This window comes from Halococcus agarilyticus (assembly GCF_000334895.1).
GTDB lineage: Archaea > Halobacteriota > Halobacteria > Halobacteriales > Halococcaceae > Halococcus > Halococcus agarilyticus.
Genome location: NZ_BAFM01000002.1, coordinates 219,965 through 276,701, shown reverse-complemented (window position 1 = coordinate 276,701; position 56,737 = coordinate 219,965). Strand labels below are relative to the sequence as shown.

The following is a 56,737-nucleotide window of genomic DNA, read 5'->3' as shown; positions in this document are numbered from 1 at the left end:
TACGTCACGTACAACCGTGATCACAACGACAAACGCCTCCAGACCGAAAGGCAGAGACAATTCCCCGAAGTAAGAATTATATCCGCAGCCACACAACGTCGAGTATGTCCAACACGGAGTCCACCGATGGCCCTCCATCGTTCGAGAATGCGTTTCGCGGTGATGACGTCGAACAGCGCATCTACGGGACGATCCTCCGTACTCGCGAACCGACAGTCGCGAGTACGATCGCCAAGCAGGCCGATTGTGACCCGAAAACCGCCCGGAAATACCTGCGCTGGTTCGCTACCCTCGGCATCGTCACGCGCCACGACGGTCACCCAGTCACGTACGAGCGCAACGACGCTTACTTCGAGTGGCGGCGCATCAACCAGCTTGCGACCGAGCGCTCCGTCGAGGAGCTCCAGCAGCGTGTCCAAGAGCTGACCGCGCGTATTAACGAGTACGAGGCCAGGTATGACGGCGAGACACCGGCGGCCGTCAACGCTGTCGCGGCTGCAGAGACGAGCGACGAACGGACCATCGATGACGTGTACGGTGATCTCGGCGACTGGGCGAGCGCCCGAGACGAGTGCAAGCGGTACGAACGCGCCCGCCAGCAACGTGCAAGCGCCGGAACCGAACAGGTGTCCGGATAGCCTCGCCGATGGTGCCGCCTGCAGGGGACGGAGGAAGCCCCTCCCCCATCGATTACCCGGTACTTGAGTTCCTTCAGTTGCGGCTTCAGGCCACGAGCCAGGTTGCACGGACGATCATTACGGACACGGACGGCCACCTCGAACTTCGTGTTACTCTCGCACCATCGTACTATCCCGAATCCGTCGCCGAGGCGAGTCTGGTCGTTCGCTGGTACACGAACGCCGATTTCAAGATCCACTACCGGGAGGTGCATCTGGAGCGTACCTGGGACTGCCGGTGGGACCGACACCCGAATCCCCACAATACGCGGGACCACTTCCACCCCCCGCCCGCTGCCCCGACACCGGGCAACGATGCCTCGTGGCCGACCGATTATCGTGACGTCCTGCAGGTCGTTCTCGACGAGATCGAAGCGCGAATTGCCGAATTGTGGAACGGATAGTGATCGGGAATTTCGACGAGCCATAGAAAGCCCGCCTCCGCTCAACACGTGACAAACTGGTCGATCGAAGGGGATCGTATTTCACGTTTCTCCTCAAATTCTCGGCGCGCTCTGCTCACTCACCACCGATCGATCGCCACGCGCAGGCGTCCCGCTCCAGTTCGCTGAGTCCGATCGGTCCAACCCGGTAATCGTGATCGATCCCTCGCCGTCACTCATCGTTCCGCGGAGGTGTGGCTCCGGGCAAGAGGTCACGGGAGCAGCGGTGCAGATATCGTCTTTGACCGTGTCATTCGTATGGCCCTTCTATCATCTCATCGAGGAGATCAGTCGGTTCGTCCGGGTTGCGATCGATGTCCTCGTTGAGTTGACCACCAAGCTTGATCGTATTGACGATGGAGCGCCGGATCTTCAGTTCCATACTCAGGTCCTCCTCATCCCGAGCCTCGTCCGCCATTTCGTACAGTCGCTGTCGGTTCTCCTCCAGTTCGTAGAGAAGGGAGAGTTCGGCCTCCCGGGCCGAACGACTGATTTTGGGCAGCCACTCCTCCATGTTGCGGATGTCCTCACTGACCGTCGACTCGTTCACTCCATGCTCTTCGGCAACCGTTGCGACCGTTTCCTCCTCGGAGACGCCCTCCATCTGGAGGAGTTGCCAGGTGCTCTTGCGTCGGTCACGGGTTTCCGAGCACATGTGTGATCAGCGGTCGGACACGCTGTAAAACGTTCGCACCCGCGCACAGTCCAGAACTTTCGGAGGCTTTTCTACCGCTGTTCCTTCCTATCGGGTTCGATGTCGGGAAGGTGTTCGCGGTTGCGTTCGACGTAGTCGCCGACCGCATCGTTGACCCACTCGGGGTCGAACGTCGTTTGGACCTGTTTGACCCGCCCGTCCCGACCACGGGAATCGATCCACGTCTCGAGCAGACCCATCGTTTCGAGATCGGTTACGGTTTTGCGGATCGCGCGTGAGCCGACCTGGATTTGCTCCGGTTGGTTCTCATACCGCCGCTGGATGTCGCCGATCGACACCGGTTGGACGACTTCGCCGGTCCGTCTGTCGGTACCACCGGTCACCATGCTCAACACGAGCATATGCTGAAGCGGGAGCGCCAGTAGTTTCTCAGTCATCGTCGATCGCTCGGCAGCCGCCAGGTTCGTGTCGATGTCGTCCGCGGTAATCCGCTGGCGTCCAGAGTCGTTGGCTGTCTCTCCAGCTTGTCGGAACAGCGTCAGAGCCTTTCGGGCGTCACCCCACCGATTGGCGGCGCTTCTAATTCCGTGCGCAGCTACCTCACTGGAGAGGGCGTCTTCGCGAAACGCTTGTTCAAGTTGTGGGTCGAGTATCCGCTTCAAGGTCGGTGGATCGTAAGGCGGGAAGAACACTTTCTCGCCACTCATTGCGCTTTCGACGCGTGAGTCGAGACGGAGGTCGACTTCCAGCAGTTTGTTGCTCAGTAGCCACGCCGAAAGGTGGATCCCCCGTTTGAGCTTGCCCTCACCGCGCAACAGCCGATAGAAGAACTCGTTGGGATCGTAGTTCGAATCCTGCCGGATGTGGTCAATCTCGTCGAGGAGCAGTACCGTCCATTCGGGGTACTCCGCAAGCGCTTCCCAGATCCCCTCGAACACCCCATCGAGACCCTCGTAGGCACCTTTTTTCTCGCCGATCAACTCGAAGTGGATCTCGTTGGCGACGCTAAACAGCGAGCGACATTCCTTCAAGTTGACGTACTCGACGGCCACCGCGTCGTTACGGGTGGCAAACGCCGCACAGACGCGCCGAGTCGTGAGAGTCTTACCGGTGCCCGGCGGGCCGTAGATCGAGGCGGTCGTCGGGAGATAGCCCTCGTGGACCCCGTTGAGTAGGGTTGCCAGCTCGCGTTCTTGGTGTTCGCGAGCTACGATCTCGTCGGGGTCGCTTAGCGGGTTGAGCGCGCCCTTGTTCGTGAACACGCTGTCGTCGGGGGCAGTGTCGTCGAAGAGATCGTCGTAGTTGCTCATGGTTTCTCTGGGCGCGGTCGGAAGTTGTGTCTGTCCAGCGGAACTACGAGTGTGTATGTGACTTGGATTCATAAATCCCCTCTCGGGTAGTATGTCGTCCGCCACCGCTCCGGCGACCATCGACGAAGTCGCCGACCGGGACGATCACGGGCACGACGCCGCTCGGGAGTATATAGAGTGGTTCGAACGGATGGGCATCGTGACCCAGGTCACCCAGGGAGTTCGCCGTCGAGTCGCCCGACGGGGTGTCGATCTCGGCGTATGCGTCCGATACCGACCGGTCGCTGGAGTCGGTGTGGAACGACATCTCGGCATGGAAGACGACCCGCCAACGGATCGCCCTGCTCGAACGGGCGTTGGCGAGCGACTCTGACGAGGCCGCTGGTCACCGTCCTGTGGCTTGAGTGGCGGATCGTCTCACCGTTTCGATGACGGGGAGCGTCCCAGCGCGGCGCAATCGAACGGGCGAGAGTGAGGCTTGCCACGCCAGCATCGGAATTGGCTCTCGAAGAACCATACCTACTCCGCTGGCCGCACGGTGAGTTCGGGGAAATACGAGCCGTAGAAGCCCGCATCGAACGTCACCAGCGCCGCTGCGTCCGTGACGGCGTGGCCGCCGATCAGGAAGTCCGTCGCGATATGCTGCCGTGGAGTCAGCACGCGGTCGCACCCGGGACAGTTCACCACTTGTTTGGTGCCACAGTCGGGACACTGGAGCCTGTTCGGGTGACGATCGATGTACGTATCGAACGCTTCGCCGCTGCGAAACAGCGCCTCGGGCGAGGGATGTGCCACGTCGATACTCAAATCGTTGAGGAACGTGGTCAGTGCCTCGGTGGTCGGGAACTGTCCGTCGGCGGCAGTCTCGGCGTACACGATCGACGTGATGGCGAGCGGTCCCTCCTGGTAGGCAGCTCTCAGAGCTCGTTCGGCCGCGTCGGCGTGGTGGTCGTCGTGGACGAGTGCGAGCAGCGCGTTCGTATCGACGGCGGTCGTCATTTCCCACCGACTGTCTCGTCGGTCTCCGTCGGTGTGCCGTCAGCGATCTCTCTCGGGTACTCCCCGCGCAGTCGGCGCATCCGCTCGGGCATGGTCGCCCCGCTGTCGGCAATCCCTCGGTACTTCTGGAAGGGGTCCGCTCCCTTGTCGGTTGTCGGGGCGTCCTTCTGGATGACGTAGCCCTCGTCCGTTTTTTCGAAGACCACTTCATCGCCAGGCTTGATTCCCATGGCCTCACGCACGGCCTTTGGAATCGTTACCTGCCCTTTCGTCGTGACGGATGGCATGATCTACGGTAGTACATTATTGGTATTACTTTATAAGAATCACTCTATGCGGGTTCTGCACCATCCCTCACGCTGTGATGGCGACGCCACGACTTATCCGTCCGACAGGCAATACACGATCGTGAGTGGTATCGAACTCCGCGGCGAGACGCTCGTCGTCGAGCGCGAGCCGAACCGCCTCGACGCGCTGGCGATCGAGTGTTCGAAACTTCTCGACCGACACGACGTGCGACACGTCTTCGTCGCGGGGTACGTCTCGATCCTCGCGGGTCGTGCACGGGCGACCGAGGATATCGACGTTCTCGTCGAGCGCATCGACGAAGAGACGGCGGACGCTATTGTCGAGACACTCCAGGACGAGGGGTTCTGGGGTCCAGCAATGCCACTTTCCTCGCTGTACGAGATGCTCTCGAACGGCGACAACATCTGGGTCGCCCCGAACGAGCAGGTGACGCCCCATCTGGAGGTCAAGTTCGTTCGTGACGAGTTCGACCGCGCCTCGCTCGAAAGCGCCATCACGGCACGAATCGCCGGGGAACGACTGCCCATCGGCCCGCTCGAACTCCAGATCGCCTACAAGCTCTACTTGGGGGCACGGAAGGACATCGAGGATGCCGTCCATTTCTATACGGGGTTTCGGGAAAGCCTTAGCACGGCACGGCTCGAAGAGTGGGTACGGCGACTCGACGTGGAAGGTGAGTATGACCGACTCAAGCGTGCGTGACCGACTCGACGCGAAACACGAGGGCGACCAAGAGCGACGCATTGCGGCGATCAAGCGGTGGGTGGCGTACATCGAGTCGGAACCAGCCGAGATATGGGGGCCACAGCAGAACGCGATCGTCGACGACCAGCTCGACGCCGCACAGGATGCAAGTACATCGGCAGCTCACCAACAGCGCGTCCGTGACGTTGCGGCGGCGATCATCGAAGACCGTGACTCCAACGACCGGCAGGAGTGACGACAGGGTTCGCACTACTCGGACGTTCAGCCGACACCGACCGAAACCCAGTTGCGTGCGTGCCGTGGATACCACGGCGTGAGAATCGCGTTCGTCTCGAACGTCGTCCACCCCTTCGTGACCGGCGGTGCCCAAAAGCGCATCCACGAGATCGGTACCCGACTCGCCGCCGAGGGACACGAGATCACCGTCTACGGGCGGCAGTTCTGGGACGGTCCCGACGAGATCACCCACGAAGGACTCACCCTCCGTGCGGTCGCATCCGCAGCCGACCTCTACACCGACGACCGGCGCTCGATCACCGAGGCGATCGACTTCGCCGCCAGGCTCGCCCGCCCGCTCCACCGACGCCTCGCCGCAAACGATCACGACCTGATCGTCGCCTCCGTGTTTCCCTACTTCCCGGTCCTGTCCGCAAAGCTCGCCGGTCTCGGCACCGACACGCCGCTGGTCACGACGTGGCACGAGGTCTGGCGCGACTACTGGGAGTCGTATCTCGGCCATGCGGCCCCGTTCGGGAAGGCGATCGAGCACGTCACCGCCAGAGTTCCCCAGCAGGCGATCGCGGTCTCGGGAATCACCGCCGACCGTCTCGCCGGGATCGGCCCCGCACGCGACTCGATCGACGTCGTACCGAACGGGATCGACGTCGAGCGGATCCAAGCGGCACCGTTGCCCGAATCCCACGGGCAGGAGTCCTACGACGCACTGTTCGCCGGCCGACTCATCGCGGACAAGAACGTCTCGCTCCTCCTCGATTCGTTCGACGCCGTGGCCGATCGCTTCGACGCGACCCTCGGGATCATCGGCGACGGGCCCGAAACCGATCGGCTCCGCCGTCAGGCCGAGAGACTGAAGCACGCAGATCGCGTCAGCTTCCTCGGCTTTCTGGAGGAGTACGATCACGTTCTCGGCCACATGCGCGCCGCACGCGTGTTCGCCTCACCGTCGACCCGAGAGGGATTCGGCATCACGTTCGCCGAGGCGATGGCCGCGGACTGTACCGTGATCGGTGCCGACCACCCCGAATCCGCCGCGAGCGAAGTCCTCGGCGACGCGGGCTTTCTGCCCGAGCCGAACCGTGGAGCACTCACCAAGGCTCTCGACCGGGCATTGGCGGACGAGCAACCAATGACGGCTCCACAAGAGCGTGCAACTGACTTTGACTGGTCGTCAGTCGCTACTCAAGCGGAAACGGTGTACCAGAAGACCCTCTACTCATCATAGTTCGCATGCTGGTACTTCAGCAACTACAACGTATAGTCAAAACAGAACTCCATTCTCGTCTTTCTGTAGGATTTGTCGCTTCCGCCGTTCTTTATTGATGATTTCATACAATACTGTCCCATAGCGGACTTTTCTGATGTATTCCCCCATATGTAGCGCCTCATGTCGGCGCTGGATTTGACTTCAGGCATGGGGTATTGCGTCAATCAAGTATCCTTGGGACGCGTCCCAACGAATGGCTCAACCAGTTCAGAAACGAAATCACGTACTGGACAAGCGCTGTCTGGCAAGTGATAGACAGTCGTCGTGGATCCAGTTGGTCGACCCGTTCACGGGGATCTTCCGGCTGATATCCCAAGCACCTCGGAGTCGGTACAACTGTCTCAACCAGGTCTCGGCATCGGATCCGCCAAAAAACGTATCGGGGTGATCTACGCCGCGACCGCTCGGATGGCGTTCGGAACTTCGATCGCCGACGCGTTCTCGCCGCTCCCGTCGTCCGCACCGATCTCCTCGGTCCGTCCCTCGACGCTCGGCGAAACCGTCCCGAGCGCCTCCATGTACTCGATGACGGTGGTGGCGAGCAGCGTGTCCGTCTCCTTGATCCGTGGTTTGTCGGCCAGTGGGTAGCCGTCGCCGCCCTCGGCGACGAAGTTGCTGACGGTGAGGCTGTACGTCGCGTCCTCGTCGAGCGGTTCGCCACCGACGGTCACGTTCTGGACCTTCTCTTCGGCGTCCGGGTCGTCGGTCCACTCGAAGCTGATGCCGCTCACCTGCTGGGCGACCCCTTCCTCGGGTCGATCGCTCCTGATCTGGCTGGCGAGCGCCGTCTCGAGTTCCGCGCCCGTCACTTCCAGCGTGACGAGCGTGTTGCCGAACGGCAGCGTGCTGAACACGTCGCTGCCGGTGATGTTGCCCGGGCCGTACACCTGGTCCGAGCGGATGCCCCCCTCCTGGACGATCGCCACGTCAGCGCCGGTCTCGTTGCGCATCGCGTCGGTGATGAGGTTGCCGTAGGCGGTCTCGCGGACGGCCGTCGGGAACGGTCTGCGCGCGTCGAGCGCGACCTCGCTCACGGCGACCGTCTGATCGAGGCTCGCCTCGGCGCGGTACTCGGTGATGATCGCCGAAGCGGTCCCGTTTTTCGGCGTCGCGTTGGTGACGTTGATGATCCGGCCGTCCGCCCCGGTCACCTCGCCGTTCTCGACCGTGAGGTTGAGCTCGCCGAGGAACTCCGCGGTCGCGCCCGCCTCGGTGATCACAGTACCGGAGGTCTCCTGGGGCGGGTAGTAGATCTCGTCGTCGCCGGTCACGATCACGTCGATCGCGCCGTCGTCGGCGCGGGCGAGCTCCTTCGACTCCGGAACGCCGATGTGGGCGAGCGCGACCACGACGTCGACGTTCTCCTCGTCCTCAAGCATTGCGGCGGTCTCGGGACCGACCTCACGGAAGTCGGTGAGCCGCGACCCGCTCTCGCCGAACTCGAGGTTCGTCTTGTTCTTGATCGCTGGATCGACGAGCCCGATGAACCCGACCCGGACGCCGTCCTTCTCGACGATCGCGTACGACTCCGCGCCGTCGATCGGCTCGCCGGTCGTGGCGTTCCTGAGGTTGGCGACGAGCCACGGGAACTCCGAAGCGTCGGAGGCGTTCGCGAAGCCCGACAGCCCGTAGTCGAGGTCGTGGTTGCCGATGGCCTCGGCGTCCGGTGCGACGAGGTTCAGCACGTCGACGGGCGCGCGCCACTGGCTCAACGGCCCGAGCGCGTGCGGCGCGATCTCGTCGCCGCCACCCGCAACGACGGTCGGGTTGTCGTGGGCCTGCCGGCGCTCGGCGATCAGCTCGACGAGGCGCGGAAGGTTCTGGTCCCGCGCGGCGGCGGTCTGGATGTCGTTGTACGAGAGGACGGTGAGCGTGGTCGCGTTCTGGGTGCCGTCGCTCGCGTTGCCGTCGTCGGTCGCATCGGTCCCGTCGTCACCGGCGTCCGCTCCATCCTCGTCCGCGGCTCCCTCCCCGGGGAGGTCGACGGTGAGGGTGTGGGTGCCCGACTCGTAGGTTTCAGTTTGGGCGTCGACGAAGACCTGGTCGTCCTCGTCCTCTGGGTCCCAGATCGGATCGGGTTTGATGTAGCTCGCGAGCGAGAGCGTCACCGACTCGCCGTCGGCGACGGTGAACGTGATCGTCGCGGTGCCGTCCTCGACGGTGATCTCTTGACTGTCGATGCGCTCGGCGAGCGCCGCGTCGGTGGTGAACTCACCCTCCGAACGGCGGGTGATCGCCTCGTCGGTGCTGCCGTGGGCGAAGCGGATCAGCTGATCGTTGGTGTAGGTGCCGTCCGGCCAGTCGAGGCTCTCGATCGGCTCGCCCCTGACGAAGTCGATCTGGTAGTAGGTGACGCCCGGCTCGGGCTCTTGGGGATCGGTCGGCGCTTCGTCGCCCTCCTCGCCGTCAGCCGCTTCGTCGTCGGCTCCGTCCTCGTCGGCGGCTTCGTCCGCGACGGTCACGAAGCCGGGATCGACGACCGCGCTGCCGTTCTGGGTGTAGGGCCCGTCTTCCTCAGCCTCGGCGGTGATGAAGTCGTAGACGCCGTTGGCGTTCGAGTCGAAGTGCGGCATCGCGATCAGCGTCCCACTCTCTTCGAGGGTCGTCCCCTCGGCGAAGCCCTGGCCAGGCACGTCGAACAGCGTGACTTCGACGTTCTCGTGGGTGCCCGCCGCAAGCGGCTCGGAGACGCCGACCACGCTGCCGAGCGCGTCGCCGTCGAACAGGCTCGCGTTGTGGATCGCGACGAACCCGCCCTCGGCCATCGTGACCGATTCGACGGTGACGGTCGTGCCGTCGGAGGTCTGGTTCTCGAAGATCACCGACGCGGTCGGTGCTCCCATTTCGGGTTCGTCCGGCGTTTCGGTTGCCTCTTCAGTAGTCGTCTCGGTAGTTGTCGTTTCGTCAGTCGTCGTCTCGGTGGTCGTCGGCGTGTCGGTCGGTTCCTCTGTCGTTGTTGGTTCCGGCTCTCCGGGTGTCGGGCTCTCCCCGAGATCCTCACACGCGATACCGTCGTCGTCGGAATCGAGATTGTACTCGTCGTTGCTCGGATCGAAGACTTCTCCGAGTTCCTCCCTATTGTCGAACTCGTCGCAGTTGATGTCCCCATCCGAGCCTGGCGTAGGTGGGCCGCTGTCGTCCTGTGAGACCGCGCCCAGTGGCACGGCACCCACCGCCCCGATAACGACCGCGATTACGATGATCCCAACCGCAGCAGTCCGCCATGTATTCGTGCTATCGTTGCCCATGTTATACAGAAACGACAGGAAGGGATCTATTATATTTATTGTATAACCTCTGTCCGGTGACGTGGTGAATAGTTCCCCGAGCAGTGCAGACGTTTTCGCCTGACTGTTGTTGCCTGACGACTCCTCGGGGATGTCGACCGACGGACGCACGGCATCGAGCGATAGTCATACCTATCCATTAGAGGAGGTATGTGGACATCGGCGATGCCGTCGTCGGTCTCGAATGAACGATACACTTATTCCACTACAACGGTGGTTGGTGGCATGCGCACGAACTCCGGCAGACGACGATTCCTGCAGATCGCGGGTACGGCCGGTCTCGCCGGCCTCGCGGGCTGTACGAGCGGTGGTGGCGGGAGCGGTTCGGGAAGCGGGAACGGCTCGAACGGCTCCGGCGAGTCGGGTGGCTCCGGCGGCGACACGGGCACGGAGTCGAGCGGAACGGACACCGAATCCGGGGACGAGACGAGCACGGAGTCGAGCGGTGCTGGCAACGAGTCCGGCGGCAACGCCTCCAGCGGGAACGCGTCCGGCAACGAGAGCGCCGGATCGAGCACTGATGGCTCCGACATGAACGTCGGGATGATCTACGCGAAGGGCGGCCTCGGCGACAAGTCGTTCAACGACTCGGCGAACCGCGGCGTCAAGCGGGCCGCCGACGAACTCGGCATCAGTTTCAACAACGCCCAGCCCGAGCAGAACTCGGACTTCCCGACGTTCCAGCGTCGGTTCGCCCAGTCGAGCAGCCCGAACTACGACCTGATCTGCACCATCGGGTTCGCGCAGGTGAGCGGACTCACCGAGGTCGCGCCCAACTTCCCCGACCAGAAGTTCATGCTCGTCGACGGCGTGGTCGAGGAGTCGAACGTCGCCAGCTACACGTTCAAAGAGCACCAGGGGTCGTTTCAGGTGGGCCACCTCGCCGGGCTGCTCACGACGCGTGAGATGAGTGCTGGCGCGGGCGAGACCAACCCCGAGAACGCGACGCTCGGGTTCGTCGGCGGCGAGGAGGTGCCGCTGATCAAGCGGTTCCAGGCGGGGTTCGAGGCAGGAGCGGCCCACGCGAACGAGGAGGCGAACGTGCGGGTCGCGTACACCGGTTCGTTCGCCGATCCCGGCGCTGGCAAGGAGGCCGCGGTCTCGATGTACGACAACGGCGCGGACATCGTCTATCATGCCGCTGGCGGGAGCGGCATCGGCGTGTTCCAGGCCGCTCAGGAACAGGGCCGGTACGCCATCGGGGTCGACTCCGCCCAGTCGAGGAGTTCGCCCCAGTTCGCGAACGTCATCCTCGCGAGCATGGTCAAGCGCGTCAACAACGCCGTGTACACCTCGATCGAGAACGTCGCCAACGACAGCTTCAACGGCGGGGAGATCACGACGCTCGGTCTCGAACAGAACGGCGTCGAAGCGGTCTACGGGACGGAGCTCGGCTCCGCGATCCCCAAGGAGGTCAAGCAGTCCCTGGAACAGTCCGAAGAAGCGATCGTTTCGGGCGACATCTCGGTCCCGACCGAGCCCGGTCAGGGCGGGTAAGTGGCCCACGGCACGCTCATGCAACGGACGAGGGTGGTTCGATGACGAACGCAGTCGAGCTCCGGGAGGTCACCAAGCGCTTCCCGGGGGTGATCGCCAACGACGACGTCTCGCTCGCGGTCGAACCCGGGACCGTACACGCGCTGCTCGGTGAGAACGGTGCGGGGAAGTCGACGCTGATGAACGTGCTCTACGGGCTGTACGAGCCCGATTCGGGCACCATCGAGCTCGACGGGGAGTCCAGAACGTTCGACTCGCCCCGGGACGCGATCGACGCCGGGATCGGGATGATCCACCAGCACTTCATGCTCGTGCCGCCGATGTCGGTGGCCGAGAACGTCGTGCTCGGTCACGAGCCCACGAAGTGGGGCGGGCTCGCGACCGACCGGAACCAGGCGAGCGACGCGGTCCGGGAGCTCTCGGAGCGCTACGGGTTCGCGGCCGACCCCGACGCGACGGTCGAGGAGATCAGCGTCGGCGAACAGCAGCGCGTCGAGATCCTGAAGGCGCTGTATCGGGGGGCCGACGTGTTGATCCTCGACGAACCCACGGGCGTGCTCACGCCCCAGGAGGTCGAGGAGCTGTTCTCCGTGTTCGAGGAGCTGACCGCCGAGGGCAAGACGCTGATCTTCATCACCCACAAGCTCGGCGAGGCGATGGAGGCCGCCGACGAGATCACGGTGCTTCGCGACGGCGTGAACGTCGGCACCGTCGACGCCGACGCGACCTCCCGCGAGGAGCTCGCCGAGATGATGGTCGGCCGGGAGGTGGTGCTCGACGTCGACGCCAAGCCAGCCGATCCCGGCGAGAGCGTGCTCTCGGTCGAGAATCTCTCGGTGCGGGGCGCACAGGGCGCAGAGCACGTCGCCGACACCGGATTCACGGTGCGCGAGGGCGAGATCTTCGGCATCGCGGGCGTCGACGGCAACGGCCAGGCGGAGCTCGTCGAGGCGATCACCGGCCTTCGAACGCCCGATACCGGCACCGTCGACCTCGGCGACGAGGAGATCACGCGGGTCTCGCGGCGTGGCCACATCGAGCGCGGGATGGCGTACGTTCCGGAGGACCGCCAGGAGCGGGGGCTCGTGATGGAGTTCGATCTCACGGAGAACGGGGTGCTCGGGAGCCAGCACACGCCGCCGACCGGCGGCGGCCGGATCGACTGGAACGGTGCGCGCGACGACGCGACGGCCATCATCGAGGACTACGACGTCAGACCGCCGGAACCGGCGGCGCGGGCCCGATCGCTCTCGGGCGGCAACCAGCAGAAGTTCCTCGTCGGCCGGGAGTTCGAGCGCGATCCCGACGTCGTGGTGGCGACCCACCCCACGCGAGGGGTGGACGTCGGCTCGACCGAGTTCATCCACGACCGGCTGCTCGAACTCCGCGATACGGGCGTCGCCGTCCTGCTCGTGTCGGCGAACCTCACCGAGGTCCGTGGACTGTCGGATCGGCTCGCGGTGATGCACGACGGCGGGTTCGTCGACGTGGTCGATCCCGACGACGTGACCGAGGAGGAGCTCGGGCTCCTGATGGCGGGCGAGCGGCCCGAGGAGCGCGAGCGTGCCGACGTGACCGCCGACGGAAGCGGTGGCGGTGCTCGGGACGAGCCTCCCGGCGACGGGACCGACGCGGAGCAGCGCTCGACCGGGGGCGAGCGATGAGTCGGCGCGACACGGTCGAAGCCGCGCTCGCGCGTCTGGTCGCCGCCTCGTGGGTCGAGCGACTCCTCTTGAGCCTCGCGGCGATCGCGACGTCGATCGTCGTCGGCGGCGTCATCGTGGTGGTGTCGGGCATGGCGGCGACATGCGAGGAGCCGGCGTTCGCCTTCTTCGGGCCGACGTCGTGTTACGACCCGATCGGGGTGTACGTCCAGCTGTTCCAGGGCGCGATCGGGGACGTGCTCGGCGACCCGTTCAACTTCCGGCTCGCGCTCACGCTGAAGGAGACCGCGCTGCTCGTCTTCACTGGACTGTCGGTCGCGGTCGCCTTTCGAGCCGGCCTGTTCAACATCGGCTCGCAGGGCCAGCTCGTGGCCGGGGCGCTCGCGACCGCGCTCGCCGTGCTGTTCGCTGCCCCGTTCGTCCCCGCAGCGCTCGGCGCGATCGTCCTCGTGCCGCTCGGCCTGATCGCGGGCGCGGTCTTCGGCGGGCTCTACGGCGCGATCCCGGGGGCGCTCAAGGCCTACGGCGACGCGAACGAGGTCATCACGACGATCATGCTCAACTTCGTCGCGGCCCAGGTCGCCTTCTTCCTCGTCTCGTCGTACTTCCCCGCGCCGGAGAGCCAGTCGGTCGAGACACGGACGGTTCCGGGGGCGGCGGTGCTCGAATCCACGCTGTTCGGGTCGGGCAGCAACTTCTCGGTGTTCGTGTTCGTCCTCGGGCTCGCGCTGGTCGCGGGGCTCTACTACCTGATCGAGCGGACCGCGTTCGGGTACGATCTCCGGACGAGCGGACTCCAGCCCGAGGCCGCCGAGTACGGTGGCGTCGACGCCGAACGAACAGTCGTCACGAGCATGGCGCTGTCGGGGGCGCTCGCGGGCGTCGGCGGCGCGGTCTGGGTGCTGATGGTCACGGGGCGCTTCACGGCCTCGGTCCCCGCGCTCGGGTTCGACGGCATCACGGTCTCGATCCTCGCGGGCAACAACCCGCTGGGGGTGGTGCCCGCCGCGTTGCTGTTCGGCGTGCTCAAGAGCGGGTCGCTCGCGGTCCAGCTCGAAACCGGCGTGCCGAAGCAGCTCGTGGGCGTGCTCCGTGGGCTGATCATCCTGTTCGTGGCGATGCCGGAGTTCTTCCGCTTCATCGGCCAGCGGTTCGTGACGCCCGACCGTGATCCCGTCGCGACCGATGGGGGTGAGCGCGTCGAAGGCGCGCGAGCCTCGTCGGACCTCCGGTCCGGCGGTGGCGAACCGCGGGAGGGTGAACCATGAGTGCTGCAGGGTTCCGGAGCGCGGTCGCGGAGTACCGGCTCCGCCGGCTGCTCGCCTACGGCGCGGGCGCGATTCTCGCGATCGTGGTCGTCTACGGCGCGATCTTCGAGGACAGTGCCGCCGGCGACCTCCTTCGCGTCGCGCTGAGCACGAGCACACTCGGGGCCGCACTCCGGCTCTCGGTGCCGATCGTGTGTGCCGCTCTCGGGGGCATCTTCGCCGAGAAATCCGGCGTCATCAACATCGGCCTCGAAGGATTGCTGATCATCTCGGCGTTCACGGGCGTGTACGTCGCCGATGCTGTCGGTTCGGTACTGTTCGTACCGGGCCTCTGGGTCGGCTTCTTCGCCGGCGTGCTCGCGAGCACGCTGCTCTCGCTGCTGTTCGCGGTCGTTTGCCTGGAGTACCGAGCCGACCAGATCATCGCCGGGCTCGCGGTGTGGCTGATCGCGCTCGGCCTCGCGCCGTTCGTGGCGCGCGTCGCCTACGGCAGCGTCAACACCGACAGCGTCGGCACGCTCGGCTCGTGGACGGTGCCGGTGCTCTCGGAACTCCCGTTCGTGGGACCCGTCCTCTTCGACGCGAGCCCGGTCGTCTACATCATGCTGTTCGCGGTAGCCGCCTCGTGGTACGTCCTCAATCGCACCTCCTTTGGCCGGCACGTCCGCGCGAGCGGCGAGAACCCGCGGGCGCTCGACACCGCCGGCGTGAACGTCACCCGAACCAGGTACGTGGCCGTCACGCTCTCGGGCGTGCTCTCGGGGATCGGGGGAGCCGGGCTCTCGCTCGGCCAGGTCGGGCTGTTCATCGGCAACGGTCAGACGATGGTCAACGGTCGTGGGTTCATCGCGATCGTCGCCTACCTCTTCGGCAACTACAACCCGATCGGGGCGTTCGGTGCGGGCGTCCTCTTTGCGGGTCTCGACGCGCTCCAGCTCCGCCTCCAGCAGATCCCGGCGTACGCGGTGCCGAGCTCGCTCGTCCAGACGATCCCGTACATCACCGTGATCGTCGTGCTCGCGCTGGTCGGTCGGACCCGAATCCCCTCGGCGGCTGGCGAGCATTACGAATCCGGCGAGGACTAAGCCCCACTTTTTTACTCGTCGGGTGCGCTCGCTTCGCTCGCCCACCACTCCTCGCAAAAACCTGGACTAAAAACACCCGCTCACTCGCCTTCGGCTCGTTCGCGGCGAACCACGCTCGCTACGCTCGCGTGGACAATACCGCACCGCCGCACCGCCGCCGTCGCACCGAAACCGCCCGCTCGCGGCCGGCCGTCGCAGCGTCGCGCTCGGTGGTTATTTCACGAACGCGAGCGAACGGCGAGCATGGACGACGAAGACCTCGTCGCGGCCGCCCGCGAGGCCACGGCGAACGCCCATGTCCCGTACTCTGAGTATCGCGTCGGCGCGGCGCTCGAAACCGCCGATGGGACTGTTTTCACGGGCTGCAACATCGAGAACGCGAACTACTCGAACAGCCTCCACGCCGAGGAGGTGGCGATCGCTGAGGCCGTCAAAAACGGCCACGACGCGTTCGCGCAGGTCGCGGTGACGTCGAGCGAGCGCGACGGCGTGCTCCCCTGCGGGATGTGCCGCCAGACGTTCACCGAGTTCTGTGGCGACGACTTTCGCGTGCTCTGTGACGAGGAGAGTGAACTCGCCGAGTACCGCCTCGGCGACCTCCTGCCGGACGCGATCACCGCCGAGACCCTGGGACGATGACCGGCGACAGCGAGGACCCGAACGACGAGGTCCAGTACCACCTCGGCGTCGGCGAGGGCGACGTCGCCGACACCGTGCTCCTGCCTGGCGACCCCGAACGCATCCCGAAGATCACCGGCGTGTGGGACGACGCAGAGGTGATGGCCGAACACCGCGAGTACCGCACAGCGACCGGCGAGCACGAAGGAACGCCGATCAGCACCACCTCGACGGGGATCGGGAGTCCCTCGGCGGCGATCGCGGTCGAAGAGCTCGCCCGCGTCGGTGTGGACACCTTCCTCCGGGTGGGCTCCTGTGGCGCGATCCAGCCCCAGATGGAAGTCGGCGATCTCGTCATCACCTCTGGAGCCGTGCGCCAGGAGGGCACCAGCGAGGAGTACGTCCGTGAGGATTACCCCGCGGCGGCGGACGACCGCGTGGTGGCGGCGCTGGTCGCGGCTGCCGAGCGTCTCGACTACGACTACCACGTCGGCGTGACCGCGAGCACCGACAGCTTCTACGCCGGCCAGGGCCGGCCGGGCTTCGAGGGGTTCGAGGCCGCCGGCAGCGACGAACTCGTCGAGAACCTTCGGGAGGCGAACGTCCTCAACATCGAGATGGAGGCGAGCACGATCTGCACCCTCGCGAACCTCTACGGCCTCCGGGCGGGTGCGGTCTGTACGGTGTACGCGAACCGCGTCACCGGCGAGTTCCGGACCGAGGGCGAGACCCGTGCGGCCGAAACCGCGAGTCTCGCATGCGCGCTGCTCGCCAAGATGGACGAGCGGGCACGCGAGGCCGGGGCCGACCGGTGGTATCCCGGCCTCGGTATCGAGGCAGAGTAGCGGCGAAACCAGCCCGCCGTGGTGGTTGTGGAGGGATCACCGACGACAGCGTTTCCCGATTGAGAACCCTTTTCGATCCCGAGACCCTTCCTCCGGTGTGGCGTCCCCGTTCGATGTCCTCCGCGTCGATCCCGAAGCGAGCGAGGAGGCGATCGAGCAGGCCTACCGCGAGCGGGTGATCGAGGCCCACCCGGACCACGGCGGCTCTCCCGACGAGTTCCAGCGGGTTCGGACGGCGTACAAGCAGCTTCAGGCGGGCTACGAGCCCGAAGTCGATACCGAGCCCGAACTCGAAGACGAGAGCTACGAGCAGGCTGGCTCGCGGGTCGAGTACCTCAACTACGCCGTGCTCGACGATCACGGCTGGAATCTCGACGACGACGATCTGTTCGGCAAGGCCGCAGCGGGCGATCTCGACCACGAGGACTACGGCGAGTTCCTCGTCGAGCCCCACGAGTCGCTGCTCGAAGCCGCCGAGAATCGCGGGTTCATGTGGCCGTTCGCCTGCCGCGGCGGCGCGTGTGCGAACTGTGCGGTCATCGTCCGAGAGGGCGAGCTCTCGATGCCAGTCAACAACATCCTCCCGCCGGAGATGATCGAGCAGGACATCCGGCTGTCCTGTAACGGCATCCCGATCACCGACGAGATGCAGGTGCTCTACAACGTCAAGCATCTCCCCGAACTCGAAGAGCTCCGCCTGCCGCCCCGGCCGTTCGAGCAGGCGTATCCCGGCGACTGACTCCGAACCCGACCGAGCATCCGTCCACGGTGTCCGGGCGTTTCTCGATCTCACCCAACAGTTAAGCCGAACGGCACCGACCGACACGACCGTTCGCCATGATAAAGCTCGTCGTCAATCTGGTCCGCAAGGAGGACATGAGCATGGAGGAGTTCGCTACCCACTGGAACGAGGAACACGCCCCACGAGCGAGCGAGATTCCGAACCTCCGGAAGTACACCACCTCGGTCGCGCTCAACCCCGACCGGAGCGAGTACGACGGGATCGCGGAACTGTACTTCGACGACCCCGAGGACGTCGAGGCGGCGTTCGAGTCGGAGGCGGGCCAGTGGGCGGTCGACGATCTCGAAACCTTCACCGAGACCGAGCAGAACAGCCAGCTGGTGCTCGACGAAACGGTACAGGTGGACGAGACGTAGCAAAGCGGCTGCGGCAGTCGCCAGCAGCTCTACCGCGAACGAGCCGCAGGCGAGTGAGCGGGGGTTTTTGGCGTAGCTTTTTGCGAGTAGCGAGGGACGCGGAGCGTCCCTCGTACCGTGCGAGCGGGCGTTCACGAGAGCGAAGCTCTCGTGCAGCCCGTCAGAACGGCTTCGCCGTTCTGAGGACGCTTCGCGCCCGTGAGCAGACGAAGCGAACGCGAGGATACTTGACGTGGTTCGAAAGAACGGAGTTCTTTCGAGATGCCGAGACGGCGACAGCGAGGCGCTACGCGCCTCGGGCCGTTCGCGCGGCTAAGCCGCGCGAAGAAGCCGTCTCGTAGCAAAGTAAAAAGGTACTACATGTCGGGCCAGGCGCGCGCCGCCCGGGACGACCCCGCGATGTCCCGGATCCACCGCGCGGCGACCGCCTTCTTCAGGAACTTCGCGGCCGGCCCGCCGAAGGTGTTGATCGGGACGTTCACGACGTCGTGGGCGACCGCCTTCTCGCCGACCGACACCAGCGTGCCCTTGTCCTCGTGGGTCCACGTCGTGAGCGGCTGGCCGTGGAGCGCGCGGGCGACGTTCTCGCCGGCGACCTCGGCGGCCTGCCACGCGGCCTGGGCGGTCGGCGGACACGGGCCGCCTGGCTGGTCGACGATCGCCGAGTCGCCCAGCGCGAACACCCGATCGTCGCTCGTCTCGAACGTCGCCTCCGCGTTGACGCGGTTGTGCTCGTTGTCGAGGTCGGTCCCGTCCATCGCGTCCCGACCCGTGATGCCGCCGGCCCAGACGAACACGTCGTGTTCGAGCGTCGCGTCCGACTCGAAGTGGATCACGCCCTCGTCGGCCTCGGTGATCGGATCGTCGGTCGAGATCTCGATGTCGCGCTCCTCGATCCGCTTTCTGAGCGCACCCTGGAGCTCCGGATCGTTGCCCGGGAAGATCTCTTCGAGGGCCTCGACGAGCGTGATCTCGATCGGCGCGTGGTGCATGTCGCGGAACTCCGCGACCTCGCCGGCGGTCTGGATGCCCGAGAGGCCTGCGCCGCCGACGACGACCTGTGCCGGATCGTCGGGGGTGGCGTCGCGGGCGGCTTCCTTGATCTGGTCGTGGATCTCGAGCGCGTCGTCGAGGCTCTTGAGCGTGAACGAGTGCTCCTCGAGCCCGTCGATCCCGTAGTACGCCGTCTGCGAACCCAGCGTCACCAGCGCGTAGTCGTACTCGATCGTCGAACCGTCCGCGAGCGCGATCTCCCGGTCCGCACAGTCGAGCCCGGCGACTTCGCCCTCGATGAAGCGGGTGTGTGGGGACTTGATTTCCTCGATCGGGATGGTGACGTTCCGGCGCACGCTCGGGTCCCGGATACACCGGTGGGCCTCGTGGAGCACGAGGTGGTGGTCGTGATCCGAGATCCAGACGAGGTCGGCCTCGTCGTCGAGCGCGTCTTCGAGGCTCTTGATCGCGCCAGCGCCGGCGTAACCGGCACCGAGAACGGCGATTGTTTCGGTCATGTCCGCCCTGCGCGGTCAGCCGTTACAAAGGCTTTGATACTGTCGGTCAGCGCCGTATAGACGCTGGCTACCACACGATCGATGAACAGCGATACGAACGGTGAAACCGACGGGTGAGAGCCCGCCGACCGACAGCAAAGACCGGGGTGGGGAGCGAACGGTCGACGGCCCGACGCCGCGAGAACTCGCCCGCCGGATCCGGCTCCTGGCGGAGGGTTTTAACCGTCGTGGCGTCCATCGGTGGGCATGGTCTCGCGGCTCGTGTTGGGGTGTGGCTCGGTCGGGCGCATCCTCGTCGACGCGCTCGCCGACCGGCGCGGCGGCGTCACGGTGCTCTGCACCGACGAGCACCGCGTCGAGACGCTGCGGAGCGATCGCGTCGCGGCACGACGGGCCGATCCGACCGACCCCGAGGTCCTCACCGACCTCGACAAGCCGGTCGACGTGGTCGTCGTCGCGAGCGACGATCCCGCGACCAACGAAGCCGCCGCGACGGCCGCGAGCGAGGCGTACCCGGACGCGTTCGTGCTGGCGTACACCGGCGAGGACCCGACCGACGACCGCCGGTTCGCGATCGAGTCGATCGCCGATCGCACGATCACGTCGGCGACGACCGCAGCGACCGAACTCTTAGAACGCATCGGCGAGGAGAGCATGCGCCCGCGCCGGCTGTGGCGGGTGCTCCGCACGATCGACGGCCCGCTCGCGATCGTGACCCACGACAACCCCGACCCCGACGCGATCGCGAGTGCGCTCGCGCTCCGTCGGATCGCCGCAGCGGCCGGCTGTGACGCCGACATCTGCTACTTCGGCGCGATCACTCACCAGCAGAACCGCGCGATGGTCAACCTCCTCGACCTCGAGATGCGCGAGCTCGCGCCCGACGACATCGACGAGTACGGCGGGATCGCGCTGGTCGATCACTCGCGGCCGGGCGTCAACGATCAGCTCCCCGAGGACACCCCCGTCGACGTGCTGATCGACCACCACCCGCCGCGCGCACCGGTCGAGGCGCGGTTCGTCGACCTCCGGAGCGACGTCGGTGCGACCAGCACGCTCCTGGTGGACTATCTCGGTCGGTTGGGAATCGAGATCGACAGTACGGTGGCGACTGCGTTGCTCTACGGCATCCGGGTCGACACCAAGGACTTCCGGCGCGAGGTCTCGACCGTGGACTTCGACGCCGCCGCCTTCCTCCTGCCGTACGCCGACGAGAGTACCTTGGAGCAGGTCGAGACGCCGACCATGAGCGCCGAAACGCTCGGGACGATCGCGCGCGCGATCTCGAACCGCGAGGTCACCGGCTCGGTGCTGGTGAGCTACATCGACGACCTCCACGAGCGCGACGCGCTCGCCCAGGCCGCAGACCAGCTCCTCGACATCGAGGACGTCCGGACGACGCTCGTCTACGGCATCATCGACGGCACGATCTACTGCTCGGGCCGAACCCGAGGTGGGGGGCTCGACATCGGCGAGACGCTCCGGGACGCGTTCGATCGGATCGGGAGTGCCGGCGGTCACGCCGACATGGCGGGCGCACAGCTCCCGCTCGGGCTGCTCGGCGACGCCGACGAGACCGAGCTCTCGGGGATCGTCCACGACGTCATCAACGACCGGTTCTTCGCAGCGATCGAGCCGCGCTCGGACGAAGAACCGGCGGCCGTCGCCGCGACGACCGGCCCCCTTCCACCGAGTGAGGTCGAGGCGACGAGCGACCCCCAGAACACGAGCGAAACGGACGGACGGGGTGGAGGGGAGAACGACTCGGCCGGATCGTCCGAAACCGACGGCGAACCCACTGAGGGGACCGACGACGGCTCGACCACCTGAGCGAGGGGTTTTTGTCCGACGACGGCGAGCACACACCCGATGGCCACCGACACCGGCACGCCGCGGGTCAGCGACTACATGACCCGCGACGTCGTGACCGTCTCGCCCGACGACACGGTCGCGTCGGTCGCGCGCCGCGTCGCGGAAAGCGACGAGGAACACAGCGGGTTCCCGGTGTGTGACGGCCGCCGATGTGAGGGGTTCGTCACCGCCCGGGATCTCCTGCTCGCCGCCGACAACGCTGCCGTCTTCACGGTGATGTCCGAGGACCTCGTGGTCGCCCACCCCGAGATGGATCTCGACGATGCCGCGCGAGTCATCCTCCGGTCGGGCATCCAGAAGCTCCCGGTCGTGGACGACGCCGGCAATCTCGTGGGGATCATCTCGAACGCCGACGTGATCCGGAGCCAGATCGAGCGCGCCACCCCCGAGAAGGTCGGGAAGCTCTCGCGAACGCTCGAAAACATCCACGGGATCGGTACTCGCGAGGAGCGCCGGCGGGTCGCACTCCGCGACCTCACGCCGACCCAGTCGAAGGTGTACGCCGACGAGCTCGAAGGCCGACGGTACGAACTCGAACACGGGCTCGCCGAGCCGCTGGTGGTGATCGACAATGGAGGCGATCTCCTGCTCGCCGACGGCCACCATCGCGTGAAGGCCGCCCACCGTCAGGGGATCGAGGAGTCGGACGCCTACGTGATCGTGCTCGGGGAGGGGGTCGAGCTCGGGATGGCCGAAACGGCACGCAAGGAGGGGCTCGAATCGATCGACGACATCTGTGTGGTGGACTACGCCCACCATCCGCTGGTCCAGACGATCACCAGATTGAACGAAGCCGAGTGAGCCGCGCCGTCGTCCTGCGTCACTATGCGTCCACGGACGATCGCTCGACGTCGACGACGGTCAGCGATCCGTCGAGTGTCAGCCGGAGCGCGTCGTCCGCGACGGCGACATCGACAGCAACGCGAACGGGATCGGTCGAAACGACGGCTCCGCCCGAGCCGGTGACGAAGTCGAGTTCGAGATAGCCACGGTCCCGAACGTCGATGCCGTGGTCCCCGTACAGCGAGACGACCGCCGGGTGATCCACGACGCAGACGCTGACGGGGAACCAGAACGTCATCTCGCAGCGCTCGCAGGAAAACTGCACGAGCACCTGTTCCACCTCGGCGTCGTCGCCCCGGCCTTCGAGCACAGACGAGGGGTCGGCCGGGACCGTGATCGACATCGATCCCCAGCAGTGCGGACAGGTCCCGTCGCGAGCGTGTTCGAGAGTGTGCTTCGCATCGCGGTTCGCGACCGCGACGAGTTCGTCCATCGACCGGCCGGCGGCCGCGCCAGGCGGGACCGAGTTCTCGAACACCGCGCCGTGGTCGGGACACTCGATCCGGAGATAACCGCGCTCGTAGACCCCCTCCAGCGAGGAACCACACGCCGGACACGCTCGATCGACCGCAGCCCGGCGGGTGTCGGCGCGCTCGGTGTACGTCCCCGCGACGATCGCCCCGGCGAGTTCGAGGCCCGCGTTGCGGAGCACGTACTCGTCGTCGTCCTTGTAGACGAAGTGACCCCTGAGCTCCCCGAGATGGTAGTTGAACTTCCCGGCGTCCGCGATCCCGACGGCCTTGCGTAGCTCGGCGAACCCCAGTCCCGACGGCTGCCACTGGGTGCGGCGGTGTTTCGCCAGCTCCTCGACGATGGCGAGCCTGGTCTCGTGGCCGAGGATCTCGAACGTCTCCGACGGGGCCGGCTCCGTTTCGCTCGGCATACCGACGACCGGTGCGGCCACCGACGAAAATCCCCCGTTCGACACGTGTCGATCGTCGAACAGAAATGTTCCTCTGGAAACGCTTACTAACGGCGGCCGTGGGGATGGAGTCGAATGAGCACGAACGCGCCGCTCGCACGAGAGCACGCGAGCGATCGGGCGGACGAGGCGGCGAGCGGAACGGGCCGGTCCGCGGTCTCGGTCGACGGGCTCGAAAAGACCTACGGAACCGGCGACGACGCCGTTCATGCCGTCGAGGACGTCTCGTTCGACATCGAACCGGGCACCGTCGTCGGACTGCTGGGGCCGAACGGCGCTGGCAAAACCACGACGATCAAGGCGATGCTCGGTCTCGTCGTCCCCACCGCCGGAGCGGTGACGATCGACGGTGTCGATGTCCACGCCGAGCCGCGAGCGGCCTACCAGCGGGTCGGCGCGATGTTGGAGGGGGCGCGGAACGTCTACTGGAAGCTCACGGTACGGGAAAATTTGGAGTTCTTCGCCGCACTCAGCGGCCGGCGGCCCGCCGCGGTGGCCGACCGCCACGACCGGCTGCTCGACCAGCTCGCGCTCGCGGAGAAGGCCGACGAGCCCGTGAACGACCTCTCGCGCGGGATGAAACAGAAGGTCTCGCTCGCTTGCACCCTCGCACGCGACGCTTCGGTGGCCTTTCTCGACGAACCCACCCTCGGGCTCGATGTCGAGAGCTCGCTCGAACTCCGGCGGGAGCTCCGCCGGCTCGCCGAGCAGGAATCGATGACGGTCGTGCTGTCGAGTCACGACATGGACGTGGTGCAGGCGGTCTGCGACCGGGTCATCATCATGAACGACGGCCGCGTGGTGACCGACGACACCGTCGACGGCCTCATCGATCTGTTCCGGAGCCAGGCGTACCGCATCACCGTCGAGGATCTCCCGCCCGCGGCGCGCGACCGGCTCGAAGCCGCGTTCGACGTGGACGGGTTCGAATCGGTCGGCGACCAGGAACGCTTCACGGTGTCGCTGTCCGACGGGCGGGCGCTCTACGACGTGATGGACGCGCTTCGAGCGAGCGACGCGGTGCCGGCGTCGGTGAACTCGATCGAACCCGATCTCGAAGACGTGTTCCTCGAACTCACCGGGGGTGAGGACGGGTGAGCACGGACACCGCGAGCCCGGGGGCGAGCACGACCACCGACGCCGGCCTGGCGACCCTCGTCAGGGCGATCGCGAAAAAGCGCGTACTCCTCCTGATGCGCTACCCGGTCAACACGCTCTCGCAGTTCGGGGTGATGTACCTCGTCTTCCTCATCGTCTTCTTCGGCGGGCGCGCGATCGCGGGCGCAGCGCTCGCCGAGTCGATCGAGGGGATCATCGTGGGCTACATGCTCTGGTCGGTCTCGATCACGGCCTATTCCGGGCTCGCGTGGAACGTGACCCGCGAATCCCAGTGGGGGACCCTCGAACAGCTGTTCATGTCGCCCTTCGGCTTCGGGCGGGTGATGGCGATCAAGACCGCGGTGAACGTACTGGAGGCGTTTCTCTGGGGAGTGCTCATCCTCGCGTTGATGCTCGTCACGACCGGTCAATCCCTCGTCATCGAGCCGGTGACGGTACTGACCCTTGGCGTGCTTGCGGTCGCGCCCGCGGTCGGCGTCGGGTTCGCCATGGGGGCGCTCGCCCTGCTCTACAAGCGGGTCGAGAACGCCTTCAACATCGTCCAGTTCGTACTGATCGGGCTGATCGCCGCGCCGGTTTCTCAGTATCCGCTGCTCAAGTGGCTCCCGCTCGCCCAGGGCAGCCACCTCCTCGGGCGCGCGATGACCGACGGCGTCCGGCTCTGGGAGCTTCCCATCACCGAGCTCGCGATCCTCGTCGCCACCGCGGTCGGCTATCTCGGCGTCGGCTATCTCGTCTTCCACCGGGCGCAGCGCCGCGCGCGCCGGAAGGGCGTCATGGGTCACTACTGAGCGCTCGACTACCGGACCCACTCGTCCTAGAACGTTCGACCGACCCCGATGCCCGAATCTTCTTTACCGGCCCGACAACAACGTCCCCTATGTACGACGATGAGGATCTCGCCGCGATTCGGGAGGAGAAAGAACGGTGGAGCGAGGAGACGCTCGATCCCGTTCTCGACCACCACGGCGAGCGCCAGGATCGCTTCGCCACCGTCTCGAACCTCGAAGTCGACCGGCTCTACACCCCCCAGGACGTCGCGGACGTCGACTACGAGGAGGACCTCGGCTTCCCCGGCGAGGAGCCCTACACCCGAGGCGTCTATCCCACGATGTACCGCGGTCGGACGTGGACGATGCGCCAGTTCGCGGGGTTCGGTACCGCCGAGGAAACCAACGAGCGCTTCCGCTTCCTCGTCGACGAGGGCCAGACCGGCCTCTCGACCGCGTTCGACATGCCGACGCTCATGGGGATCGATTCGGACGACCCGATGGCCGACGGCGAAGTGGGGAGAGAGGGCGTCGCTGTCGACACGCTTCGGGACATGGAGATCCTCTTCGACGGGATCGATCTCGAAGAGGTCTCGACCTCGTTCACCATCAACCCGAGCGCGCCCGTGATATTCGCGATGTACGTCGCGCTCGCCGACAAGCGTGGCGTGCCCCGCGAGAAACTTCGTGGGACGATGCAGAACGACATGCTGAAGGAGTTCATCGCCCAGAAGGAGTGGGTCACACCCCCCGAGCCCTCGCTCGAACTCGTGACCGATACCGTGGAGTTCGCGGTCGAAGAGACCCCGAAGATCAAACCGATCTCGATCTCGGGCTACCACATTCGAGAAGCGGGCTCGACCGCGATCCAGGAGCTCGCCTTCACCCTCGCCGACGGGTTCGCGTACGTCGAGGACGCGATGGAGCGCGGGCTCGACATCGACGAGTTCGCGCCCCAGCTCTCCTTTTTCTTCAACTCCCACAACGCCATCTTCGAGGAGGTCGCGAAGTTCCGGGCCGCCCGCCGGATCTACGCGAACGTGATGGATGAGTGGTACGACGCCGACGATCCGAAATCGAAACAGCTCAAGTTCCACACCCAGACTGCGGGCCAGTCCCTCACTGCGCAGCAGCCGCTCAACAACATCGCTCGGGTCACGGTTCAGGCGCTCGCGGGCGTTCTGGGCGGAACTCAGAGCCTCCACACCAACAGCTACGACGAGGCGCTCGCGCTCCCCTCCGAGGACGCCGTCCGGGTCGCGCTCCGGACCCAGCAGATCATCGCCGAGGAGTCGGGCGCAGCCGACATCGTCGACCCTCTTGGGGGAAGTTTCGCGGTCGAGTCGCTGACCGACGAGACCGAGGAGAAGGCGATGGCGTACATCGAGGAGATCCGCGAGATGGGCGACGGCTCCGTTCGGGACGGCGTCCTCGAAGGGATCGAACAGGGCTACTTCCACCGCGAGATCCAGGACGCCTCGTTCGAGTACCAGGAGCGCGTCGAGGAGGGCGAGGAAACAGTTGTGGGGGTCAACGAGTACACGATGGACGAGGACACCCGTCCCGAGATACTCGAAGTCGACGAAGAAGTCCAGGAACGACAGCAGTCCCGCCTCGCCGAGGTGAAAGCCGAACGCGACGACGGAAGGGTCGAGGACACGCTTTCGGACCTCGAAGACGCCATCGAGACGGGCGAGAACACGATGCCGGCGATCGTCGAAGCGGTCAAGGTCGGGGCGTCGATGGGCGAGATCATGCGGGTGTTCGAGGCCCGCCACGGCTCGTACAGCGAGACAGTCGGCGTGGCCTGATTCGAGGAAAGCCGACGACCGTTTGGTGTCCTCGGATCGTGGGTTCCGTTCCGACCCCGTTCTTCTTGCGCGTGGTTCGATACCGCGGCACAATGCGGGTATCGTTAATGATATGTGGCGTACCACCGAACCACACGACCGGAGGACAATCATGCCAGACGAGGATATCACGATCGAGTCACGGCTCGCCGAACAGGACTACTTCGAGCCACCCGAGGAGTTCGTCGAGCAGGCGAACGCTGCGGACCCGGCGATCTACGATCGGTTCGACGAGTTCCCCGCAGGCTTCGAGGAGTACGCCGCAATGCTCGACTGGGAGAGCGAGTGGGACACGGTGCTCGACGACTCGAACCCACCGTTCTACGAGTGGTTCGTCGGCGGCGAGTTGAATGCGAGCCACAACTGCGTCGACCGCCACCTCGCAGAGCGCGGCGACGAAACCGCCATCCTCTGGGAGGGTGAGGACGGCGAGACCCGGGACATCACCTACGACGACCTCCACGAGAAGGTCAACGAGACCGCGGCCGCACTTCGGTCCGTGGGCGTCGAGGAGGACGACGTCGTCACGATCCACCTCCCGATGGTGCCCGCGCTCCCGATCACGATGCTCGCGTGTGCCCGCATCGGTGCGCCCCACAGCGTGGTTTTCGCGGGCTTTTCGGCGAACGCCCTCGCCGAGCGCGTCGGCAGCGCCGACTCCGACCACGTCGTGACGATCGACGGCTACTACCGCCGCGGCGAGTTCCTCGATCACATCGAGAAGGCCGACCAGGCCATGGCGGCAACCGACCGCGATCCCGCGGTGCTGGCGTGGACCCGCCACGACGAGCCGGAGGTCGAAGTCAGCGACGACTACACGATGATGTCGGCACTGCTGGACGACCACCGCGGCGAGACGGTCGAACCGGTCAGCCGCGACGCCGAGGACCCGCTCTTCCTGATGTACACCTCCGGGACGACCGGCCAGCCGAAGGGCTGTCAGCACCGGACCGGCGGGTATCTCGCGTACGTGACTGGGACCTCGAAGTACGTCGAGGACATCAAACCCGAGGACACCTACTGGTGTCCCGCCGACATCGGCTGGATCACCGGCCACTCCTACATCGTCTACGGTCCCCTTTCGCTGGGAACGACGTCGGTGATGTACGAGGGCGCACCCGATCATCCCACCAAGAGCCGGATCTGGGAGATCGCCGAGGAATACGACGTCGACATCTTCCACACCTCGCCGACCGCCGTGCGCCAGTTCATGAAGTGGGGCGAGGAGCACGTCGAGGGCCACGACTTCGACTTCCGACATATGACCACCGTGGGCGAGCCGATCCAGCCCGAGGCGTGGCTCTGGTACTACAAGCACATCGGCGACGAGAGCGCGGTCATCGTCGACACGTGGTGGCAGACCGAAACTGGGGGTCATCTCATCACCAACCTGCCCGCGATTCAGGACATGAAGCCGGGCAGCGCGGGCCACCCCGCACCGGGGATCCAGCCGGCGATCTACGACGACAACGGCGAGGCGATCCCGGCCGCAAGCGGCGAGGCGGGCAACCTCGTGATCGAACGGCCGTGGCCCGGAATGTTGCAAACCGTGTACGGCAACGACGAACGGTTCATCGAGGAGTACTGGGAGCGGTTTTCGGATACGGACTCCGACGATTCGAGCGACTGGGTGTACGAGGCGGGCGACGGCGCGGTTCAGGCCGAGGACGGCTATTATCGTGTGCTCGGACGGCTCGACGACGTGATGAACGTCGCCGGCCACCGACTCGGGACGATGGAGCTCGAAAGCGCCGTCGCGGAGGTCGAGGACGTCGCCGAGGCCGCGGTCGCCGCGCGCGAGGACGCCGAGAAGGGCGAAGTCCCCGATGTCTACGTCACCGTCAGGGAGGGCGTCGAGGAGAGCGAGGCGGTCCGCGACCGGATCGTGGGCGCGGTCGAGCAGGAGATCGGGAAGTTCGCGCGCCCGAACGAGGTCATCTTCGTCGACGACCTCCCGAAGACGCGGTCGGGCAAGATCATGCGCCGGCTGCTCGAGAACATCTCCAATGGCGACGAGCTCGGCAACACCACCACGCTGCGCGATCCGAGCGTCCCCGAGGAGATCCGCGACCAGGTTCAGGCCGACTGAACCTCCACTGGGCGCTCGAACTCCAAAGACCCTTGTCGAACTCGCCCCATGTATGAGCATGGACCGACGGCGACCACCGCAGACCGACGAAGGGTGGTACGTGCTCCACGACGTTCGTACCGTGGATTGGGACGCGTGGCGGGCCGCACCGGACCGCGAACGCGAACGCGCGATCACGGAGGGCGTGGAGTACCTCGCCAGCCACGAGGCGGTCGAGGACGCCGATGCGGGCGACTCGGCAGTGTTCAGCGTGCTCGGCCACGGTGGCGATCTCCTCCTCGTCCATCTCCGACCGACGATGGCCCACCTCGACACCGCCGAGCGCCGGTTCGAGCGGACCGCGCTCGCCGACTTCACCGAGCAGACCGATTCGTACCTCTCGGTCACGGAGGTCTCGGGCTACATGTCGGAGGAGTATTTCGAGGGCGAAGAGGTCCAGGACACAGGGATGGCGAACTACATCGAATCCAGGCTGAAGCCCGAGATCCCCGACGCAGACCACGTCTCCTTCTATCCGATGGACAAGCGCCGCGAGCCCGAGTACAACTGGTACGACCTGCCGTTCGACGAGCGGGCCGATCTCATGGCCGGCCACGGCGACATCGGCCGGGAGTACGCGGGCCGGGTCACCCAGATCATCTCCGGGAGCGTGGGTCTCGACGACCACGAGTGGGGCGTCACCCTGTTCGCCGACGATCCCACCGACATCAAGGAGCTGCTCTACGAGATGCGCTTCGATCCGTCGAGTTCGCGCTACGCCGAGTTCGGCCGCTTCCGCTTCGGTCGGCGGTTCCCGCCCGGCGATCTCGGCGCACTGCTCGCCGGCGAGCCGATCCCGACGGGCGAGGATACCGGCCATCCCTCCGGCGATGCGAGCGCGCACGGTGAGAGCCAGCACGACGACCGAGACGACCACGACTCCGGGGACGACGGAGCCGACATCCGCGAGGCGCTCGCCGACGAGGACATCTACGCCGGCCAGCCCCACGGCGAGGACGTCCACGCGATGGTGCTCTACTCGGAAGCCGATCCCGAAGAGCTCGCCGACGACGTCGACGGCCTCCGTGGGAACTTCGAGCACTACGACACCCACGTCAAAACCGCAGTTTATACGAATCCGGACGGTGGCAACGCGGCGGTCGTGAGCATCTGGGACACCGCGAGCGCCGCCGAGACCGCCGGCGGCTTCCTCGCCGATCTTCCAGGCGTCGTCTCGCGCGCCGAAGTCGGCGAGCTGGAGGGCGAACAGGCGGGCTTCGGCACGATGGGAATGTTCTACACCACGAAGCCCGAACACCGCGAGGCGTTCGTCGAGAAGTTCGCCACCGTCGGCGACCTCCTCGCGGACATGGACGGCCACCACGAGACCGACCTCCTCGTCAACCGCGCGGACGAGAACGACATGTTCATCGCCAGCCAGTGGCGCTCGCGCGAGGACGCGATGGCGTTCTTCCGAAGCGACGCGTTCGCCGACACCGTCTCGTGGGGCCAGGACGTGCTCGCGGATCGGCCGCGGCACGTCTTCCTCACCTGAACCTTTTTACTGCGGAGGGATCGCGCTCGCTGCGCTCACGCGACCCCCCGCTTGCAAAAAGGTTCATCAAAAACTCCCGCTCGCTCACTTTGTTCGCTCGCGGTACAACTGCTGGCGCTTTCCGCAAACCACACAGCATCGCCGAAGCCCTGGGGCACGAGGTGCGAGCGAAGCGAGTACCTCGGAACGAGCGAGCGGGGAGCAGCGCGACCCGCGAGCCGTGGAGTGCGCCTCGCCCTTCATCCGCCAGGACCGCCACCGCATCCGCACCGCAACCGCGTCCGCACCGCCACCGTCCCGGACGCCGTTTACACTGTTCATGGCGCGAAAACGGGCGGAAGAGCCGGCAACGACGCCAAACGATCTCGGCCGTTCATCCCTGTCGACGACCACGGTTCACCCGTCATGTCCGATGTGCCGCTCGACTCGACCGACGGTCGTTCCGGCACCGACTCGCCCGATACGGCTCCATCGGTGACGCCGGACACCGCGTTCGCCGCGCTCGCCGACGCGCGGCGGCGCACCGTCGTCGCCGCACTCTGCGAGCACGCCGAGGACACCATGCTCATCGAAACGCTCGTCGATCACGTCGTCTCGCGGGAAGCGCCATCCACCTCGACCCGCCGGCACGTCCACACGTCGATCGTCAACGTGGAACTCCCGAAGCTCCACGAGTGGGGCCTCGTCGAGTACGACGGCGTCCAGGGGACAGTGCGATACGTCGACTCACCGCTCGTCGAGGGATTGCTGGCACAGGTCGCCGAGAACGACCGATAGCTCAGTCGCCGGCGTACTTCGCGCCGACCGCGTCGAGGTCGGCCCCCTCGACCGAGGAGCGAAAGCCCGTCATCCCGTCGTCGCGCTCGATATCGAAATCCCGATCGTAGAGATCGGCGACGCGCTCTCCCTCCCCGTCCGACAGCGGTGGCGTCTCGGGGGCCGCGGCCCACTCGTCGATGTCGGCGGCGGTACGAAAGGTCGGCGTCACCGAGGCGACCGCGTCGTGGGCGAGCAGCCACTGGATCGTGGCCTGGCCCATCGTGCGCTCTCCATCACGTTCGAGGAAGCGAAGCTTGTCGACCTTCTCCCAGCCGGTGTCGTACCACTCGTCCGGCCGGAACCCCCGATGGTCGCCCTCGCCGAGCTCGGTTTCGGGGGTCACCTGCTCGTTCAGCAGCCCCGAGGAGTGTGGCACCCGTGGGATCAGGCTCGTGTCGGCGTCGAGCTCCTCGATCGTCTCGATGAAGTGCTGGCCGGGGACCTGCTCGAACAGGTTGAACACGACCTGGATCGCGTCGAACTCGTTTTCGATCGCGGCGTCGCCCTCCGCGAGCCACCCGATCGAGGGGCCGAGCGCCCAGCCGATCGCCTCGACCTTGCCCGATTCTCGCAGCTCGTCGAGCGCCTCCAGGAGATCCTCGTCCACCTCGTCGACGTTCGCGTTGTGGAGCTGGAGGAGATCGACGTGGTCGGTGTCGAGCCGCTCCAGACTCCGCTCGACCGCGGTGTGGAGGTACTCCGCGTCCATCACCTTCGGCAGCTCGCCGTGGCCTGCCTGCGGGTTGTTGTAGAAATCGTAGCCCACCTTGGTGCCGATGGTGACCTCGTCGCGGACCTCGGCGAGCGCCTCGCCGACGAGCTCCTCCGAGCGACCGTGGCCGTACACGTCGCCGGTGTCGAAGAGGGTGATGCCCCGATCGAACGCGTGGCGCACCATCTCGATTCCTTCCTCTTCGCTCCGATCGCCCCACCAGTCGGTGCCGACGGTCCACGCGCCGAACCCCACCTCGCTCACCTCGACGCCGGAGTCGCCGAGTTCGCGGTAGTGCATACGTCGCCCTTGGTTGCGGGTACACTTAGCGGGAGTGGTTCATCAGGGTCGCGGCCGGTCGCCCGATCGGAACGAACCGTGGTTCAGACAGCGTCGAATCGGCGTGAATCGGTCGTAGTGCCGGCGTAGCGGTCGTCGGTGTGCGTCTCGATGCGCACGGCCATCCGGCTCTCGGGATCGTACTCGACGAGTCCCGCTGCAGCCAGCGCCGGGATGTCGACGTGGTGGAGTCGAACGGCTGTCCGCTCGCGCGTTTCCTCGTCGACGGCTTCGAGGGGAACGTTTTCCCGTGCCGCGACAACGTGGGCCGCGAGCGTGCGGAGCTCGACGGGGTAGGCGAACGTCCCGAGCGTCTGGAGTGCGAACCGCCGCCGAGACGACGTGATCGGCTCCGCTCCGGGCCCGACCGACACCGACTCCGTACCGTTCCCCCTCGTTGCGTGACTGACGGCTGGGGACGAGCGGCCTGTCATCGTAACACTCCATCCGAAACGAGGAACACTGATAAAGAAATCCCATGAACACTCCGTGTGAATAAATAGTCCACCGTATCGGTGGCGAAACGGCGAGACTCCTCCCGCGGAATCGAGCGATTCCGGAACTCGCCTGCTGTCCGTCGAGCACAGCCCGCTCGTCACGTTCGTTCGGTGGACGGGGTAACAACTACCGGTCGAACCGACGAAGGCGAAGCTTTTGTCCGCGGACCGAGTGGCCACGCCATGAGCCGAGCGGTGGCGATCAACGTCGGTGCCAACACCAACGCGCCGGGCGTCCGCGGACCGATCCGACCCGATGGTACGTTCGAGTTCGTTCCGATCCCCGAGACCGAACCCCTCAACGAACCGGTGCCGACCTATGCGGATCTCGACCTCGCCACCGACGTTCCGGCGGACGCCCTCGACAGTCCAGTCCACCTCGATCCCGAGTTCCCCGAGTACCCTTACGGCGAACGCTACACCTACGGCGACCCGTTCGGCGTGAAGGCCCGCCCGCTCGCCGATCTCACGGCAGGCGACTACGCCCTCTTCTACGCGACGCTCACTACCGTCGGACTCGCTCCGCTCGACCGACGAAGCTCGTCTCGCTGTGCTCGGCTCACGACCGCCGGCGAGCCCGCAGCGTGGCAGGCCCCCGAGTGGGGCGCGTACCTCGTCGGCCAGTTCGAACTCGCGCGCGACCCCGTGACTGGCGCGGAGTACCCGGACCTCCCGCCTGCCGAGCGCGAGCGTTTCGCCACCAACGCCCACGTCAAGCGCGAGACGTTCGACGCCGAGGTGTTGCTCGCGGGCGACCCCGACGGCTCGGCGCTGTACGACACGGCGATCCCGCTGAGCCAGCCCACCGCCGGCACCGACGCGAACCGGATCGTGACCGACCTGTCGAGCGATTCCGGGAAGGGGCCGTGGTGGCGTCGGCCGCTCCGCTTCGACGAGCGTGCGACAGCGGAACTCCTCACGATCAAGCGAAACGGCTCGATCGAGGCGTGTTTCGCGGAGTGATCGGCCGACGATCGTCAGTGGGGCTGATCATCGGTGTGGAGTCGGACGATTTATGCCGCCGAAGCGTGTGGGTCGAGATGCGCGTCAGTGGTGTAGCCTGGTATCACCTCAGCTTCCCATGCTGATGACCCGCGTTCAAATCGCGGCTGACGCACTTCTCCACACTCGAACGCCGATGATCAGTCCTCGCCCTCTCGTTCGACCTCGATCGGCGTGACTCCGCCGGTATCGTCCTCGGCGTCACCCATCGCTTCGGTGCCGGTCGTGGCGTCGGCTTCGCTCATCGACTCCGCCTCCTGTTCGCGGCGCTGGCGCAGGCTCTGGCGGGTGAACTCCGGCGTGGCCTGGAGCCGGCGTCGGCTGCGGAACGATCGGTACAGCAGGAGTGCCATCGCGACCGAGAACACCACTGCGGCGGCGGTCGCGAACGGCGTCGCGAACGCGTAGAGGATCGCCACCGAGAGCACGCCCGCCGTCAAAAGGAGGCCGAAGACCAGGCGGTTCGCGAGCGACTCGAACAGGTCGTCGGTGTCGTCGAGGTCGGCGTGGACCGAGAGGCTGCCCCGGTTGAGCCCGTCGAGTGCGCGTTCGAGCTTCGGCGGGGTTCGCACCGTGGCCTCGGCGAGATCGGTGAACTCCTCGCCACGGCTCTCGAGGAACTGCTTGATCCCCTCCTCGCGATACCCCTCTTCGACGAGGTAGTCGGTCGCGACCGAGATGAAATCGAAGTTCCGATCGAGCGTGACGCAGACCCCCTCGACCACGGTCGCTACTCGTAACACGAGCGCGAGGTTCGCGGGCAGTCGGAGCGGGAACTCGTAGATGGTGTCCTCGACCTGGCCGACGACCTCCTGCACGCGGTACTGGTCGACCTCCTCGCCGCTGATGTCCTGGATCGCGAGCTCCATCACGTTCCCCATCGTCTCGCGGTCGGCGGTCGGGCTGAGTGTGCCCATCTCCACCAGTGCGTCGAGGATCGCGTCGATGTCCTGGTTCGCGATCCCGATGTAGAACGCCACGATCTTGTCCTGGACGTAGTCGTCGACCCGCCCGCTCATCCCGAAGTCGTAGAACACCAGCGTGCCGTCGGGTTCGACCGCGAGGTTTCCGGGGTGGGGATCGGCGTGGAACACCCCGTCGTCCACGATCATCTGGAGGTAGACCCGTTCGAGACGCTCGGCTAATCCTGTGCGGTCGATTCCCATCCTGTCGAGCTCGTCGATCGCGGTGATCTTGGTCCCCGGAACGTACTCCATCGTGAGCACGCGCACCGTGGAGTGGCTATCGATCACGTTCGGGATCCGGATCGTCCCGTCGCCCGCGAAGTTCTCGCGGATTTCCTGGAGCATCCGGGCTTCCCGGTCGTAGTCGATCTCCTCGTGGATCGTCTTGTCGAACTCCTCGGCCAGGGTTTCGAGCGAGAACGAGCGTGCCTCGCCGATGAACCGCATGAGAACGGGTAGACTCCACTTGATGACCTGGAGGTCGGCCTCGATCAGCGACTCGATCTCCGGCCGGCGGACCTTGACCGCGACCGGCTCGCCCTCTAACTCCGCTCGGTAGACCTGGCCGAGGCTCGCCCCGCTGATCGCGTCGGTGTCGAACGCCGAGAACACCTCGTTCACCGGTCCCAGTTCCTCCTCGATGACCGGTTCGGCCTCGGCCCACTCCGCGGGCGGAACCTCGTCCTGGAGCTTCGAGAACTCCGCGACGTACTCGGGGGGCAGGACGTCGGGTCTCGTCGAGAGAAGTTGTCCCAGTTTGATGAACGTCGGTCCGAGCGTGAGAAGCGAGTCGAGCAGGACCCGTGCGCGTTCGCGCCGCATCTCACCCGTGACCTCCCGCCGGCCGCCGAACAGGAAGTACCGTCGGCGGTCGCGGAGATAGGCGAGGATCAGCGGGAGGAACTGGCGGAAGACGACGACGAACCGGCCGTACGCGCGGAGGTTCACAGCGTGTGCCCCGTCACGGCTCGCCGGACTCGCCGCCGCCGACCGTTATCGGGATCGACGTCTCCTCGGTGGCGTCGCGCTTCGGGAGCCGGAGCGTGAGCGTGCCCCGATCCAGCGTGCCCTCCGCGCCCGTCCCGGCGACGTCCGGAGGGAGGGGAAGCTCCGCGTCGAGGAAGAGCGGCCGGTCCTCTTCGAGGTAGCGAAACGCCATCGGAAGGTCCTTCTCGCGCCGGGCCTCGATCCGGAGGCGAACCCCGTCGAGCCGGACGTCGAGCGTCTCGGCGCTCACGCCAGGCAGGTCGATGACGAGGAGGTACGCCTCCGCCGACTCCAGCAGGTCGGCGAACACCGGGTCCGGGAGATCCCTCAACGCATCGCGCAGCGTCGACATGGGGGAGTTCTGGAGCGCCGGGGCGAAAAAGCCCCCGATAGCGGCCACCGACGACCCGCGATCGGTGGTGACGCTCCGTGAAACGTCGCTGAAACAGTCCGAAACAGTGGTGAACGATCGGGAACGATCCCCAACGGTCGACCCCCTTCATATCGGATAGTATCTATCTTCAGGTCGATGACGCAGACCCGTCCCGATGCCAGGGTCGATGGAAGGAGATCCGCCGAGCCCCACGCCGCCCCCACCGAACCGCCGACCGTGCTCCTCCGCAACGAGGACGACGCCGACCACGCGCTCGACGTCTGTATCGCCGCCGGCGACGGCGTTCTCGTCGACGACACCCACACCGTTGCCGGCGACAGTCAGCGCACCGTGGCCGCGACCGCGGCCGACGCCGGCACAGTGAGAGTCGAACTCCGCGCCGACCACGGCGGCTCCGCCAGCCTCGCGTTCGATCCCGGCCGCCCCGGCGCGACGCCGGTCCCGGAGTTCGTCATCCGTGCCGAGACCATCGTCGTCGCCGGACTGAACTGAACCGCCTTCCTTCGGTTCGTTCCCGTCTCTGTCCTTCCTCCCCTCTCCACCCGAGCCATCCGGCACACGTTTTTGCCCGCCCGGCCGGTTCTACCCGTATGAACGACGTCCGCACGAGCGGGTTCAAACGCCTCACACGCCTCGAAACGGCACGCGAGCGGCTGCTGGACCGGGTTCAACCTGTGGAACGGGTCGAGTCGACCGGCCTCGTGGCGGCCGACGGGCGCACCCTCGCCGAGTCGGTCGTCGCCGAGCGCGACGTCCCCCACTACCCGCGTGCGGCGATGGACGGGTTCGCGGTCCACGCCGCCGACACGTTCGGCGCTTCGCGGCGCTCGCCCGCCGTGCTTCGCGAGGGTGAGACCCCCAGTTCCGGTGCCGCGACCCGGGTCCACACCGGCAGCGAACTCCCGGACGGGGCCGACGCGGTGGTGATGATCGAGCACGCCGAGATCGTGGGCGAGGAGATCGAGGTGTCGGAGTCGGTCGCCGCGGGCGAGAACGTCGCGCCGGTCGGCGAGGACGTTCGGGCGGACCGAGAGCTCTACGAGCCGGGCCACCGACTCCGCCCGTCGGACCTCGGGCTGCTGAAGTCGGTCGGCGTCGACGAGGTGTCGGTGTACGAGCCCCCGACCGTGGGCGTGGTGCCGACGGGCGAGGAACTCGTCCAACGCGACCCCGAACCGGGCGAAGTCGTCGAGACCAACGGCCTGACCACGTCGCGATACGTCGAGCGATGGGGCGGGCGGGCCACGTATCGAGAGATCGTGACCGACGACCGGGCGGCGCTCCGGGCGGCGATCGAGCGCGACCTGACGAAGGATCTCGTGGTGACGACCGGCGGCTCGTCGGTCGGCGAGCGCGACCTGCTTCCCGAGGTGGTCGACGACCTCGGCGAGGTGCTGGTTCACGGGATCGGCTGCAAACCGGGCCATCCCGCGGGGTTCGGCGTCGTGGCCGATACACCCGTTTTGATGCTGCCTGGCTACCCGGTCGCGTGCATCGTGAGCGCCGTCCAACTGCTCCGCCCGGCGCTCCGGCGGGCCGGCCACCGTCCACAGTGCAACCCCCCGACGACCGACGCCCGCCTCGATCGGAAGATCCCGAGCGAACCCGGCGTCCGGACGTACGCACGGATCGAGCTCCGGGTTGACGACGGCAACAACGAGCCGACAGCCATCCCGACGCGAACCAGCGGTGCAGGCGTGCTGTCGAGCGTCGCGCTCGCGGACGGCTGGGTGGTCGTCCCCGAAGAACGCGAGGGGATTCCAGTGGACGAGACCGTCGCGGTCGAACGCTGGGAGGCGGGGCCATGAGCGAGCGCAAGCAGTTCCGCGACCTCGCCGCGCCCGCCGAGGCCCACGACGCGATCGCGTCGCTCGATCTCGATCCAGGGACCGAGTCGCTCCCGCTCGACGCGGCCGCGGGCCGGGTGCTCACAGAGCGGGTCGACGCGACCCTCGACGTTCCCGGATTCGATCGGTCGGCGCTCGACGGCTACGCGCTCCACGCCCGTGAGACGTTCGGGGCGACCGAGACCGATCCCGCGACGTTCGACGTGGTAGGGATCGTCGAGGCCGGCGAGCGGCCGACGGTGGACCTCGATCCCGGCGAGGCGGTCGAGATCGCCACCGGCGCGGTGATGCCGCCCGACGCGGACGCGATGGTCGCGGTCGAGCGCACCGATCGGATCGGGAGCGAGGGCGCAGCGGACGACGAAACCAGCGCGGACGGCGGCGGTGCGGCAAGCGATGCAGGCGGCGAACGGGTCGCGGTGCGGACGTCGGTGACGCCGGGCGAGAACGTGATGCCCGCCGGCGCGGACATCGCGGCGGGCGAGCGCGCGCTCGGGCCCGGCACCCGGCTGACGGCGCGCGAGATCGGGCTGCTCGCCGCGCTCGGGGTCGAGGAGGTTCCGGTCCGTGCGAAGCCACGGGTCGGGATCGTCTCGACGGGCGACGAGCTCGTCCGCGTCGGCGAGGACCTCGACAGCGAGGCGGGCCAGATCTACGACGTGAACTCCAACGCGACCGCGGCCGCGGTTCGCGAGGCCGGTGGCGAACCCGTCGTCTACCCGCACGCCGGCGACGACTACGACGAGCTCGAACGCGTGCTCCGCGAGGCCGCCGCCGAGTGCGATCTGGTCTGCTCGTCGGGCTCGACTTCCGCGAGCGCGGTCGACGTGATCTACGAGGTCATCGAGGAGCAGGGCGACCTCCTCCTCCACGGAGTCGCGATCAAACCGGGCAAGCCGATGCTGGTCGGCCAGTTGGAGGGATCGGCGTACGTCGGGCTGCCCGGCTACCCGGTCTCGGCGCTCTCGATCTTCCGGACGTTCGTCGCCTCCGCGATCCGCGAGGCAGCCGGGGTTCCGGAACCCGCGACCGCCACGGTCCGGGGACGGATGGCGGTCGAGGAGCGCGCCGAGGAGGGCCGCCACCGGCTCGTTCCCGTCGGATTGGTCGAAAACGGTGCGGGCGAGACGCTGGTTTACCCGGTCGACAAGGGCAGCGGCGCGACCACCAGTCTCGTCGAGGCCGACGGGATCGTGGAGATGCCTGCCGAGGTCGCCTATCTCGACGCGGGTGAGGCAGTGACGGTCGACCTGTTCTCGCCCGACGTCCGTCCCCCCACCCTTCTCGGTGTCGGCGAGGACGACCCGCTGCTCTCGCGGCTGCTCGATCGGATCGACCGACCGCGCTATCTGAGCGTCGGGAGCCGCGCGGCCCGCCGGTGGCTCCGTGATGGCGTTCCCGACGTCGTCGCGGTGACGGGCGATACCGATGAACTGGACGCCGACACCACCGAGATCGGCGGCTGGACCCGCGGGTGGGGGCTCGTCGTTCCGCCGGACAACCCCGACGACGTAGCGGGGCTGGCCGACCTCGTGGATCGGGACCTCGCCTTCGTCAACCGACCCACGGCCTCCGGGCTGCGGACGAGCCTCGGCAACGCGCTCGCCGACCTCGCCGACGAACGCGACGCCGATCGTCGCGATCTGGTCGACGCGATCGACGGGTTCGATTTCACCCTCGAAGCCCACGAGAGCCCGGCCCGGCGGGTGGTCGCGGGCGGGGCAGACGTGGGCCTCGGACTCCGTGCGACTGCTGAGAAGCTCGATCTCGGGTTCGTTCCGATCGGCGAGGAGACCGTTCGGGTCCTCGCCGCTTCCGACCGGATGGAGAAGTCCGGCGTCGCGGCGCTCGACAGCGTCCTCGGCGATCTCGATGCGCTGTGTGCGGACCTGCCGGGATTCAGAGATCACCGAAACCGGTAATCCGGCGGTCGCCCCGAACGCACCATCCCCGGCGATCGTGACCGTGGCGCTCGACGTGGATCCCGTCGAGGCCCGCGTTCCACGCCGCGCCGACGTCGTGGGGGCCGTCGCCGACGAGGACTCCCTGACTCTCGGGAGCGACGTCGAGGCGATCGATCGCCAGCCGGACGGGCGCTGGATCGGGTTTCCAGCCGATCTCGCTCGTACAGCAGACCACCGCGTCGAACCGCTCGCGGAGGTCGAGCTGATCGAGTACCGGATCGGCGAGGAACGGCTGACAGTGGGTCACCACGCCGATCGGGGCGTCGACCGACGCGAGGAACGCCCGCGCGTCGTCGTAGAGGAAGGTCGCGGCCGCGCGAGCCTCGGGGTCCTCGACCGCGTGGAGTGCGTCCCAGAACCGGGTAACGTCGATCCCCCACGCCCGGAGCTGGTCGTCGCGGAGGCCGCCGAGCCCGTGCCAGAGGGTTTCGGCCTCACGGTCGGTGAATCGCCGGCCGAGACGCTCGCCCACGCGATCGAACACGCTGCGGACGTAGCTCGACTCGACGTCGACCAGCGTACCGTCGAGGTCGAGCAGCCAGAAGTCGTACTGTGGAGGGCCCATCGGGCTCCGTCAGTAGGGTCGCCACCGATAAATCCCTTCTGTCGGTGGTCGACAGCGTACAGTAGTCGTCTGCTGGAGCGCGACGCTGCTGGTTCCGGTGCGTTACCGCACGTCGTCGAATCGCCCGGCCATCTCGATGTCCTGGTCGGTCACTCCACCGGCCTCGTGGCTCGTCAGACGTACCTCGACCTCGTCGAAGCGCACCTGAATCTCGGGATGATGGAACGCCTCGTCGGCGATCTCGGCCACCTCGGTGGCAAACGTCACGCCATCGAGATACTCCTCGAACTCGTAGACTCGCACGATCTCGTCGCCATCTTGATGCCACTCCGCGGGAGCGTTCTCACTGATTTCCTTGTCGGTGAGTGTTTCGGCCATGGCCAACACGTCGCGGCCCGGACGAATAAAGATGGTGTCGGTGGCGGACGGTTCGGCCGAGTCGCCCCCGAGACGGTCAGTCGGCGCGACCCCACTCGGCGTCGTGTTTCGGCCGCCGGTCGACCGCCGCGACCGCCGAGTCCGTGTCGCGCGCCGCGAGGCCGGAGAGTGCGGCCCGTGCGCTCGCCTCGGTCGAGAAGTACGTGACCTCCTCCTCGACTGCGACTTCGAGCGCTGCGCGATCCCGCGAGATCACGAGATCGACCTCGCCTTCGCGGATCGCCGCCGCGAGGTCGTCGAACTCGCGGACATCGAAGTGGGTAGCGAACCCGTTCTGGAGGTCGCGTCCCGCGTCGCTCTCGGGATCGGGGAACTCCGCGGCCGAGAGGTCGACCGCCGCGACGCCCTCGCTCGGGATCGGCTTGCCCGTCGCGGCCTGGGCCTTCCAGTACGCTTTCCCGAACTCCTCGGCGGTTCCCATCACTTCGCCCGTAGACTTCATCTCCGGGCCGAGCCGCGGGTCGCTCCCCGGCAGCCGATCGAACGGCAACACGACCTCCTTCACGCTCGTCTGCTCGGGGACCTGTTCGGTCGCATCGAGATCGTCGAGCGACGCACCCGCCATCACCTGGGCAGCGAGCTTCGCGATCGGTACCCCCGTGGCCTTCGAGACGAACGGCACCGTGCGGGACGAGCGCGGATTCGCTTCTAATACGTACACCTCACCGTCTTTTACGGCGAGCTGAACGTTGAGCAGGCCAACGGTGTCGAGCGCGTCCGCGATCCCTTCGACGACGTCGCGTACCCGCGCCAGCACGTCGGCGTCGAGCGAGCGCGGCGGGATCATACACGCCGAGTCGCCCGAGTGGACCCCAGCGGACTCGACGTGCTCCATGATCCCGCCGATCAGGACGTCTTCCCCGTCCGCGACTGCGTCGACGTCGAGCTCCACCGCACCCGCGAGGAACTCGTCGACCAGGATCGGCTGGTCCGGACTCACCCGGACGGCCTCCTCGACGTACTCCCGGAGGCCGTCGTCGTCGTAGACCACGTCCATCGCGCGCCCACCGAGGACGTAGCTCGGCCGTACGAGGACAGGATAGCCGATCTCGTGAGCGAGTTCGAGCGCCTCGGTCTCGCTGACGGCCGCCCCACCAACGGGCTGGGAAACGTCGAGATCGTCCATCAGGACGTTGAACCGGTCGCGGTTCTCCGCGAGATCCATCGCCTCGACAGACGTGCCGAGCACCTCGCAATCGAGACCCCGCCGATCGATCTCGCTCTCCAGCCCGCGGCCGATGTCGACGGAGGTCTGGCCGCCGAACTGGACCATCACGCCGTCGGCCCCGGTGGCCTCGATCGCGTCGGCAACCTCCTCGGGCGTGATCGGCTCGAAGAACAAGCCATCGCTGGTGTCGTAGTCCGTCGAGACGGTCTCGGGATTGTTGTTGACGACGTGGGCTTCGATCCCCATCTCTCTGAGTGCGCGCACCGCGTGGACCGAGCAGTAGTCGAACTCGACGCCCTGGCCGATCCGGATCGGGCCGCCACCGACCACGACGACGCTCTCGACGTCGCGATCGACTTCGAGCTCACCCGCCGCCCCCTCGCCCTCGTAGGGACCGGTGTCGGCGTACTCGGGCTTGCGTGCGGAGTAGTAGTACGGCGTTTCGGCAGCAAATTCGCCGGCGCACGTATCGACCTGTTTGTACGTCCGGCCCGTCACCGACGACTCGACGTCACCGACACCGCTGACTTCCCCGCCGGCGGTCGCGGCGATCTCGCTGTTGGTGAACCCGGCGCTCGCCGCCGGCTGGAACTCGCCCGTGGCGGCCGCCTGTGCGGCGTCGGCGATCCGGACGTAGCGCTCGGTGTACCACGGCTTGATCCCGGTGAGCGCCGCGAGGTCGTCGGCGGTGTAGCCCCGCTCGGCCGCCTCGAACATCGCGTAGGGACGGTCGGGCGTCGGCCGTTCGAGGTACTCGGTTTCGAGCGTCGCGTCGTCGACCTCCTCCCAGTCGACGTCGGGCTCGTATTCGGTCGAGCGCAGCGCCTTCAACAGTGATTCTTCGAAGGTTCGCCCGATCGCCATCGCCTCGCCGGTGCTCTTCATCGCAGTCCCGAGTTCGAACTCCACGTCACGGAACTTCTCGCTCGGCCATCTCGGAACCTTGGTCACCACGTAGTCGATCGCAGGCTCGAACGCTGCGGTGGTCTCGCCGGTGATCTCGTTGTCGATCTCGTGGAGCCGTTTCCCCATGGCGACCTTTGCCGTCACGCGCGCGATCGGATACCCGGTCGCCTTCGAGGCGAGTGCGGAGGAGCGCGAGACTCTGGGATTGACCTCGACGACACGATACTCGCCACCCGGCGTGCCGTCGTCGCGCCACGCGAACTGGATGTTACAGCCACCCTGGATGCCGAGATCGCGGATCACGTCGAGTGCCGCCGTGCGCATCTCTTGGTGCCCGTCGTCGGGGATCACCTGTGAGGGCGTGACGACGGTCGACTCTCCTGTGTGAATCCCCATCGGGTCGAGGTTCTCCATGTTGCAGATGATGATACACGAGTCGTCGGCGTCGCGCATCACCTCGTACTCCAGCTCGACCCAGCCGGCGATCGACTCGGTGATGAGCACCTCGCTGTTGCGTGAGAGCCGCAGCCCCTTCCGGACGCGCTCGTACAGCTCCTCGCTGTCCTCGACGACGCCCGACCCGCTCCCGCCGAGCGTGTAGGTCGTCCGGGAGATGACCGGGAGTCCGCCGACCGAATCGACGGCGTCGTCGACGCGCTCGCGCAGGCCCGCCTCGTCGAGATTCGTCACCGACTCGCCCTCGTCGAGCGTGATCGTCGTCGAAGCGGGGACCGGCTGCCCGATGTCCTCCATCCGCTGGCGGAACAGATCGCGGTCCTCGGTGGCGTAGATGGTGTCGAGCGGCGTCCCCATGATCTCGACGTCGTACTCCTCCAGCACCCCTTCCTCGGCGAGTTCGGCGGTCACATTGAGTCCCGTCTGACCACCGAGGCCAGCGATCACACCGTCCGGGCGCTCCTCCTCGATGATCTCGGCGATCGCGTCGGTCGTGATCGGTTCGATGTACACCTCGTCGGCCATCTCGGGATCAGTCATGATGGTCGCCGGGTTGGAGTTGACGAGGACGACTCGCGCGCCCTCCTCCGCGAGCGCGCGACACGCCTGCGCGCCGGAGTAGTCGAACTCCGCCGCTTGGCCGATCTGAATCGGACCGCTGCCGATGAGCAAAATCGTTCTGTCCTCGTCTGTCATTACCCGTCGTGATGCGCACATCGTAATAAGCACCACGATAGGATACGAGATGCGCAACTGAGTTTCGAAAATCGAAACCGGCGGGAAACGCCTTCACTCCATCGGTCGCTCAACGGTGCTCCGGTTATCTATCAACGATCACTGCAACTGTAGGGGAAGGATATAACACAAATCACTTACTTAGAAGGTTTTAGACTACAAAATTTCAACTTTGTCTCGGCTAGGTACTGCTGATAGGGTGGGATAGTGCTTCTTAGCGATTTGCGCAGATTTACTCTAGGGCCGGTGTGTCCGTTCGGATTCGTGCTACTCTGGTTTCCTTACCTCTGTGTAGTCCCATTTTTTACGCTGATAGTGTATTGTTTGGTTGTTCCATTCGAATAGCTGGACTTTGTCCAGATGAAGATAGACTCGGTGTAATTCCCCGGTTGCGTGCTGGCAGGAACATGAAAAGGTATCTTGACTGTTACTTCTGACTGTGTTGAATCCCACTTATACTCAGGAGGATACGATTCGTTTACCACATGTGGTTTCGTTGAGAAGCTTACGTTTCCGTAGTCTAATGCGACCGTTTCGTCGTCTCCTGTCTGAGGACCGATTCCGACGAAATTTCGAGCGACAATGGTTATTGTTCCAGCTTGTCTTGCTGTCACTTCCTCGACATCGATTCTTGCTCGGATTTTCTCTGTGGTGTTTTGCGATCCTTGCCCGTTACTACTATTTCCGGCCGTTGTGCATCCGCCGAGGATAGTGGCCCCCAACACACAGACGAAGTCACGTCGATTCATGTTCTTGCGATGGAGTCTTCGATGGAGAAGTGCTTTGTGTGAATCTGTCCCAATCTGGCCGTGATAGTCGATATAGTTCCTCAGGAACAACAGGAGAAGATGAAAAACTTGTTGAGCGGGGGAAAGGCCCGGCAGGATAAGGACGAAATGAGAGACGGTTCCGTCTAGGTTTCGAATGGGGAAACCGTATTGCCAACTACTGGTTGTGATGGAACAGCGCTTCGCTGAAAAGGAAAGTTGCCCCGGAACCGGCCGGCTTGACGGGTCAGTTCGCCGTGTCGTCGAGCACGCGATACCGATACGGCCGGTCCCGAATGACTTCGACCTCGCCCTCGGCACGGCGGCCGAGAACGGTGGCCACCCGGTGTGGGCTGTCGAGGGTTTCGCCGCGCTCGTCGAGCAGGTCGTGGATCTCCCGGGCCGTCAGCGGCTCGTCGGGGTCGACCTCCGCGAGCACCGTCCGGATGCGTTCGAACTCGCCCCGGCGGAGTTGCATACGTCTTCCCATGGGCCCCACCCACATAACATGGCGTCAGACAGTCGTATGACGCCGTGTGAGTCGAATCGCCTGCCGGCGGCGGCCCCGACCGAAAACCCGCGTCAGACGGGCGTGTCGGTCTCGCGTTCGAACTCGCGCTCGCGGCGGTACTGCTCGACGAACGCCGCCACGTCGAACTCGTGCATCTGGCGTTCGAACTCGCCGGCTGCGTCGTCGTCGGCGTGGCTCACCGCGTGTTCCATCAGCTCCACGACGAGTTCGACCACGATCTCGTGGAGTCGGCGCGCGTCGAACTCGGTGACCCAGACCAGCGCGTACCCCACGTCGCTGTTCTCCGCGACGTCCTCGGCGACGACCTTCTCGGGGAACTCCTCCAGCACGACGCCCATCAGATGCATCGTGTCGAACTCGCCGCCCTCCTCGGGGTCGATCGTCTCGCGGAGCACGTCGACGAGCGATTCGGGGACGAACCGGCTCGGCGGGTGGACGTCCATCACGAGGGCGTGACGCTCGCCACAGTCACAGCCGAACTCCCGCATCCCCATGTCGAGGTCCGCAACGGCGACCGACTCGCCACAGGGGAGGGCGAGGTCCGACCCCCGGCTCCCGGGGACGCGTGGCTCTGCCATGGTGGACGAAGGATCGGCGTGCGGTTAAACGCCGCGGCTCCCCGGCGTCAGACCGCCCGCTCGTCGGCGTTCGTCTCGCCGTTCCGGACGGCGGCGCGGTCGGCGTGGAGCTGTGCGTACGCGCGCGTCATCACCGCGGTCCCGAACACGGCCGTCACGCCGCCGAGGAGGATCGAGACGACCACGTTGACGAGCGGGCTGACGAACCCGATCAGCAGCGGCACCACCGTCGAGACGAGCGAGATGAGAACGACCACCCCGAGCACGAGCGCGAACAGTTCGAGCCGGTCGCCCTTCGTGAGCTGCCAGCTGTCCGCCATCGCGTCGACGAAGTTGGTGTCCTCGACCGCGATCTCCTGTCTGAGAAAGAGGAAGGCGATCGCGAAGAAGATCCCCGGCACGATCAAGAACACGAGGCCGATGGCGACGATGACGCCGACGACGATCCCGCCGACGATGCCGTTGAGCGTCGCCACGACGATGTTCCGCCTGGCGAGTCCACCCGAGAGCGCTCGGCCACTCTCGGCCAAAAAGGCTCGAATGGCGACGAGATTGGCCGCCTCCGCGAGGAACGCGGTGAGTACGAGGAGCAGCCCCGCCACGATAGGCGAGATCGGGAGCGCGAACCGGGCCTGTCCCTCAGCGAACGTTTCGAACGTGTCGACCTGCTCGGGGGTGATTTCCCCCTCGCCGGTCCCCTGATTCGACCGTGCAAACTCGAGAAATGCATCGAGAATTTCGGCGGTGATCGTCTGCGTGGCGAGAGCGGTGATGATCCCGATGAGCACGAACACGATCACGAGAACGAGACCGTCGCGCGTGAACGTCCGGCGAGCACCCTCGCGGAGGGCCGTCCCGATCCGTAGTGACATACGCCCTCCTCGACACGATGGGTGTTAAATCATGCTGTGTGAACGGCCGAGCAAGTCGGTCAGGGCCAGTCGTCGCGGGTCTCGGTGTCGGTCTCACTCTCGGACTCCGCGGGCGCGTCGGCGGCGAGCGTCCACCCGGCGGCGTCGGCGGCGTCTTCGAGCGCGAGGAACTCCCACTCGACCCCTTCCGCGAGGTCGGCGTCGTCCCCCTCGGTGCCGACGAAGACGTGCCGCTCGGTGTCGAACTGGCGCTTCACGTTCTCCAAACTCTCCTCGCGTCCCCGAGGACCGGAGAAGAAGTCCTGACGGATGCGATGTTTTCTGGTGAAGTTCGTGACCACGTAGGTCGGCTGCTCGGAGATCACGCCGACGTACTCGGTCCACCGCCTGGCGTCCGAGAACACCTCGGTGGGGTCGGCGAGCGCCTGTAGCGCACTGAGTTCGAACGCCAGCGTCATGTCGCCGCTACCGCCTTCCATGCACGAAATCGGGCGGGCCGGAGGAAAACGCCTTCGGTGCGACTCCCGTTTTTAACGATGACGGCGGACAGCTGGCGATCCGTTCGATTCCGATTGTAGGGTTCAGTGGTGACGGACGATTCGTCGACGACGAATCCTGGTACAAACGAGAGCCGCAGGCCACTCCCTCCCCAGCCGATTCGCTTCGCTCGTTCCACTCGCTTCGCTCATCCCTCGCGCGAGTCGCGCACTCCGTGCGCTCCCGCGCGCCACCGCCCCCAAGGGCAAACCGAGCGGTGCGATTTGGCCGGCGGCTGTCGGCAACGTCAATCGTCGAAGAAACCACGGATTCCTCGCGCTGGGGTCCGGTGGTGCTGTCTACTGCTCGGCTGTGGGCGCGAGCTCGTCGAGATCGACCTCTTCACGCATCAGGACGTCCTTCTGGTCCGCGACGACGCGCTCCTCGCGGGCGAGCTTCTTGTACTTCGACTGGGGAGCGAGATCGCCGATCAGGACGCCGCCGACGATCTTGCCGTCCTTGAACGCGAGCCGCCGCCACTCGGTGTCTCCGAACTTCGCCTCGGCGTGGTCGTCGCCGATCGTCGGGTGGCCAAAGGAGAGGAACGGGAAGTCGAAGTGGGTAATCGAATAGGACGAAACCCACCGGAATTCTTCTTCCTCACCGTCGGCGAGCATGTTCTGGGCCGCGATCGAGCCCTGTTCCTTCGCGCTGCCCCACGACCCGTTCTGGGCGTAGTCGTCGAGGATCGTGTCGTAAAATCGCGTGAGGTCGCCCGCGGCGTAGATGTCGTCGGCCGAGGTCTGCATGTACTCGTCGACAACGATCCCGTCGTCGCACTCGATGTCGACGCCGTTGAGCACTTCGAGGTTGAAGTCGAGGCCGATCGCGATCCCCACGAACTCGCTGTCGTAGGTCTCACCATTTGGGTCGACGGCCGCGGTGACGTGGCCGGAGTCGTCGACCTCGAAGTGATCGACGCCGCTGTCGAAGACGGGTGTGACGTTTTTCTCTTCGAGGGCGTCGTGGATGATGTCGGCTCCCTCCTTCGAGAGCGCGTAGCGCCACCAGCACTCGCCGCGCATGAGGTAGTGGGCGTCGACCTCCTGCGCGCCGCAGATCGCCGCGAGATCGATGCCCAACAGTCCTGCGCCGACGACCACGCCGGTCTCGGCCTCGCTCGCGTCCTCGGCGATCCCGCGTGCGTCGTCGAACGTCCAGAAGTGATGGATCCCCTCGGCGTCGGAGTTCTCGACCGGGAGCTGCACGGGAGTCCCGCCGGTGGCCACGAGGAGCTTGTCGTACTCGATCGCCTCGCCCTCGTGGGTGTGGAGCGTGCGGTTGTCGGCGTCGATCTCCGTGACGTAGGTGTCGAGCTGGAGATCGATGTCGCGCTCGTCGTACCAGTCGGGGTCGTGGATCGAGATGGGCGCTTCGGGCAGTTTCCCCTTGGCGAACTCCTTGATCAGGATGCGATTGTAGAGCGCCTCACCCTCGTCCGTGATCACGGTGACGTCGGCGTCGGGCGCGCCCTCCCGGAGGGTCTCCGCGGCGGAGCTCCCCGCGATCCCGTCGCCGATGATGACGTACGACGAAGCCATGGGCGGGCTTCGACGCCCGGGGTAATGTGAATTGCTATCTCCATAGCCCGGCCTACAAGGGGGAGAGGCGGTGCGTTGATGTGGCTCCCGACCCAACCGCTGTCAATGAAGATCAACCAGAACGTGCGCCATTTCGCGGCCAAGAAGGCGCTCACGACGCCCGGCGTCGCGACGCTCGTCGACTACGCGCTCGTCCGACTCCACACTCGGGTGTTCCTCGGGAAGGCGGACCCCGCCCACGCCGACGAGCGCGAGGACCACCTCGACGGCCTGTTCGAGGCTACGACCGACTCGTACACCGCCGCGCTCCGGGCCGGGTTCACCGAGGCCGAAGCCCGCGAGATCACCCACATCCAGGGGAACTTCGACTTCTACAACCACGGCTGGACCGAGATGATGGAGATCCCATCCGACGAGCTCGACGCCCACTACGACCGCTACCGCGAGTTCTTCTCCCACTACGGGATCACCATCGCCGACCCGCTCGGCTCGTTCGCGCCCGCGGGCGGCATCCCCGAGGCTCCCTCGACCCCCGAACGGCTCGACGAACCCGAACACCCCTCCGCGAAGGGCGGGTTCGCCGACGACGTCTACGTGGAGGGCCCCGACGGCGAGGTCCTGATCGGCGGCCACGACGAACCCGACGACGTCGACCTCACCGACGCACCCGGCGTGGGCTCCGAGGACGTCGACGACTGAGGCAACCGGCAACCGCGAACGGCCGGGGTCCAGCCCACGGCCTTATTTTGCCCCCGGCGGTGGGGAGTGTATGGTCGATCCCGAACTCGGTCGCGCCACGATCGTCTACGACAAGCTCGACGCGGGACAGGTCGAGATCACCGTCGACAACGAGTACATCGCGTACTTCGACGATCACTGGCTCGTGAAAGTCGGCCAGGACGACGACGGCAACGACATCGTGCGCCGGATCCCGCGGGATCGCGTCCAGCACGTCGAACGCTCGGTCGAGGAGTTCCAGAACAAACTCGATATGATGGCGGACGAGGCGAGGGAACGACTCCCGTTCTGAGTTCGCCGAACGAGCCGAGCGGGCCGTATCCACGACCAGCGTTCGAGAGGACCTCCGTCGCACCGATCAGATGGCTGCAACCCACGCTCGATACGCTTCCGGGCGGTCGTAAACCCGGCGAAACACCCGATCCACGAACTCGGCGACGCGCTCCTCGTCCGTCCGCGCCGTCACCCGGACGTTGGTGCCGTCGACGTCCTCCGGTGTCGCGAGATCGTCGACGGTGAACGCCGGGAACTCGTCGAGAAGCGATTTCAGCCGGTCGAGCTCGTCGTCGGTGCAGTCGAGGTTGAGTGTCCCGTCGGCGAACTGGATCCACGGCGTCGACTCGTCGGCCGCCGCGGCGTCGTCGCTCGCGTTCGCGTCCCCAGCCGCAGCCTCGATCGTCAGGAACGCGCTGTCGCGCTCGTCGTGGGCACGGATCGCGTCGGCGAAGAGCGCCTGACGATCGTCCGCAGCGATGGCGTCGAAACGGGTCATGGATCGGTTTCGTCGGTCGGGCTGAAAAACGGGGCGGCACGACACGCCTCACTCGGGATAGGGAACGTCGATCGCCTCGCCGTCCTCGGCGACGAACGCCTCGCAGTCGGCGACCTCGCGTGCCTCGCGATCGAGTTCGGAAGCGTCGCCGGCGTACCGTGAGGAGATGTGGGTGAGCGCGAGCCGTTCCGCGCCCGCCCGGTTGGCGAGTTCGGCCGCCTGGCGCGCGGTCGAGTGGCCGGTCTGGCCCGCACGCTCGGCCCGATCGTCGGCGAAGGTGGCCTCGTGCACGAGGAGGTCGGCGTCGGTCGCGGCCTCGACGGTCGCCCCAGTAGGACGGGTATCGCCGGTGTAGACGACTCTGCGGCCCGGCCGCGGCGGCCCCACCACCTGCTCGGGTTCGACCACGGTGCCATCGTCCAGCTCGACGGTCTCGCCCCTGTGAAGTCGGGAGAACTTCGGTCCCTCGGGCACGCCGAGCTCCTCGGCGTGCTCACGATCGAATCGGCCTTTTCGGTCGTCCTCGACCAGGACGTAGCCAACCGACTGGGTCCGGTGGTCGGTCGCGAACGCGCGGACTTCGTACTCGTCTCCCTGAAGCACGACTTCGCCCGGCTGGGCGTCGCTTACCCGCACTGGGTAGCCCGGGCGCGCGCCGGTGACGCCGACGAGGTTCTCGACCGTGCGGCGGGTGCCCTGTGGGGTGTGGATCGCGAGCGGGTCCTCGCGGTCGTTGAAATCGAGGGTCTGACACAGGCCCGGGAGGCCGAGCACGTGATCGCCGTGGAGATGGGTGAGGAAGACGTGCGAGACGGTGAACCCGGTGGAAAAGCGCATCATCTGGCGCTGGGTGCCCTCGCCGCAGTCGAAGAGGAAGCGCTCGCCGTCGCGACGGAGCAGGAGGCCGCTGGTGTTGCGCCGGGTCGTCGGGACCGCACCGCCCGTCCCGAGGAACGTCACCTGCATACCGCACCTCCCGTCCGCCACCGCTTGAAGCCGTCGTTGTGCGGTCGGATCACGGTCCGAACGACAGCGACAGCGGCGAACCAGCCACGCCGCCGGCGTCCGAACGCACGGCGAAACACGCCGTTCGGCGAACGAATACGGAGCGGATCGGAGCCCGAGTCGGTAGAAGCGGAGCGCTCGCGAGTGGCCGAGAGTGGGGTCGGGGGGAACCCCAGTGATGCAACGCAGGACACGGTTCGTGGCGAATAGCGATGCTATCCCCTTCCCAGTGCCCGTCGTTTCGTTTGGAGGTAGCGATTATAACGATTGGGGCTGCCAGTGCAGGGGGTATCGAAAACCACACCCCGATGGCGGGAGTTCCGTGCGGTGACACGACGTTGGTGACGACGGATTTCCTCCGATTGCCTCTGGTTCCGTGCCTTTTGCTCGTGGGTTGGTAACTACAATAGTGGCTCTGGTTGCTACTGCGCGTTTTCGGTACTATCTATCGTTGTCCGACGACTCGGATGAGACAACGGCAGGGAGAGCGATGGTTCTCCAGTCGAAGCTCGGCGGGGCCCTGGGCTACCGACCGGCGATCGCTTCGGCGACCCAGCCGACGCGCTGGGCGATCCGTCGTGCGGTTCCGAGCCGCGACCCGTTCCGAAGCGGGGTGTTGAGGGTCTGTCGCAGCAGCCACCGATCGGACTTGCCGTCGAGCCGCCACCACCGCACGTCCGCCCGGCCGAGGAGGTACGACTTCTCGAGGAAATCTCGGAAGGACTCGACGTAGGTGTGCTCGACGACGAGCTCGGGGACGTACTGGATCGCGTAGTCTCGGGCGATCCGTTCGGCGAGCTCCGATTCCTCGTGACCCCAGCCGAACGTCTCCTCGTCGAACCCGCCGACGGTTTCGAGGACCTCCCGCCGGATCGCCATGTTGCAGCCGGGCAGCACGTCGGTGGGTTTCGACGCCTCGCCCTGATCGTACCACGGGAGTTCGAGGTCGCGGTACGGCGCGTCGGCGGGCTGGACCACTCGTCCTGCGACCGCGGGGTAGGCGTCGAGCGCGACGCTCGCGGTTCTGAGAAACCCCGCACAGGGAACCGAGTCGTCGTCGAGGAAGACCAGCTTCCCGCCGCTCGCTCGCTCGATCCCGACGTTGCGCGCGTGGGCCGCCCCCTCGTCGCGCCGGACGACCACCTCGTAATCGTCGAACGTTCCGCGTGCGAGTCGTTCGACCGGCTCGATCGTCGCCCCCGGCGGGAGGGTCGTCGGCACGATGACGCTCACCTCGACCATCGCCCTCGCTTTCACCAGCCAGCGGAAAGCCCTTCCGGGCGACGACCGCGCTCCCCTCCATCCGATTCGACGACGGGAGAGCGACACGAGCGTACGGTGTCGGTGCGGGACGTCGTCCCGCCGACGGCCCAGTCAGCAACACTTAATGTGTCCGCTGTCGTTCATATTGGCAATGGTCGGACAGGTTCTCGCGGCGGTTCCCGCGACCCTCTCGGTGATCCTCTGGATCATCGTGCTCCTGTCTGCCTGTTCCATCGCGTACTGGACGTACCTCGTGGCGTTCGTCGCCCGGGGTTACGAGTATCCCGAGCCCGAGTACGGCCCCGGCGACGTTCAAGCGCGCTTTCTGACGGTCGACTCCGAACAGATCGTCCAGGAGAGCGTGAACGCGCTCCCCGCGGCGATCACCGATCGCCACGTGATCGCCGAGCAGCCGATGGACATCGACGGCGCGACCGTCCACGTCGTGCCCGAGTCGTTCGAGTGCGCGGCGATCCGGAAGGGCCGGGCGCTCGAATGGGCCCGTCGACACGTCGCCTGCGAGAAGGAGTACGTTCTCTTTCTCGACGAGGACAGCCTCGTGACGGGTTTCGATGGGGTCCCGGACGCCGACGTGGTTCAGTTCCGCGAGCGGCCGCGCCGGAGCGGGTCGTGGCTCACCTACCTCGCGGAGGTCTTTCGACTCGGATTTCAGGTCGAACAGCGCGCGTTTCCCTCGCTTTCCGTGCCGCTGTACGCGTGGGGTGGCGGGATCGCGATCCGCGCGGAGCTCGAGGGATGGATCGGGTGGGATCGAAAGACGATGATCGAGGACACCACGTTCGTCTGGAGCGTGGCGGCCGACGAGGGGGTCGAGCTGGATTTCGCGCTCGCGCGCGCCACGTTCGACACCCAGGCCCCGCCGACGATCCGGGCGATGATCGGTCAGCGGAGCCGATGGATAGCGGGCTCGCAGGCCGAACGCGGCCTGCTCTCCCGGCTGTATCGTACCCTCACGACCGTGCGAAATCTCGCGTGGGCGTTCTCGCCTGCGGTCCCGTTGCTCACGTTCGTCCCGCTGTTCGTCCCGGGGACGATCGCGTTCGAACTCGCCTTCCAGGTGCTATCGGTCGCGGTGTTCGCGTTCGTGATCGTCTGGTCGATCCTCGGGGTTCGCTACTACGGCGAGTCGCCCTCGGTCGGCGCGGCACTGCTCGTCCTGACGCCGATCGTGAGCATCCTCCACTCGCTCGGCGCGTTCGCCGGCCTCGTCGTCCCGCCGACGGACTTCGCCGTGACCCAGAAGGTCGAGCCCGAACTGGTCGAGACCACCGACCGCGAGGTCGAGGGCGATTGAGGACGAGGGCTCCCTGGAGCGATCGTCCCCGAGGCGAACGGGACGAGCGTGTAGGTAGTGAAACGGACGGAACGGCCATCGCCGCGTCGGTCGTTTCTCCCGGGCCGACGCACCACAATCTTTAACGGGGGTCACGGCTACTGCCGAACCAGTAGATGAACCGTCGGACGTTTCTGCGGGTGGCAGGTCTCACCGGTGTCGTCGGCGCGAGCGGCTGTGCGTCGCCGCTCGATTCGTTGCTCGGTGGCGGCGGGGACGGGTCAAGCGGGGCGGACGGATCGGGCGGCACCGATGGCTCGAACGGTGCCAGCGGATCGTCCGGCGGCGGTGGCGGCTCCGGCGGAACCGGGGAATCGACCGCAACGACCGGGACGAACGAAACGGCCGAGACGCCAACCGCGACGCCCGAAGCACCGCCGACGCGCTCGGGAGCGGCGCTCGCGGGCGTCTACCCCGGTGGGCCGGAGTTCGTCTCGAACCTGGCTCCCTACACCGAGTGGCTCGACCAGTCGCCCGCCGTCGTCCTGCTGTACGTCGACGCCTTCGGTCCTTCGGAGAACAAACGCTGGTTCGTCGAGAACCCGCTGACGAACGTCTGGGAGGCGGGTCACGTCCCGATGATCTCGTGGCAGCCGTTCGGCCCACAGCGCGATCGGACCTCGGAGACGATCGAGCGCGAGATCGCCACCGGCGAGTACGACGACCAGCTCGCGGAGTGGGCGTTGCTGCTGGAGTCGTGGGCGCGGCCCCGGGGCGACCGGACGCGCGGTCGACGGTTCTACATCCGGCCGGCTCACGAGATGAACGGCAACTGGTTCCCGTGGAGTCCGGTGGACGCCTCGCGGATCGAGGCGACCGTCACGCCCGTCCCGGGTGGCCCGGAAAACGCAAACGAGACCCTGGCGGGAGCGAGCCGAGCGGCCGGGACCCCCGAGAACTACATCGTGATGTGGCGGCGGCTGTACGACATGTTCGGCCAAACCAGCCTCGACGAGACCGACATGCAGTGGGTCTGGGCGGTCAACGCCAACCAGGTCCCCGACAACAACCGAACCGAACGGTTCTATCCTGGCGACGAGTACGTCGACTGGGTGGCGATCGACGGGTTCAACTTCGGCGCGACGCAGTCGTATTCGAGCTGGCGCACGCCCGAGGAACTGTTCGATCCGATGCTCGGCCGACTCCGGGAGCTGACCGACAAGCCGGTGGCGCTGACCGAGTTCGCGTCGTCGTCGTTCGTCGAGACGACGAACGGTGGGACCGAAGGCGACGGCGAGAGCGCGAACGGCGGGGAGTACCGGCCGGCACGGAAGGCCGCGTGGATCGAGGCCGCCTTCGAGTACGTGCGAGAAAACGACATCAAGATGACGTGTTGGTTCAACATCGACAAAAGCGGACCCGACGAAGCCGATTGGGCGGTGTTCGGCGGCGAGCGCGGGACGTCCGAGGTCACGGTTTCGGGCGAGGAGACCCTCGCGTACGAGGCGTACAAGCGAACCGTCACCGACGAGGCGTTCCTCGGTGCCCGCACCGACTACCCGCCGTTGCTGACCGACGCCGAGTTCGCGGGCGAGTTCTGAGGCTCCTCGGCGACCAAACTCCTGCTCGCGACCGTCGAACCCGTCACCTTCGTTCGGACTCCAGCTGCGAACGCCGGGCTCGGTACGGCTGTCGTCTTGCGTGTGGCGGACGTCCATCGGACACATCGTCGGGCTTTTAACGGCTCTTCCCGTCCCTGTGGTGATGACGCTGGCGAGGGCGACCGTCCGCCGCACGGCGCTCGTCCCGCCGGAGGGGTCCACGTGACCTCGATCCGACGGCGTAGCGCCCTCCTGTTCGCCGTGCTCGCAGCCACGGCGCTCGCGATCACGACCGCTGCCGTCGGGGGTGCGCCCGTGGGATCGCCGGGCGGCGCGGCGTTCCAGGCCGACACGCCGAACGCGAGCGCGAACGCCTCGATCACCGTCGCGAACCAGACACGGGACGGACGGTCGGTGTTCGTCTCGTCGGCCACCCTGCCCGACGGCGGGTTCGTGGTGCTCGAAGCGGCGGGGCCGAACGGCTCGGTCGTCGGGGTGAGCCTGCCGCTCGGTCCCGGCACCCACGAGGGCCGGGTGACGCTGCGCGGCGTTCCCGGGGCCGCCCCGAACGTGAGTCGCCTCGGTGCGAACACGACCCTCGTCGCCACGCTCCACCGCGACACCGACGGCGACGGTCGGTTCGACGGCCTCGTCGCGCCGGACACCGATGGAGCCTACACCGCGAACGGGACGCCGGTCGCCGACCGCGCCCGCGTGACGGTGCCGCCCGACGAGCGACCGACGACCCCGGCGATCGCCTTCACGAACGGGACCACGAACGGGTCGACCGTCGCTGTGGAGTCGGTCACGCTGCCCGACGGTGGCTACGTCGGCGTTCACCGCGGCCCGTACGACGCCTCGAACGCGACCGGCAGCGCGATCGCGGCCACCGACTATCTCGAACCCGCC

General features: G+C 66.4%; 52 protein-coding genes, 1 tRNA gene and 1 pseudogene (1 of these 54 only partly in view). 32 read left to right on the top strand and 22 right to left on the bottom strand.

Translation table 11 applies throughout. The features are described 5' to 3' along the window. The first annotated feature begins 104 nt into the window (after positions 1-104). Positions 105-638: a DUF7342 family protein gene (locus TX76_RS02920; protein WP_049898903.1), complete on the top strand. Its 534-nt coding sequence runs from the start codon at positions 105-107 to the stop codon at positions 636-638. A gap of 8 nt (positions 639-646) precedes the next feature. Next, complete coding sequence (locus tag TX76_RS18620; RefSeq protein ID WP_049898900.1) at positions 647-1,081, top strand: hypothetical protein; 435 nt, start codon at positions 647-649, stop codon at positions 1,079-1,081. 289 nt (positions 1,082-1,370) lie between these two features. On the opposite strand, the gene TX76_RS02910 is transcribed toward TX76_RS18620, so the two are convergent. Together TX76_RS02910 and TX76_RS02905 are read right to left on the bottom strand one after the other, a co-directional pair. Beyond that, the gene (locus TX76_RS02910) at positions 1,371-1,775 is read right to left on the bottom strand and encodes a hypothetical protein (RefSeq protein WP_049898898.1); all 405 of its coding nucleotides are present in this window, start codon (positions 1,773-1,775) and stop codon (positions 1,371-1,373) included. A gap of 71 nt (positions 1,776-1,846) precedes the next feature. After that, a complete protein-coding gene (locus TX76_RS02905) occupies positions 1,847-3,085 on the bottom strand; it encodes a Cdc6/Cdc18 family protein (protein WP_049898896.1) in 1,239 nt (412 codons plus the stop codon). A gap of 106 nt (positions 3,086-3,191) precedes the next feature. Between TX76_RS02905 and TX76_RS18615 the strand changes: the two are divergent. Then, positions 3,192-3,489, top strand: a pseudogene (locus TX76_RS18615) (DUF7342 family protein); the annotation flags it as partial. Positions 3,490-3,604: 115 nt separating this feature from the next. Here TX76_RS18615 and TX76_RS02895 read toward each other — a convergent pair. Next, a complete protein-coding gene (locus tag TX76_RS02895; RefSeq protein WP_049898892.1) occupies positions 3,605-4,084 on the bottom strand; it encodes a type II toxin-antitoxin system VapC family toxin in 480 nt (159 codons plus the stop codon). Further along, positions 4,081-4,371 carry an AbrB/MazE/SpoVT family DNA-binding domain-containing protein gene (locus TX76_RS02890; protein WP_049898890.1) on the bottom strand — a complete coding sequence of 97 codons (291 nt, stop codon included), beginning with the start codon at positions 4,369-4,371 and terminating at the stop codon, positions 4,081-4,083. Before TX76_RS02890 ends, TX76_RS02895 begins: the two co-directional genes overlap by 4 nt. Positions 4,372-4,492: 121 nt before the next feature. On the opposite strand from TX76_RS02890, the gene TX76_RS02885 reads away from it, so the two are divergent. The 3 genes from TX76_RS02885 to TX76_RS02875 all read left to right on the top strand — a co-directional run bounded on the left by TX76_RS02885 (position 4,493) and on the right by TX76_RS02875 (position 6,560). Beyond that, complete coding sequence (locus TX76_RS02885) at positions 4,493-5,095, top strand: hypothetical protein (protein WP_049898887.1); 603 nt, start codon at positions 4,493-4,495, stop codon at positions 5,093-5,095. Next, positions 5,073-5,333, top strand: coding sequence for a hypothetical protein (locus tag TX76_RS02880; protein WP_049898885.1), 261 nt, complete (start codon positions 5,073-5,075; stop codon positions 5,331-5,333). Before TX76_RS02885 ends, TX76_RS02880 begins: the two co-directional genes overlap by 23 nt. A 78-nt stretch (positions 5,334-5,411) precedes the next feature. Beyond that, positions 5,412-6,560 carry a glycosyltransferase family 4 protein gene (locus TX76_RS02875; protein WP_049898883.1) on the top strand — a complete coding sequence of 383 codons (1,149 nt, stop codon included), beginning with the start codon at positions 5,412-5,414 and terminating at the stop codon, positions 6,558-6,560. Between the two features lie 431 nt (positions 6,561-6,991). Here the strand turns inward: TX76_RS02875 and TX76_RS17425 are convergent, their stop codons facing one another. Then, positions 6,992-9,766 (bottom strand): bifunctional metallophosphatase/5'-nucleotidase, encoded by a 2,775-nt coding sequence (locus TX76_RS17425; RefSeq protein ID WP_228842287.1) that lies wholly within the window; start codon positions 9,764-9,766, stop codon positions 6,992-6,994. A 348-nt stretch (positions 9,767-10,114) separates the two neighbouring features. On the opposite strand from TX76_RS17425, the gene TX76_RS02865 reads away from it, so the two are divergent. From TX76_RS02865 to TX76_RS02830, 8 genes are all read left to right on the top strand, one after another. Continuing rightward, entirely contained in the window at positions 10,115-11,386 is a 1,272-nt protein-coding gene (locus TX76_RS02865) for a BMP family lipoprotein (RefSeq protein WP_049898878.1), read from the top strand. 41 nt (positions 11,387-11,427) lie between these two features. Beyond that, positions 11,428-13,050, top strand: coding sequence for an ABC transporter ATP-binding protein (locus tag TX76_RS02860; RefSeq protein ID WP_049898876.1), 1,623 nt, complete (start codon positions 11,428-11,430; stop codon positions 13,048-13,050). Beyond that, positions 13,047-14,318, top strand: coding sequence for an ABC transporter permease (locus tag TX76_RS02855; protein WP_049898874.1), 1,272 nt, complete (start codon positions 13,047-13,049; stop codon positions 14,316-14,318). Before TX76_RS02860 ends, TX76_RS02855 begins: the two co-directional genes overlap by 4 nt. Next, positions 14,315-15,403 carry an ABC transporter permease gene (locus TX76_RS02850; RefSeq protein WP_049898872.1) on the top strand — a complete coding sequence of 363 codons (1,089 nt, stop codon included), beginning with the start codon at positions 14,315-14,317 and terminating at the stop codon, positions 15,401-15,403. Before TX76_RS02855 ends, TX76_RS02850 begins: the two co-directional genes overlap by 4 nt. Before the next feature lie 135 nt (positions 15,404-15,538). Beyond that, complete coding sequence (cdd, locus tag TX76_RS02845) at positions 15,539-16,042, top strand: cytidine deaminase (RefSeq protein WP_267462355.1); 504 nt, start codon at positions 15,539-15,541, stop codon at positions 16,040-16,042. Further along, positions 16,039-16,866, top strand: coding sequence for a nucleoside phosphorylase (locus tag TX76_RS02840; protein WP_049898867.1), 828 nt, complete (start codon positions 16,039-16,041; stop codon positions 16,864-16,866). Before cdd ends, TX76_RS02840 begins: the two co-directional genes overlap by 4 nt. A gap of 97 nt (positions 16,867-16,963) precedes the next feature. After that, positions 16,964-17,605, top strand: coding sequence for a ferredoxin Fer (gene fer, locus TX76_RS02835; RefSeq protein WP_049898864.1), 642 nt, complete (start codon positions 16,964-16,966; stop codon positions 17,603-17,605). A 98-nt stretch (positions 17,606-17,703) separates the two neighbouring features. Continuing rightward, the gene (locus TX76_RS02830; protein WP_049898862.1) at positions 17,704-18,024 is read left to right on the top strand and encodes an EthD family reductase; all 321 of its coding nucleotides are present in this window, start codon (positions 17,704-17,706) and stop codon (positions 18,022-18,024) included. Positions 18,025-18,380: 356 nt separating this feature from the next. On the opposite strand, the gene TX76_RS02825 is transcribed toward TX76_RS02830, so the two are convergent. Further along, positions 18,381-19,535 carry an NAD(P)/FAD-dependent oxidoreductase gene (locus tag TX76_RS02825; RefSeq protein WP_049898860.1) on the bottom strand — a complete coding sequence of 385 codons (1,155 nt, stop codon included), beginning with the start codon at positions 19,533-19,535 and terminating at the stop codon, positions 18,381-18,383. 246 nt (positions 19,536-19,781) lie between these two features. On the opposite strand from TX76_RS02825, the gene TX76_RS02820 reads away from it, so the two are divergent. Continuing rightward, positions 19,782-21,365, top strand: a complete 1,584-nt coding sequence (locus tag TX76_RS02820) for a DHH family phosphoesterase (protein WP_049898858.1) — start codon at positions 19,782-19,784, stop codon at positions 21,363-21,365. Between the two features lie 39 nt (positions 21,366-21,404). Further along, a complete protein-coding gene (locus tag TX76_RS02815) occupies positions 21,405-22,208 on the top strand; it encodes a CBS pair associated ParBc domain-containing protein (protein ID WP_049898855.1) in 804 nt (267 codons plus the stop codon). A 22-nt stretch (positions 22,209-22,230) separates the two neighbouring features. On the opposite strand, the gene TX76_RS02810 is transcribed toward TX76_RS02815, so the two are convergent. Continuing rightward, on the bottom strand, positions 22,231-23,133 hold the full coding sequence (locus tag TX76_RS02810; RefSeq protein ID WP_049898853.1) for a winged helix-turn-helix domain-containing protein: 903 nt from the start codon (positions 23,131-23,133) through the stop codon (positions 22,231-22,233). A gap of 114 nt (positions 23,134-23,247) precedes the next feature. Between TX76_RS02810 and TX76_RS02805 the strand changes: the two genes are divergently transcribed. From TX76_RS02805 to TX76_RS02780, 6 genes are all read left to right on the top strand, one after another. Next, a complete protein-coding gene (locus TX76_RS02805; RefSeq protein ID WP_049898851.1) occupies positions 23,248-24,270 on the top strand; it encodes an ABC transporter ATP-binding protein in 1,023 nt (340 codons plus the stop codon). Continuing rightward, positions 24,267-25,082, top strand: coding sequence for an ABC transporter permease (locus TX76_RS02800; RefSeq protein WP_049898849.1), 816 nt, complete (start codon positions 24,267-24,269; stop codon positions 25,080-25,082). The genes TX76_RS02805 and TX76_RS02800 overlap by 4 nt, the downstream gene beginning before the upstream one ends. Before the next feature lie 89 nt (positions 25,083-25,171). Then, positions 25,172-26,872: an acyl-CoA mutase large subunit family protein gene (locus tag TX76_RS02795; RefSeq protein WP_049898847.1), complete on the top strand. Its 1,701-nt coding sequence runs from the start codon at positions 25,172-25,174 to the stop codon at positions 26,870-26,872. A gap of 151 nt (positions 26,873-27,023) precedes the next feature. Continuing rightward, the gene (acs, locus tag TX76_RS02790; RefSeq protein WP_049898845.1) at positions 27,024-29,000 is read left to right on the top strand and encodes an acetate--CoA ligase; all 1,977 of its coding nucleotides are present in this window, start codon (positions 27,024-27,026) and stop codon (positions 28,998-29,000) included. Between the two features lie 58 nt (positions 29,001-29,058). Then, entirely contained in the window at positions 29,059-30,534 is a 1,476-nt protein-coding gene (locus TX76_RS02785; RefSeq protein ID WP_049898843.1) for a heme-binding protein, read from the top strand. 405 nt (positions 30,535-30,939) lie between these two features. Then, positions 30,940-31,311, top strand: a complete 372-nt coding sequence (locus tag TX76_RS02780; RefSeq protein ID WP_049898840.1) for a DUF7344 domain-containing protein — start codon at positions 30,940-30,942, stop codon at positions 31,309-31,311. Between the two features lies 1 nt (position 31,312). On the opposite strand, the gene TX76_RS02775 is transcribed toward TX76_RS02780, so the two are convergent. Together TX76_RS02775 and TX76_RS02770 are read right to left on the bottom strand one after the other, a co-directional pair. Continuing rightward, on the bottom strand, positions 31,313-32,365 hold the full coding sequence (locus tag TX76_RS02775) for an aldo/keto reductase (RefSeq protein WP_049898838.1): 1,053 nt from the start codon (positions 32,363-32,365) through the stop codon (positions 31,313-31,315). An 83-nt stretch (positions 32,366-32,448) separates the two neighbouring features. Further along, positions 32,449-32,838, bottom strand: coding sequence for a DUF7344 domain-containing protein (locus tag TX76_RS02770; RefSeq protein ID WP_049898836.1), 390 nt, complete (start codon positions 32,836-32,838; stop codon positions 32,449-32,451). Positions 32,839-33,084: 246 nt separating this feature from the next. On the opposite strand from TX76_RS02770, the gene TX76_RS02765 reads away from it, so the two are divergent. Both TX76_RS02765 and TX76_RS02760 read left to right on the top strand, forming a co-directional pair. Further along, a complete protein-coding gene (locus TX76_RS02765; RefSeq protein WP_049898833.1) occupies positions 33,085-33,864 on the top strand; it encodes an Nmad3 family putative nucleotide modification protein in 780 nt (259 codons plus the stop codon). Between the two features lie 81 nt (positions 33,865-33,945). Further along, positions 33,946-34,018: transfer RNA gene (locus TX76_RS02760), tRNA-Gly, on the top strand. 25 nt (positions 34,019-34,043) lie between these two features. Here the strand turns inward: TX76_RS02760 and TX76_RS02755 are convergent. Together TX76_RS02755 and TX76_RS02750 are read right to left on the bottom strand one after the other, a co-directional pair. Beyond that, positions 34,044-35,816 (bottom strand): ABC1 kinase family protein, encoded by a 1,773-nt coding sequence (locus TX76_RS02755; RefSeq protein WP_049898832.1) that lies wholly within the window; start codon positions 35,814-35,816, stop codon positions 34,044-34,046. 13 nt (positions 35,817-35,829) lie between these two features. After that, the gene (locus tag TX76_RS02750; protein ID WP_049898831.1) at positions 35,830-36,207 is read right to left on the bottom strand and encodes an Hsp20/alpha crystallin family protein; all 378 of its coding nucleotides are present in this window, start codon (positions 36,205-36,207) and stop codon (positions 35,830-35,832) included. Positions 36,208-36,384: 177 nt separating this feature from the next. Between TX76_RS02750 and TX76_RS02745 the strand changes: the two genes are divergently transcribed. The 3 genes from TX76_RS02745 (at position 36,385) to TX76_RS02735 (ending at position 40,018) form a co-directional block, all read left to right on the top strand. After that, positions 36,385-36,741 carry a hypothetical protein gene (locus TX76_RS02745; protein WP_195155983.1) on the top strand — a complete coding sequence of 119 codons (357 nt, stop codon included), beginning with the start codon at positions 36,385-36,387 and terminating at the stop codon, positions 36,739-36,741. Positions 36,742-36,839: 98 nt separating this feature from the next. Then, the gene (locus TX76_RS02740) at positions 36,840-38,057 is read left to right on the top strand and encodes a molybdopterin molybdotransferase MoeA (protein WP_049898830.1); all 1,218 of its coding nucleotides are present in this window, start codon (positions 36,840-36,842) and stop codon (positions 38,055-38,057) included. Then, the gene (locus TX76_RS02735) at positions 38,054-40,018 is read left to right on the top strand and encodes a molybdopterin biosynthesis protein (RefSeq protein WP_049898829.1); all 1,965 of its coding nucleotides are present in this window, start codon (positions 38,054-38,056) and stop codon (positions 40,016-40,018) included. Before TX76_RS02740 ends, TX76_RS02735 begins: the two co-directional genes overlap by 4 nt. Here the strand turns inward: TX76_RS02735 and TX76_RS02730 are convergent. The 8 genes from TX76_RS02730 to TX76_RS02695 all read right to left on the bottom strand — a co-directional run bounded on the left by TX76_RS02730 (position 39,996) and on the right by TX76_RS02695 (position 49,155). Continuing rightward, on the bottom strand, positions 39,996-40,625 hold the full coding sequence (locus tag TX76_RS02730; protein WP_049898828.1) for an HAD family hydrolase: 630 nt from the start codon (positions 40,623-40,625) through the stop codon (positions 39,996-39,998). The two genes, TX76_RS02735 and TX76_RS02730, sit on opposite strands and share 23 nt — an antisense overlap. Positions 40,626-40,727: 102 nt before the next feature. Beyond that, positions 40,728-41,003 carry a 4a-hydroxytetrahydrobiopterin dehydratase gene (locus TX76_RS02725; RefSeq protein WP_049898827.1) on the bottom strand — a complete coding sequence of 92 codons (276 nt, stop codon included), beginning with the start codon at positions 41,001-41,003 and terminating at the stop codon, positions 40,728-40,730. A gap of 76 nt (positions 41,004-41,079) precedes the next feature. After that, complete coding sequence (gene carB, locus TX76_RS02720) at positions 41,080-44,289, bottom strand: carbamoyl-phosphate synthase large subunit (protein ID WP_049898826.1); 3,210 nt, start codon at positions 44,287-44,289, stop codon at positions 41,080-41,082. A 1,053-nt stretch (positions 44,290-45,342) separates the two neighbouring features. Beyond that, positions 45,343-45,573, bottom strand: coding sequence for a hypothetical protein (locus TX76_RS02715; protein ID WP_049898825.1), 231 nt, complete (start codon positions 45,571-45,573; stop codon positions 45,343-45,345). Between the two features lie 104 nt (positions 45,574-45,677). Next, positions 45,678-46,205, bottom strand: coding sequence for a DUF5815 family protein (locus TX76_RS02710; RefSeq protein ID WP_049898824.1), 528 nt, complete (start codon positions 46,203-46,205; stop codon positions 45,678-45,680). A gap of 47 nt (positions 46,206-46,252) precedes the next feature. Beyond that, positions 46,253-47,077, bottom strand: a complete 825-nt coding sequence (locus TX76_RS02705) for a hypothetical protein (protein ID WP_049898823.1) — start codon at positions 47,075-47,077, stop codon at positions 46,253-46,255. A 59-nt stretch (positions 47,078-47,136) separates the two neighbouring features. Next, positions 47,137-47,556: a DUF7124 domain-containing protein gene (locus tag TX76_RS02700; RefSeq protein WP_049898822.1), complete on the bottom strand. Its 420-nt coding sequence runs from the start codon at positions 47,554-47,556 to the stop codon at positions 47,137-47,139. A gap of 357 nt (positions 47,557-47,913) precedes the next feature. Next, positions 47,914-49,155: an NAD(P)/FAD-dependent oxidoreductase gene (locus TX76_RS02695; protein WP_049898821.1), complete on the bottom strand. Its 1,242-nt coding sequence runs from the start codon at positions 49,153-49,155 to the stop codon at positions 47,914-47,916. Positions 49,156-49,260: 105 nt separating this feature from the next. On the opposite strand from TX76_RS02695, the gene TX76_RS02690 reads away from it, so the two are divergent. After that, entirely contained in the window at positions 49,261-49,854 is a 594-nt protein-coding gene (locus TX76_RS02690) for a DUF6149 family protein (protein WP_049898820.1), read from the top strand. A 70-nt stretch (positions 49,855-49,924) separates the two neighbouring features. After that, the gene (locus tag TX76_RS02685) at positions 49,925-50,185 is read left to right on the top strand and encodes a hypothetical protein (RefSeq protein WP_049898819.1); all 261 of its coding nucleotides are present in this window, start codon (positions 49,925-49,927) and stop codon (positions 50,183-50,185) included. Positions 50,186-50,251: 66 nt separating this feature from the next. Here the strand turns inward: TX76_RS02685 and TX76_RS02680 are convergent, their stop codons facing one another. From TX76_RS02680 to TX76_RS02670, 3 genes are all read right to left on the bottom strand, one after another. Further along, the gene (locus tag TX76_RS02680) at positions 50,252-50,665 is read right to left on the bottom strand and encodes a hypothetical protein (protein WP_049898818.1); all 414 of its coding nucleotides are present in this window, start codon (positions 50,663-50,665) and stop codon (positions 50,252-50,254) included. Positions 50,666-50,713: 48 nt separating this feature from the next. Further along, on the bottom strand, positions 50,714-51,631 hold the full coding sequence (rnz, locus tag TX76_RS02675) for a ribonuclease Z (RefSeq protein ID WP_049898817.1): 918 nt from the start codon (positions 51,629-51,631) through the stop codon (positions 50,714-50,716). Positions 51,632-52,195: 564 nt separating this feature from the next. Next, on the bottom strand, positions 52,196-52,912 hold the full coding sequence (locus tag TX76_RS02670) for a glycosyltransferase family 2 protein (RefSeq protein WP_049898816.1): 717 nt from the start codon (positions 52,910-52,912) through the stop codon (positions 52,196-52,198). A gap of 172 nt (positions 52,913-53,084) precedes the next feature. On the opposite strand from TX76_RS02670, the gene TX76_RS02665 reads away from it, so the two are divergent. The 3 genes from TX76_RS02665 to TX76_RS02655 all read left to right on the top strand — a co-directional run. Then, positions 53,085-54,248 carry a glycosyltransferase family 2 protein gene (locus tag TX76_RS02665; RefSeq protein WP_049898815.1) on the top strand — a complete coding sequence of 388 codons (1,164 nt, stop codon included), beginning with the start codon at positions 53,085-53,087 and terminating at the stop codon, positions 54,246-54,248. A gap of 179 nt (positions 54,249-54,427) precedes the next feature. Further along, positions 54,428-55,828, top strand: coding sequence for a glycoside hydrolase family 26 protein (locus TX76_RS02660; protein WP_267462354.1), 1,401 nt, complete (start codon positions 54,428-54,430; stop codon positions 55,826-55,828). 222 nt (positions 55,829-56,050) lie between these two features. After that, positions 56,051-56,737: the 5' portion of a DUF7282 domain-containing protein gene (locus TX76_RS02655; RefSeq protein WP_049898813.1), read on the top strand. It continues 612 nt past the right edge of the window; only the first 687 of its 1,299 coding nucleotides appear in the window; the start codon lies at positions 56,051-56,053; the stop codon falls past the right edge of the window.

Excerpts from the sequence above, each read along its gene's own strand:
- TX76_RS02920 (WP_049898903.1), top strand. The coding sequence starts at position 105 with ATGTCCAACACGGAGTCCACCGATGGCCCTCCATCGTTCGAGAATGCG.
- TX76_RS18620 (WP_049898900.1), top strand. The coding sequence starts at position 647 with ATGGTGCCGCCTGCAGGGGACGGAGGAAGCCCCTCCCCCATCGATTAC.
- TX76_RS02910 (WP_049898898.1), bottom strand. The coding sequence starts at position 1,775 with ATGTGCTCGGAAACCCGTGACCGACGCAAGAGCACCTGGCAACTCCTC.
- TX76_RS02905 (WP_049898896.1), bottom strand. The coding sequence starts at position 3,085 with ATGAGCAACTACGACGATCTCTTCGACGACACTGCCCCCGACGACAGC.
- TX76_RS02895 (WP_049898892.1), bottom strand. The coding sequence starts at position 4,084 with ATGACGACCGCCGTCGATACGAACGCGCTGCTCGCACTCGTCCACGAC.
- TX76_RS02890 (WP_049898890.1), bottom strand. The coding sequence starts at position 4,371 with ATGCCATCCGTCACGACGAAAGGGCAGGTAACGATTCCAAAGGCCGTG.
- TX76_RS02880 (WP_049898885.1), top strand. The coding sequence starts at position 5,073 with ATGACCGACTCAAGCGTGCGTGACCGACTCGACGCGAAACACGAGGGC.
- TX76_RS02865 (WP_049898878.1), top strand. The coding sequence starts at position 10,115 with ATGCGCACGAACTCCGGCAGACGACGATTCCTGCAGATCGCGGGTACG.
- TX76_RS02860 (WP_049898876.1), top strand. The coding sequence starts at position 11,428 with ATGACGAACGCAGTCGAGCTCCGGGAGGTCACCAAGCGCTTCCCGGGG.
- TX76_RS02855 (WP_049898874.1), top strand. The coding sequence starts at position 13,047 with ATGAGTCGGCGCGACACGGTCGAAGCCGCGCTCGCGCGTCTGGTCGCC.
- TX76_RS02850 (WP_049898872.1), top strand. The coding sequence starts at position 14,315 with ATGAGTGCTGCAGGGTTCCGGAGCGCGGTCGCGGAGTACCGGCTCCGC.
- TX76_RS02840 (WP_049898867.1), top strand. The coding sequence starts at position 16,039 with ATGACCGGCGACAGCGAGGACCCGAACGACGAGGTCCAGTACCACCTC.
- TX76_RS02830 (WP_049898862.1), top strand. The coding sequence starts at position 17,704 with ATGATAAAGCTCGTCGTCAATCTGGTCCGCAAGGAGGACATGAGCATG.
- TX76_RS02825 (WP_049898860.1), bottom strand. The coding sequence starts at position 19,535 with ATGACCGAAACAATCGCCGTTCTCGGTGCCGGTTACGCCGGCGCTGGC.
- TX76_RS02820 (WP_049898858.1), top strand. The coding sequence starts at position 19,782 with ATGGTCTCGCGGCTCGTGTTGGGGTGTGGCTCGGTCGGGCGCATCCTC.
- TX76_RS02815 (WP_049898855.1), top strand. The coding sequence starts at position 21,405 with ATGGCCACCGACACCGGCACGCCGCGGGTCAGCGACTACATGACCCGC.
- TX76_RS02810 (WP_049898853.1), bottom strand. The coding sequence starts at position 23,133 with ATGCCGAGCGAAACGGAGCCGGCCCCGTCGGAGACGTTCGAGATCCTC.
- TX76_RS02805 (WP_049898851.1), top strand. The coding sequence starts at position 23,248 with ATGAGCACGAACGCGCCGCTCGCACGAGAGCACGCGAGCGATCGGGCG.
- TX76_RS02795 (WP_049898847.1), top strand. The coding sequence starts at position 25,172 with ATGTACGACGATGAGGATCTCGCCGCGATTCGGGAGGAGAAAGAACGG.
- acs (WP_049898845.1), top strand. The coding sequence starts at position 27,024 with ATGCCAGACGAGGATATCACGATCGAGTCACGGCTCGCCGAACAGGAC.
- TX76_RS02785 (WP_049898843.1), top strand. The coding sequence starts at position 29,059 with ATGGACCGACGGCGACCACCGCAGACCGACGAAGGGTGGTACGTGCTC.
- TX76_RS02780 (WP_049898840.1), top strand. The coding sequence starts at position 30,940 with ATGTCCGATGTGCCGCTCGACTCGACCGACGGTCGTTCCGGCACCGAC.
- TX76_RS02775 (WP_049898838.1), bottom strand. The coding sequence starts at position 32,365 with ATGCACTACCGCGAACTCGGCGACTCCGGCGTCGAGGTGAGCGAGGTG.
- TX76_RS02770 (WP_049898836.1), bottom strand. The coding sequence starts at position 32,838 with ATGACAGGCCGCTCGTCCCCAGCCGTCAGTCACGCAACGAGGGGGAAC.
- TX76_RS02765 (WP_049898833.1), top strand. The coding sequence starts at position 33,085 with ATGAGCCGAGCGGTGGCGATCAACGTCGGTGCCAACACCAACGCGCCG.
- TX76_RS02750 (WP_049898831.1), bottom strand. The coding sequence starts at position 36,207 with ATGTCGACGCTGCGCGATGCGTTGAGGGATCTCCCGGACCCGGTGTTC.
- TX76_RS02745 (WP_195155983.1), top strand. The coding sequence starts at position 36,385 with ATGACGCAGACCCGTCCCGATGCCAGGGTCGATGGAAGGAGATCCGCC.
- TX76_RS02740 (WP_049898830.1), top strand. The coding sequence starts at position 36,840 with ATGAACGACGTCCGCACGAGCGGGTTCAAACGCCTCACACGCCTCGAA.
- TX76_RS02735 (WP_049898829.1), top strand. The coding sequence starts at position 38,054 with ATGAGCGAGCGCAAGCAGTTCCGCGACCTCGCCGCGCCCGCCGAGGCC.
- TX76_RS02730 (WP_049898828.1), bottom strand. The coding sequence starts at position 40,625 with ATGGGCCCTCCACAGTACGACTTCTGGCTGCTCGACCTCGACGGTACG.
- TX76_RS02725 (WP_049898827.1), bottom strand. The coding sequence starts at position 41,003 with ATGGCCGAAACACTCACCGACAAGGAAATCAGTGAGAACGCTCCCGCG.
- carB (WP_049898826.1), bottom strand. The coding sequence starts at position 44,289 with ATGACAGACGAGGACAGAACGATTTTGCTCATCGGCAGCGGTCCGATT.
- TX76_RS02715 (WP_049898825.1), bottom strand. The coding sequence starts at position 45,573 with ATGCAACTCCGCCGGGGCGAGTTCGAACGCATCCGGACGGTGCTCGCG.
- TX76_RS02710 (WP_049898824.1), bottom strand. The coding sequence starts at position 46,205 with ATGGCAGAGCCACGCGTCCCCGGGAGCCGGGGGTCGGACCTCGCCCTC.
- TX76_RS02705 (WP_049898823.1), bottom strand. The coding sequence starts at position 47,077 with ATGTCACTACGGATCGGGACGGCCCTCCGCGAGGGTGCTCGCCGGACG.
- TX76_RS02700 (WP_049898822.1), bottom strand. The coding sequence starts at position 47,556 with ATGGAAGGCGGTAGCGGCGACATGACGCTGGCGTTCGAACTCAGTGCG.
- TX76_RS02695 (WP_049898821.1), bottom strand. The coding sequence starts at position 49,155 with ATGGCTTCGTCGTACGTCATCATCGGCGACGGGATCGCGGGGAGCTCC.
- TX76_RS02690 (WP_049898820.1), top strand. The coding sequence starts at position 49,261 with ATGAAGATCAACCAGAACGTGCGCCATTTCGCGGCCAAGAAGGCGCTC.
- TX76_RS02685 (WP_049898819.1), top strand. The coding sequence starts at position 49,925 with ATGGTCGATCCCGAACTCGGTCGCGCCACGATCGTCTACGACAAGCTC.
- TX76_RS02680 (WP_049898818.1), bottom strand. The coding sequence starts at position 50,665 with ATGACCCGTTTCGACGCCATCGCTGCGGACGATCGTCAGGCGCTCTTC.
- rnz (WP_049898817.1), bottom strand. The coding sequence starts at position 51,631 with ATGCAGGTGACGTTCCTCGGGACGGGCGGTGCGGTCCCGACGACCCGG.
- TX76_RS02670 (WP_049898816.1), bottom strand. The coding sequence starts at position 52,912 with ATGGTCGAGGTGAGCGTCATCGTGCCGACGACCCTCCCGCCGGGGGCG.
- TX76_RS02665 (WP_049898815.1), top strand. The coding sequence starts at position 53,085 with ATGGTCGGACAGGTTCTCGCGGCGGTTCCCGCGACCCTCTCGGTGATC.